Annotated in this window: 48 protein-coding genes and 1 pseudogene (1 of these 49 running past the window's edge); 23 read left to right on the plus strand and 26 right to left on the minus strand. The window is 72.4% G+C overall.

Annotated features, from left to right (window positions below):
• Positions 1-138 precede the first annotated feature (138 nt).
• Positions 139-3,540 carry an AfsR/SARP family transcriptional regulator gene (locus tag ACIRU3_RS06450; RefSeq protein WP_404052205.1) on the minus strand — a complete coding sequence of 1,134 codons (3,402 nt, stop codon included), beginning with the start codon at positions 3,538-3,540 and terminating at the stop codon, positions 139-141.
• A 493-nt stretch (positions 3,541-4,033) separates the two neighbouring features.
• On the opposite strand from ACIRU3_RS06450, the gene ACIRU3_RS06455 reads away from it, so the two are divergent.
• Positions 4,034-6,082 (plus strand): phosphocholine-specific phospholipase C, encoded by a 2,049-nt coding sequence (locus ACIRU3_RS06455; RefSeq protein WP_404052207.1) that lies wholly within the window; start codon positions 4,034-4,036, stop codon positions 6,080-6,082.
• A 66-nt stretch (positions 6,083-6,148) separates the two neighbouring features.
• Complete coding sequence (locus ACIRU3_RS06460; protein WP_404052210.1) at positions 6,149-7,003, plus strand: phospholipid scramblase-related protein; 855 nt, start codon at positions 6,149-6,151, stop codon at positions 7,001-7,003.
• Between the two features lie 80 nt (positions 7,004-7,083).
• On the opposite strand, the gene ACIRU3_RS06465 is transcribed toward ACIRU3_RS06460, so the two are convergent.
• Together ACIRU3_RS06465 and ACIRU3_RS06470 are read right to left on the minus strand one after the other, a co-directional pair.
• Positions 7,084-8,046 (minus strand): hypothetical protein, encoded by a 963-nt coding sequence (locus ACIRU3_RS06465; protein WP_404052212.1) that lies wholly within the window; start codon positions 8,044-8,046, stop codon positions 7,084-7,086.
• On the minus strand, positions 8,043-8,888 hold the full coding sequence (locus ACIRU3_RS06470) for a phosphatase PAP2 family protein (protein ID WP_404052214.1): 846 nt from the start codon (positions 8,886-8,888) through the stop codon (positions 8,043-8,045). Before ACIRU3_RS06470 ends, ACIRU3_RS06465 begins: the two co-directional genes overlap by 4 nt.
• Positions 8,889-9,137: 249 nt before the next feature.
• Between ACIRU3_RS06470 and ACIRU3_RS06475 the strand changes: the two genes are divergently transcribed.
• Positions 9,138-9,752, plus strand: coding sequence for a TetR/AcrR family transcriptional regulator C-terminal ligand-binding domain-containing protein (locus ACIRU3_RS06475; protein ID WP_404052217.1), 615 nt, complete (start codon positions 9,138-9,140; stop codon positions 9,750-9,752).
• Between the two features lie 148 nt (positions 9,753-9,900).
• Here ACIRU3_RS06475 and ACIRU3_RS06480 read toward each other — a convergent pair whose 3' ends face one another.
• The 3 genes from ACIRU3_RS06480 to ACIRU3_RS06490 form a co-directional block, all read right to left on the minus strand.
• Positions 9,901-10,935, minus strand: a complete 1,035-nt coding sequence (locus tag ACIRU3_RS06480; protein ID WP_404052220.1) for a DUF2510 domain-containing protein — start codon at positions 10,933-10,935, stop codon at positions 9,901-9,903.
• A gap of 427 nt (positions 10,936-11,362) precedes the next feature.
• Positions 11,363-11,602, minus strand: a complete 240-nt coding sequence (locus tag ACIRU3_RS06485) for a hypothetical protein (RefSeq protein WP_404052223.1) — start codon at positions 11,600-11,602, stop codon at positions 11,363-11,365.
• A gap of 21 nt (positions 11,603-11,623) precedes the next feature.
• The gene (locus tag ACIRU3_RS06490) at positions 11,624-12,952 is read right to left on the minus strand and encodes an MFS transporter (protein WP_404052226.1); all 1,329 of its coding nucleotides are present in this window, start codon (positions 12,950-12,952) and stop codon (positions 11,624-11,626) included.
• A gap of 182 nt (positions 12,953-13,134) precedes the next feature.
• Here ACIRU3_RS06490 and ACIRU3_RS06495 point away from each other — a divergent pair, with 182 nt between their 5' ends.
• A complete protein-coding gene (locus tag ACIRU3_RS06495) occupies positions 13,135-15,816 on the plus strand; it encodes an ATP-binding protein (protein WP_404052228.1) in 2,682 nt (893 codons plus the stop codon).
• 23 nt (positions 15,817-15,839) lie between these two features.
• On the opposite strand, the gene ACIRU3_RS06500 is transcribed toward ACIRU3_RS06495, so the two are convergent.
• The 8 genes from ACIRU3_RS06500 to ACIRU3_RS06535 form a co-directional block, all read right to left on the minus strand.
• On the minus strand, positions 15,840-16,631 hold the full coding sequence (locus ACIRU3_RS06500) for an SDR family NAD(P)-dependent oxidoreductase (RefSeq protein ID WP_404052231.1): 792 nt from the start codon (positions 16,629-16,631) through the stop codon (positions 15,840-15,842).
• Positions 16,632-16,694: 63 nt separating this feature from the next.
• Positions 16,695-17,822, minus strand: a complete 1,128-nt coding sequence (pcaD, locus tag ACIRU3_RS06505) for a 3-oxoadipate enol-lactonase (protein ID WP_404052233.1) — start codon at positions 17,820-17,822, stop codon at positions 16,695-16,697.
• Positions 17,819-19,159: a 3-carboxy-cis,cis-muconate cycloisomerase gene (pcaB, locus tag ACIRU3_RS06510; protein ID WP_404052236.1), complete on the minus strand. Its 1,341-nt coding sequence runs from the start codon at positions 19,157-19,159 to the stop codon at positions 17,819-17,821. Before pcaB ends, pcaD begins: the two co-directional genes overlap by 4 nt.
• Entirely contained in the window at positions 19,156-19,758 is a 603-nt protein-coding gene (pcaG, locus tag ACIRU3_RS06515) for a protocatechuate 3,4-dioxygenase subunit alpha (RefSeq protein ID WP_404052239.1), read from the minus strand. Before pcaG ends, pcaB begins: the two co-directional genes overlap by 4 nt.
• Before the next feature lie 7 nt (positions 19,759-19,765).
• Positions 19,766-20,539 carry a protocatechuate 3,4-dioxygenase subunit beta gene (pcaH, locus tag ACIRU3_RS06520; protein ID WP_404052241.1) on the minus strand — a complete coding sequence of 258 codons (774 nt, stop codon included), beginning with the start codon at positions 20,537-20,539 and terminating at the stop codon, positions 19,766-19,768.
• Between the two features lie 19 nt (positions 20,540-20,558).
• Positions 20,559-21,761, minus strand: a complete 1,203-nt coding sequence (locus ACIRU3_RS06525) for a thiolase family protein (RefSeq protein ID WP_404052243.1) — start codon at positions 21,759-21,761, stop codon at positions 20,559-20,561.
• Entirely contained in the window at positions 21,758-22,402 is a 645-nt protein-coding gene (locus ACIRU3_RS06530; protein WP_404052246.1) for a CoA transferase subunit B, read from the minus strand. Before ACIRU3_RS06530 ends, ACIRU3_RS06525 begins: the two co-directional genes overlap by 4 nt.
• The gene (locus ACIRU3_RS06535) at positions 22,402-23,157 is read right to left on the minus strand and encodes a CoA transferase subunit A (protein WP_404052249.1); all 756 of its coding nucleotides are present in this window, start codon (positions 23,155-23,157) and stop codon (positions 22,402-22,404) included. Before ACIRU3_RS06535 ends, ACIRU3_RS06530 begins: the two co-directional genes overlap by 1 nt.
• 182 nt (positions 23,158-23,339) lie before the next feature.
• On the opposite strand from ACIRU3_RS06535, the gene ACIRU3_RS06540 reads away from it, so the two are divergent.
• Positions 23,340-23,807 carry a MarR family winged helix-turn-helix transcriptional regulator gene (locus ACIRU3_RS06540; RefSeq protein ID WP_404052251.1) on the plus strand — a complete coding sequence of 156 codons (468 nt, stop codon included), beginning with the start codon at positions 23,340-23,342 and terminating at the stop codon, positions 23,805-23,807.
• Positions 23,808-23,839: 32 nt separating this feature from the next.
• On the opposite strand, the gene ACIRU3_RS06545 is transcribed toward ACIRU3_RS06540, so the two are convergent.
• Positions 23,840-24,814: a DUF3048 domain-containing protein gene (locus ACIRU3_RS06545; RefSeq protein WP_404053167.1), complete on the minus strand. Its 975-nt coding sequence runs from the start codon at positions 24,812-24,814 to the stop codon at positions 23,840-23,842.
• 246 nt (positions 24,815-25,060) lie between these two features.
• Here ACIRU3_RS06545 and ACIRU3_RS06550 point away from each other — a divergent pair, with 246 nt between their 5' ends.
• Positions 25,061-26,251 (plus strand): zinc-dependent alcohol dehydrogenase, encoded by a 1,191-nt coding sequence (locus ACIRU3_RS06550; RefSeq protein ID WP_404052254.1) that lies wholly within the window; start codon positions 25,061-25,063, stop codon positions 26,249-26,251.
• A gap of 1 nt (position 26,252) precedes the next feature.
• Here ACIRU3_RS06550 and ACIRU3_RS06555 read toward each other — a convergent pair whose 3' ends face one another.
• Complete coding sequence (locus tag ACIRU3_RS06555) at positions 26,253-27,329, minus strand: ATP-dependent DNA ligase (RefSeq protein ID WP_404052257.1); 1,077 nt, start codon at positions 27,327-27,329, stop codon at positions 26,253-26,255.
• A 74-nt stretch (positions 27,330-27,403) separates the two neighbouring features.
• Here ACIRU3_RS06555 and ligD point away from each other — a divergent pair, with 74 nt between their 5' ends.
• Positions 27,404-28,423 (plus strand): non-homologous end-joining DNA ligase, encoded by a 1,020-nt coding sequence (gene ligD / locus ACIRU3_RS06560; protein WP_404052260.1) that lies wholly within the window; start codon positions 27,404-27,406, stop codon positions 28,421-28,423.
• Between the two features lie 120 nt (positions 28,424-28,543).
• Entirely contained in the window at positions 28,544-29,593 is a 1,050-nt protein-coding gene (locus ACIRU3_RS06565; protein WP_404052263.1) for a LacI family DNA-binding transcriptional regulator, read from the plus strand.
• A 48-nt stretch (positions 29,594-29,641) separates the two neighbouring features.
• Here the strand turns inward: ACIRU3_RS06565 and ACIRU3_RS06570 are convergent, their stop codons facing one another.
• Positions 29,642-30,433, minus strand: coding sequence for a VOC family protein (locus ACIRU3_RS06570; RefSeq protein ID WP_404052265.1), 792 nt, complete (start codon positions 30,431-30,433; stop codon positions 29,642-29,644).
• Between the two features lie 287 nt (positions 30,434-30,720).
• Between ACIRU3_RS06570 and ACIRU3_RS06575 the strand changes: the two genes are divergently transcribed.
• Positions 30,721-30,966 carry a WhiB family transcriptional regulator gene (locus tag ACIRU3_RS06575; RefSeq protein WP_404052268.1) on the plus strand — a complete coding sequence of 82 codons (246 nt, stop codon included), beginning with the start codon at positions 30,721-30,723 and terminating at the stop codon, positions 30,964-30,966.
• Positions 30,967-31,220: 254 nt separating this feature from the next.
• Here the strand turns inward: ACIRU3_RS06575 and ACIRU3_RS06580 are convergent, their stop codons facing one another.
• The 3 genes from ACIRU3_RS06580 to ACIRU3_RS06590 form a co-directional block, all read right to left on the minus strand.
• Positions 31,221-32,195, minus strand: coding sequence for an acyl-ACP desaturase (locus ACIRU3_RS06580; RefSeq protein ID WP_404052270.1), 975 nt, complete (start codon positions 32,193-32,195; stop codon positions 31,221-31,223).
• A 227-nt stretch (positions 32,196-32,422) separates the two neighbouring features.
• The gene (ddaH, locus tag ACIRU3_RS06585; protein WP_404052273.1) at positions 32,423-33,199 is read right to left on the minus strand and encodes a dimethylargininase; all 777 of its coding nucleotides are present in this window, start codon (positions 33,197-33,199) and stop codon (positions 32,423-32,425) included.
• 136 nt (positions 33,200-33,335) lie between these two features.
• Entirely contained in the window at positions 33,336-34,961 is a 1,626-nt protein-coding gene (locus ACIRU3_RS06590) for an ABC-F family ATP-binding cassette domain-containing protein (RefSeq protein ID WP_404052276.1), read from the minus strand.
• Positions 34,962-35,297: 336 nt separating this feature from the next.
• Here ACIRU3_RS06590 and ACIRU3_RS06595 point away from each other — a divergent pair, with 336 nt between their 5' ends.
• Positions 35,298-36,131, plus strand: coding sequence for an isocitrate lyase/phosphoenolpyruvate mutase family protein (locus tag ACIRU3_RS06595; protein WP_404052278.1), 834 nt, complete (start codon positions 35,298-35,300; stop codon positions 36,129-36,131).
• 19 nt (positions 36,132-36,150) lie between these two features.
• Here the strand turns inward: ACIRU3_RS06595 and ACIRU3_RS06600 are convergent, their stop codons facing one another.
• Positions 36,151-36,567, minus strand: coding sequence for an SsgA family sporulation/cell division regulator (locus ACIRU3_RS06600; RefSeq protein WP_404052281.1), 417 nt, complete (start codon positions 36,565-36,567; stop codon positions 36,151-36,153).
• Positions 36,568-36,754: 187 nt separating this feature from the next.
• Between ACIRU3_RS06600 and ACIRU3_RS06605 the strand changes: the two genes are divergently transcribed.
• Positions 36,755-37,867 (plus strand): WD40/YVTN/BNR-like repeat-containing protein, encoded by a 1,113-nt coding sequence (locus tag ACIRU3_RS06605; RefSeq protein ID WP_404052283.1) that lies wholly within the window; start codon positions 36,755-36,757, stop codon positions 37,865-37,867.
• 62 nt (positions 37,868-37,929) lie between these two features.
• The gene (locus ACIRU3_RS06610) at positions 37,930-38,262 is read left to right on the plus strand and encodes a plasmid stabilization protein (protein ID WP_404052285.1); all 333 of its coding nucleotides are present in this window, start codon (positions 37,930-37,932) and stop codon (positions 38,260-38,262) included.
• Between the two features lie 10 nt (positions 38,263-38,272).
• Here ACIRU3_RS06610 and ACIRU3_RS06615 read toward each other — a convergent pair whose 3' ends face one another.
• Positions 38,273-38,569, minus strand: coding sequence for a YciI family protein (locus ACIRU3_RS06615; protein ID WP_404052288.1), 297 nt, complete (start codon positions 38,567-38,569; stop codon positions 38,273-38,275).
• 61 nt (positions 38,570-38,630) lie between these two features.
• Between ACIRU3_RS06615 and ACIRU3_RS06620 the strand changes: the two are divergent.
• Both ACIRU3_RS06620 and mmpA read left to right on the plus strand, forming a co-directional pair.
• Positions 38,631-39,314: pseudogene (locus tag ACIRU3_RS06620) on the plus strand (endonuclease V); the annotation flags it as partial.
• A gap of 566 nt (positions 39,315-39,880) precedes the next feature.
• A complete protein-coding gene (mmpA, locus tag ACIRU3_RS06625; protein WP_404052291.1) occupies positions 39,881-40,027 on the plus strand; it encodes a morphogenic membrane protein MmpA in 147 nt (48 codons plus the stop codon).
• A gap of 93 nt (positions 40,028-40,120) precedes the next feature.
• Here the strand turns inward: mmpA and ACIRU3_RS06630 are convergent, their stop codons facing one another.
• Complete coding sequence (locus ACIRU3_RS06630; protein WP_404052293.1) at positions 40,121-41,299, minus strand: saccharopine dehydrogenase family protein; 1,179 nt, start codon at positions 41,297-41,299, stop codon at positions 40,121-40,123.
• 211 nt (positions 41,300-41,510) lie between these two features.
• Between ACIRU3_RS06630 and ACIRU3_RS06635 the strand changes: the two genes are divergently transcribed.
• The 3 genes from ACIRU3_RS06635 to ACIRU3_RS06645 all read left to right on the plus strand — a co-directional run bounded on the left by ACIRU3_RS06635 (position 41,511) and on the right by ACIRU3_RS06645 (position 46,228).
• A complete protein-coding gene (locus ACIRU3_RS06635) occupies positions 41,511-42,671 on the plus strand; it encodes a CaiB/BaiF CoA transferase family protein (RefSeq protein WP_404052295.1) in 1,161 nt (386 codons plus the stop codon).
• Positions 42,672-42,743: 72 nt separating this feature from the next.
• Positions 42,744-43,958: an acetyl-CoA C-acetyltransferase gene (locus tag ACIRU3_RS06640; protein WP_404052299.1), complete on the plus strand. Its 1,215-nt coding sequence runs from the start codon at positions 42,744-42,746 to the stop codon at positions 43,956-43,958.
• Positions 43,959-44,008: 50 nt separating this feature from the next.
• Positions 44,009-46,228 carry a 3-hydroxyacyl-CoA dehydrogenase NAD-binding domain-containing protein gene (locus ACIRU3_RS06645; RefSeq protein WP_404052302.1) on the plus strand — a complete coding sequence of 740 codons (2,220 nt, stop codon included), beginning with the start codon at positions 44,009-44,011 and terminating at the stop codon, positions 46,226-46,228.
• Here the strand turns inward: ACIRU3_RS06645 and ACIRU3_RS06650 are convergent.
• Complete coding sequence (locus ACIRU3_RS06650) at positions 46,214-46,921, minus strand: MerR family transcriptional regulator (protein ID WP_404052305.1); 708 nt, start codon at positions 46,919-46,921, stop codon at positions 46,214-46,216. The genes ACIRU3_RS06645 and ACIRU3_RS06650 overlap by 15 nt on opposite strands.
• 234 nt (positions 46,922-47,155) lie before the next feature.
• On the opposite strand from ACIRU3_RS06650, the gene ACIRU3_RS06655 reads away from it, so the two are divergent.
• From ACIRU3_RS06655 to ACIRU3_RS06665, 3 genes are read left to right on the plus strand one after another with little or no spacing between them, the layout of a single operon-like run.
• On the plus strand, positions 47,156-48,622 hold the full coding sequence (locus tag ACIRU3_RS06655) for an amino acid permease (RefSeq protein ID WP_404052307.1): 1,467 nt from the start codon (positions 47,156-47,158) through the stop codon (positions 48,620-48,622).
• A gap of 49 nt (positions 48,623-48,671) precedes the next feature.
• Positions 48,672-49,160, plus strand: a complete 489-nt coding sequence (locus ACIRU3_RS06660; protein WP_404052310.1) for a macro domain-containing protein — start codon at positions 48,672-48,674, stop codon at positions 49,158-49,160.
• Positions 49,157-50,074: a PfkB family carbohydrate kinase gene (locus ACIRU3_RS06665; RefSeq protein ID WP_404052312.1), complete on the plus strand. Its 918-nt coding sequence runs from the start codon at positions 49,157-49,159 to the stop codon at positions 50,072-50,074. Before ACIRU3_RS06660 ends, ACIRU3_RS06665 begins: the two co-directional genes overlap by 4 nt.
• 11 nt (positions 50,075-50,085) lie before the next feature.
• Here ACIRU3_RS06665 and ACIRU3_RS06670 read toward each other — a convergent pair whose 3' ends face one another.
• On the minus strand, positions 50,086-51,579 hold the full coding sequence (locus ACIRU3_RS06670; RefSeq protein WP_404052315.1) for a M1 family metallopeptidase: 1,494 nt from the start codon (positions 51,577-51,579) through the stop codon (positions 50,086-50,088).
• A gap of 172 nt (positions 51,580-51,751) precedes the next feature.
• Between ACIRU3_RS06670 and ACIRU3_RS06675 the strand changes: the two genes are divergently transcribed.
• A complete protein-coding gene (locus tag ACIRU3_RS06675) occupies positions 51,752-53,716 on the plus strand; it encodes a Xaa-Pro dipeptidyl-peptidase (protein ID WP_404052318.1) in 1,965 nt (654 codons plus the stop codon).
• Positions 53,717-53,837: 121 nt separating this feature from the next.
• Here the strand turns inward: ACIRU3_RS06675 and ACIRU3_RS06680 are convergent, their stop codons facing one another.
• Positions 53,838-54,746: an FAD-dependent oxidoreductase gene (locus ACIRU3_RS06680; RefSeq protein WP_404053169.1), complete on the minus strand. Its 909-nt coding sequence runs from the start codon at positions 54,744-54,746 to the stop codon at positions 53,838-53,840.
• 90 nt (positions 54,747-54,836) lie between these two features.
• Between ACIRU3_RS06680 and ACIRU3_RS06685 the strand changes: the two genes are divergently transcribed.
• Both ACIRU3_RS06685 and ACIRU3_RS06690 read left to right on the plus strand, forming a co-directional pair.
• Entirely contained in the window at positions 54,837-55,865 is a 1,029-nt protein-coding gene (locus tag ACIRU3_RS06685; RefSeq protein WP_404052321.1) for an oxidoreductase, read from the plus strand.
• A gap of 75 nt (positions 55,866-55,940) precedes the next feature.
• Positions 55,941-56,841, plus strand: partial view of an ABC-F family ATP-binding cassette domain-containing protein gene (locus ACIRU3_RS06690; RefSeq protein ID WP_404052323.1) — the 5' portion only. Its footprint extends 740 nt past the window's final position; the window shows 901 of its 1,641 coding nt (coding positions 1-901); the start codon lies at positions 55,941-55,943; its stop codon lies beyond the right edge, outside the window.

Below are 56,841 nucleotides of genomic sequence, written 5' to 3' on the forward strand. Positions count from 1 at the left end.
CTCCCGCGCCTCCCGGTCGTCCGCCGCGCGGGTCAGCCGCCCTTGTCCGCCCGCTCCCGCGCCTCCCGGTCGTCCGCCGCGCGGGTCAGCCGCCCTTGTCCGCCCGCTCCCGCGCCTCCCGGTCGTCCGCCGCGCGGGTCAGCCGCCCTTGTCCGCCCGCTCCCGCGCCTCCCGGCAGCCCAGTGAGCGGAACACCTCCAGCGCCTCCGTCCGGGCCCGGCGAGCCTCCTGGTCCTCGCCGTCGGCCCTCCGTACCGCCGCCAGATCCCACAGGGTCCGCGCCCGCCACACCGGCAGGCCCAGCTCGTCCCAGGCCGCCAGGGCCCGCTCCAGCGGATCACGGGCGCCGTCGGTGTCGCCCGCCGCCAGGCGGGCCTCGCCCAGGGTGCGCAGCACCAGCGCCTCGCCGAACCGGTCCTGCCGCTCCCTGGCCACCTCGAGGCAGCGGCCGAGGCGCTCGGCGGCCCGCTCGGTGCGGCCGGTGCGCAGCTCCACCTTGGCCAGCGACTGCTCGGTGTACATCGTGCCGAAGGTGTCGTGCAGGTCGGCGAAGAGCCGCAGCGCCTCCCGCAGCACCCGTTCCGCCTCGAGGAGTTCGCCTTCGGCACGGTGGCACAGGGCCAGTGACCGCAGGGTGAGTCCCTCGCCGTTCCGGTCGCACGCGGTGCGGTACAGCTCCAGCGCCTCGGCCAGCGCCTGCCGGGCGTCCGCTCCGCGGCCCTGCTCGCGGTGCACATGGCCGATGCCGTACAGCACGCGCGCCCGCGCGCCGACGTCGCCCGAGGGGCCGTAGCGCCCGAGCGAGGCGCGCAGCAGTGTCAACGCCGGTTCGTGGCGGGACTGTTCGCGCCGGGCCGTGCCCATCCCGGCGAGCGCAAGGGCGGCTCCGTGCGGTACGTCCCCGCGCTCCTCGAACAACCGCAGCGCGTCGGCGAAGTAGGCGTACGAGGCATCGAAGTCGTCCTGTTCGTACCGGAGTTGGCCGAGACCGGTGAGCAACCAGGCCTCCCCCTCCTGGTCGCCGGTGCGGCGGACCGCCGCCATGGCCGCGGTGTGCGAGCGGGACCAGGCGTCGAACTGGTTGTAGAGGGCGGCCGAGCCGGCCGTCAGTGCTCCGGCGAGATCCCGTGCGGCCCGCGGGAGCTGATGGTCGGCGCAGTGGACGGTGGCCGCGAGGAGTCCGGCCTGCTCGGCGGCGAACCAGGCCGCGGGCCGCTCCAGCAGCGACGCCTCGGTCTCCGGATCGAGGGGGCGGACGGCGGCCGGTTCCGGGAAGTGCCGGGCAGCACCACCCGGTCCCCGCGCGGCCGCCTTGCGGGCGAGGTCCAGCCAGCAGGCGACCAGTCGCAGCACCGCCGCCGCCCGCTCCTCGGCGCCCTCCTCGGTGAGGCAGCGTTCCCGGGCGTGTTCCCGGGCCAGGTCATGGATGCGGTAGCGGGCCCGGCCGGTCTCGTCCACACCGATGACGTCGACGAAGTGGCAGTCCACCAGCTGCTCGACCGCCTCCTCGGCCTCCTCCGTGCCGATGTCGAGCAGCGGGGCGGCGACCCAGGCGGCGAAGTCGGGCAGATCCAGCAGGGCCAGCCGGCGCAGCGCCCGCCGCCCCTGCGGGTCGAGGTCGGCGTAGCCGAGTTCGAGGCTGGAGCGCAACTCCAGGTCTCCCGCGCTGAGTTCGTTGAGCCTGCGCCGCTCGTCGCGCAGCCGCCCGGCGAGCCGGCCCGGCGCCCAGTGCGGGCGGGCCGCAAGCCGCGCCCCGGCGATGCGCACCGCGAGCGGCAGCCGGCCGCACAGCGCGACGATCTCCGCGGCCCGCTCCGGCTCGGCGCTCGTCCGCTCCGGTCCGGCCACGCGCCGCAGCAGTTCGAGCGCGTCCTGTTCGCCGGGCACGGCCAGGTCCAGGTGGGCCGCGCCCTCCAGCGCCACCAGCCGGCGGCGGCTCGTGACCAGCACGGCGGAACCGGCGCCGGGCGGCAGCAACGGCCGTACATGCGCCTCTCCGGCCGCGTTGTCGAGGATCAGCAGGACCCGGCGGTGCCCGATGTGGGTGCGGTACAGGCCGGTCAGCTCCTCCAGGCCGCCCGGCAGCGTCTCGGGCCCGGCACCCATGGCCCGCAGCAGCCGGGCGAGGGCGTCGGCGGGCTGCAGCGGGGTGGCGTCGGCGGCTCGCAGGTCTATGAACAGCCGTCCGTCCGGGAAGAGTTCGGCGGTGCGGTGGCCGACGTGCACGGCGAGCGCGGTCTTGCCCGAGCCCGAACGCCCCGAGATCACCCCGATCGGCGGCGCGGTCCGCCCGGTGGCACCGGCGTCCTCCACCAGCCCGGCCGCCCAGGCGATCTGTTCGGACCTGCCCACGAAGTCGGCGATGTCGGGCGGGAGATGGGAGGGGACGGGGGGCGTGCGCGGAAGCGGGACGGTGGGGGCGGGGGAGTGCCGGCGGCCGGCGGGTCCGGCCTGCGGCGGGGCGCCGGACCCCGTGTGCGGGTGGGTGCCGTATGCCGCCTGCGCGGTGTCCTCGGCGGCCCGGGGGTGGGTGTGCGGGCCGGGTCCGGCCGGGGACCGGGCACCGGACGCGGACTCCGCGCGGCCGCCGGACGCGATACCCGGTTCGGACCGGGACCCCTCGGCCGACGACCCGCTCCCCGGCGCCGCTCCCGTGCCACCGCCGGAGGGCCGGATCCGACCGGGCCCCGTCCGCCCGGCGTCCGCCCCCGGCACGGTCCGCCCCGCCGGGCCCCAGGTCGGCCCGGCGCCCGGCATTCCCCCTGGCTGCGGACCCGAGGGCATGCCCAGCGCGGCGGTGTCGTCGGTGAGCAGGGCCTGGTGCAGTGCGCGCAGCTGTGGGCCGGGGTCGATGCCCAGTTCGTCGCGCAGGACCTCGCGGCCCTCGCGGTAGGTGCGCAGCGCGTCGGAGACGCGGCCGGTGCGGAAGAGCGCGGTCATCAGCAGACCGCGCGGCCGCTCCCGCAGCGGATGGGCGGCGACGTGCGCCAGCAGCGGGGCGATCGTCTCGTCCTCGCGGCCCAGTTCGAGGCGCAGCCCGAAGGACTCCTCCTGGGCCACCAGCCGCAGTTCTGTCAGCCGGGCCGACTCGATCCGTGCGAAGGTCTGGCCGAGCCCTTCCAGGGCCTCCTGCCCGCGCCACAGGCCCAGCGCCTCACCCAGGACGTCCACCGCCGCCGCCGGCCGGGCGGCGGCGGCCTCGGTGCGGGCGGCCGCGAGGAGTTGCTCGAAGCGACGGGCGTCGACCTGGGCGGGGTCGAGGTCGGCGACGTACCCGGGTGCGCGGGTGCGGACGACCTCGGCGGCGCCGATCCGGGTCAGCGCGCGGCGTACCGCCGAGACATGGGTGGCGACCAGCGCGCCCGCGGTCGCCGGGGCCCGCTCGTCCCAGACGAAGTCCACGAGCCGCTCGGTGGACACCACTTCGCCGAGGTGCACGACCAGGGCTCCGAGCACGGCGAGGGGCCGGGAACCGCCGAGCGGAGCCCGCCGGCCGCCCTCCCAGACCTCCACCGGCCCGAGCAGACGTACCTCGAACATGGCTGGCACCCCGATCGCCGTACCGTCCGCCCCCTCGCGGATGGTGACAACGATATCCGTGAACGCCCCGCGGGCATGCCGGAGGCCGGGCCGTCCTGTCCGGATCCGGCCCCTCCGCTCGCGCGGCCGGAACCCGCCTCGACGCCCGGCGCCCGGAACGGAATCCTTCTCCGCGTCCGGTGGCGCAGCGCGGGCCCGTGCTCCTGCTTTCGTCCGGCAGTTGGCCGGATCTCGCGGGTGTGGGCCGCAGTGCCCGTACCGGAGACCGGACATCGTGGGCTCTCGTATGACAACCGGCCACGGAATCCGTGGTGGTGAGGACCCGGGGCAAAGGCCGCAGGGGCCCCAACCCCTGTCGTACCGCCGACTTTCACATCGGCGCCACCAGACCCTTCCCTGACGTTTGCTGCTCTTGGAACACTCGCTGCGCGCAGATTCCGTCATCGGGCGGTATCGCGTACGTCAGGACGCAGTGACGAGAGGACCCTCACCCATGCCCGAAGTCAACCGGCGGCGCTTCCTCCAACTCGCGGGCGCCACAACGGCGTTCACGGCGTTGTCGAGCAGCATCCAGCGCGCGGCCGCCCTGCCCGCCCATTACCGCACGGGTTCGGTCGAGGACGTCGAGCACGTCGTCGTCCTGATGCAGGAGAACCGTTCCTTCGATCACTACTTCGGCTCGCTCCGGGGCGTGCGGGGCTTCGGCGACCCGCGTTCGGTCACGCAGAACGGCAAGTCCGTCTGGAAGCAGTCCGACGGCACGAAGGACATCCTCCCCTTCCACCCGGACGCCGACGACCTGGGCATGGCGTTCCTCCAGGACCTCCCGCACGGCTGGAACGACGGACACACCGCCTTCAACGGCGGCAAGTACGACAAGTGGGTGCCCGCCAAGTCGGCGACGACGATGGCGTACCTGACGCGCGAGGACATCCCCTTCCACTACGCGCTCGCCGACGCCTTCACCATCTGCGACGCCTACCACTGCTCCTTCATAGGCTCCACGGACCCCAACCGCTACTACATGTGGACGGGGTACACCGGCAACGACGGCAAGGGCGGCGGCCCGGTCCTCGGCAACGACGAGAAGGGCTACGGCTGGACGACGTACCCCGAGCGCCTGGAGCAGGCCGGTGTGTCCTGGAAGATCTACCAGGACGTCGGCGACGGACTGGACGCGAACGGCTCCTGGGGCTGGATCGAGGACGCCTACCGCGGCAACTACGGCGACAACTCGCTGCTCTACTTCAACCAGTACCGGAACGCCAAGCCCGGCGACCCGCTGTACGACAAGGCCCGCACCGGCACCGACGCGCGCAAGGGCGAGGGCTTCTTCGACCAGCTCAAGGCGGACGTGAAGGGGGGCAAGCTGCCCCAGGTCTCCTGGATCGTCGCCCCCGAGGCCTTCACCGAGCACCCCAACTGGCCCGCCAACTACGGCGCCTGGTACGTCGCCCAGGTCCTGGACGCGCTCACCTCCGACCCCGAGGTCTGGGGCAAGACCGCCCTGTTCATCACCTACGACGAGAACGACGGCTTCTTCGACCACGTGATCCCGCCCTTCCCGCCGGCCTCCGCCGCCCAGGGCCGGTCGACCGTGGACCCCGCACTCGACCTGTTCAAGGGTGACGCCGGCCACCCCGCCGGCCCCTACGGGCTCGGCCAGCGGGTGCCGATGCTGGTCGTCTCGCCGTGGAGCAAGGGCGGATTCGTCTGCTCCGAGACCTTCGACCACACCTCGATCATCCGGTTCATGGAGCGTCGCTTCGGTGTTCAGGAGCCGAACATCTCGCCCTGGCGCCGGGCGGTCTGCGGCGACCTGACCACCGCCTTCGACTTCTCCCGCAAGGACACCGCGCCGGTCGCCCTGCCGTCCACGGCGGGCTACCAGCCGGCGGACCACAACCGGCACCCCGACTATGTGCCCACCCCGCCCGCCAACCCCGCCCTGCCCAAGCAGGAGCGCGGCAGCCGTCCCACCCGCCCCCTCAAGTACGCCCCGGTGGTGGACGGTTCGGCGGACACGGCGGCCGGGAAGTTCACGCTCTCCTTCGTCTCCGGCGCACAGGCGGGCGCCGCGTTCCTGGTCACCTCGAACAACCGCACCGACGGCCCCTGGCCCTACACCACCGAGGCCGGCAAGACCCTCTCCGACACCTGGAACTCGGCCTACTCCGGTGGCTCGTACGACCTCGCCGTGCACGGCCCGAACGGCTTCCTGCGCCTCTTCAAGGGCCGGAACAAGGTCGCCGGAGCCGAGGTCACCGCCCGGTACACCGGCGGGGACGTCGTCCTCACCTTCACCAACAAGGGCTCGGGCACGGCGAAACTGAAGCTCGTGAACGGCTACGGCGGCAGCCCGGTCACCGTCACCGTACGGTCCGGGGCCACCGTGCTGCAGACCGTCGGACTCAAGGCGAGCAAGCGCTGGTACGACCTCACGGTCACCTCGGACGCCGACCCGGCCTTCCTGCGCGGCTTCGCCGGCCACGTCGAGACCGGATGTCCGGGCGTCAGTGACCCGGCCATCATCACGGGGTGAACGGGCGTTGAACACCGCTCCGTGCGGACTGGTCAGGTGCCGGTCACATCAGGGTAGTGTGCCCCGGTGACCACGCAATCGAACACTCCTGCAGGCTGGTACCCCGATCCGCACGGGGCTGCCCAGACGCTCCGTTACTGGGACGGCGCGCAGTGGACCGAGCACACGAACCCGGCCCAGCAGGGCGCCGGGCAGGTTCCGCCGCAGCAGGCCGCCCCCCAGCAGCCCGCCGCCCACATTCCGCAGCAGCAGGCCGCCGACCCCAAGGTCCAGCGCCAGGTGCAGCAGCAGGCGGGCGTCGCGGCCGGCGGTGCCGGCGGCGGCACGCTCTTCACCGAGCCGGTCCTGGTCGTGAACCAGAAGGCCAAGCTGATCGAGCTGACCAACGAGTACAAGGTCATGGATCAGGGCGGCCGCGAGATCGGCTCGGTCGTCCAGGTCGGCCAGAGCGCGCTGAAGAAGATCCTGCGCTTCGTCTCCAGCCTCGACCAGTTCATGACGCACAAGCTGGAGATCCGCGACGCCTACGGCCAGCCGCAGCTGCTGCTGACCCGGCCCGCGAAGTTCCTCAAGTCCCGGGTCATCGTGACTCGTCCGGACGGCTCGCCGGTCGGTGAGATCGTCCAGCAGAACATGATCGGGAAGATCAACTTCGCGATGAACGCGAACGGCCAGCAGGTCGGCGCGATCAAGGCGGAGAACTGGCGGGCGTGGAACTTCGCCATCGTCGACCACTCGGACAACGAGGTGGCCCGGATCACCAAGACCTGGGAAGGCCTCGCCAAGACGCTGTTCACGACGGCGGACAACTACGTCCTGCAGATCCACTACCAGCTCCCCGAGCCGCTGCTGAGCCTCGTGGTGGCGACGGCCCTGACCGTCGACACCGCCCTCAAGCAGGACTCGCGGGGTCTTGGCTGAGCAACGTCCCAACGGACATGGCGACGGCGGCCGGTGCATGCGGAAAGTCCGCGCGCACCGGCCGCCGCCCGTTGTGACGCTCAGAGCGCCGTGAGATGCCCGGGCTGCTCCGGTTGCCGTGGCACCAGTGCCGGTTCCGCCGCTGCCGTGCCCGGTTCCAGCGCCAGGACCGCCGCGACGGGGTGCTCGTCGTGCTCGTCGGGGCCGTCGGAGCGGCCGGGTTCGGGCGTCGCCCGGGTCAGCAGGACCACTCCACAGGCGGCCAGACCCGCCCCGGCCAGAGCCAGCAGCACTCCGCCGGGTCCGCCCTGCAGGCCCTGCCCGAGCAGGGTCAGCCCGATGACCGCGGCGGCCACCGGGTTGGCCAGGGTGACCACGGCCAGCGGGGCGCCGAGCCCGCCTCGGTAGGCGGTCTGCGACAGCAGCAGCCCGCCGGTGGCGAACGCGGCGACCAGGACGGAGACCGTGATCACCTCGACGCTCAGCGCCGGACCCGTGCGATCCGTGGCCGCCACCGTCACCGTCTGGGTGAGCGCGGAGGCGACACCCGAGGCGAAGCCGGCGGCGGTCGCGTGCCTGAGGCCCGGCCGGGCGCCGGGCCGGGAGAGCATGCCGATCAGGGCGGCGGTCGTACCGGCGACCGCCAGCGCCTCGGTCAGGCTCAGCACCCGCTCGGGCGCCGGACCCGACGCGGTGACCAGCAGCGCGCCGAGACCCAGCAGCGTGAGCGCCGTACCGCGCCACTCCACCGCGCTGACCCGCCGTCCGGCCGCCCGCGCCCCGAGCGGCACGGCCGCGACCAGGGTGAGTGCGCCCAGCGGCTGGACCAGGGTCAGCGGACCGTACTTGAGAGCCACGACGTGCAGCAGCGCGGCGGCGGCGTTCAGGCCGACGGCCGACCACCAGGCGGCGGTGCCGAGCAGGGCCGGCAGGCCCGCGCCGGAGCTGCGGGAGGCGAGGCGTTCCTGGGCGACGGCGGCCGAGGCATAGGCGACGGCCGAGACCAGGGACAGGCCGACGGCGACCAGGGTGGCGGCGCTCATCGGCCCGCTCCCACCAGGACGGTCTCCTTCGGGGCGGCCCGCCGTGTGTCGCGTCCCGCCGTACTGGACATCCGCCGCGGTGGATGGACGACCGCGAGGGCGACACCGAGCATGGCGGTCGCCACTATCGCGTCGAGCCAGTAGTGGTTCGCCGTGCCCACGATCACCAGCAGGGTGATCAGCGGGTGCAGCAGCCACAGCCAGCGCAGGCCGGGCCGAATGCCGCGGCGCGCGGCGGCCCGGCCGGGGTTGCGTGAGACGGACGGGCTGGTGGCCGCGATCAGGCCGATCGCCACCATCAGGGCCCAGCCGAAGTGCAGGGACGGCATGGCCGCGAACTGGTTGGAGAGATGGTCGCTGGACGGCGGGCCGTAGACCGAGGGGCCGTAGACCCGGGCGGTGTCCACCAGGCCGGTGCCGGTCAGCATCCGCGGCGGGGCCAGCGGGAACGTGAACGGCAGTACCAGCGCGGCGGTGGTCACCACGGCCAGAACCCGGCGGGCCCACACGTAGTGCGCGGGCCGCCTGAGGTACAGCCACACCAGGAAGGCCAGGGTGGCCGGGAAATGGACGGTCGCGTAGTAGGTGTTCGCCAGGTGGACGAGGGTGTCGCGGTGCAGCAGTGCGGACTGCACGGCGGTCTCGTGGGGGAGGTGCACGGCCCGTTCGAGGTCCCACACGTGGTGGGCGTTGCGGAAGGCGTCCGCGGTGTGGCCGGTGGCCAGCTGCCGCCCGAGCTTGTAGACGAGGAAGAGCCCTGCGACGAGCAGGAACTCACGGAGGAGCGGCGGGCGCGTTATCGCGTCCGGCTCCGCTTCTTCAGGCTCGGTTCGGGCATTCATCCCCCGGCCCCTTCGCTGACGGTCGTGCGTGTGGTGGTGCGTGCCGAGACCGGGCAGAGGCCCGGAACTCATCGATACGTCGCCGTACCGATACGCCAGTGTACCGATACGTCAGTGTACCGATACGCTCGAGTACCGGTACACTGACGTATCGATTGATGTGCGCCACACTGGAGACAAGTTCTGCAGCCGCACTTGAGCGAAGCTTTAGTGGGCGGTGCAAGGGTGAAGAGTGAGGAGAAGCCACGCATGACGTCGCAGGCCGCGGACGACCCGGAGACGGTCGCCGCCTCGCGCCGCTCCAAGATCACGCCCGAGCGTGAGCGGGAGTTCTTCGACGCTGTGCTGGAACAGATCCGCGAGTGCGGCTACGACTCCGTGACCATGGAGGGCGTCGCCGCCACCACCCGCTGCAGCAAGTCCACGCTCTACCGGCAGTGGAGGACCAAGCCCCAGTTCGTCGCGGCCGCGCTGCGTGCCAGCCGCAAGGTGCGCTTCGCGGGCATCGACACGGGATCGCTCGCCGAGGATCTGCGGCAGGCCGCGCGGGCCGCCGGCGACTGGTCCAACAAGGACGCCAGGCTCATGCAGGCGCTCGGGCACGCGGTCACGGCCGACCACGAGCTGGCGCAGGCGCTGCGGGAGGCACTCGTCCTGCCCGAGATCGCCGCACTCCAGGAGATGCTGGCCCGGGGCGTGGACCGGGGCGAGGTGGCGGCGGACCACCCCGCGCTGGAGTACATCCCGGCCATGATGTTCGGCGTCCTGCGCGTCCGCCCCGTGCTGAGCGGTCAGTACGCCGACGTCGACTATCTCGTCCGGTTCGTGGAGGCCGCCGTGCTGCCCGCGCTCGGGCTGACATAGGACTCAGGCCGCCGTTCACGGGATGACTGAACGGCGACCTGCTCGCGCCGCACCGTGGGGACGGGGGCGGCGCGCACCCCCCGGCCGGGTGGGGCTCCTCTTGAGCGGAGGGGCGCCCCACCCGGCCGATTTCCGTCTTCGGACGGCCTCAGACGTTCTGGCCGCTGCCGCCGCCCGCCGAGACCTTGATCCCCTTGAGGATCTCGTCGATGACGGACACGTCCTTGCCGACGTCGATGCCGAAGCGCACCACGACGAACCGCTTGGCGTCGTCGGGCGAGGGGAAGGCGACCGACTCGACGTAGCCGTCGGCGCCCTTGCTGGTGACCGCCTTCCAGCGCACCAGGTAGCCGTTCTGCCCGGCCACCGTCACCGCCTTGGAGAGCAGCTCCTTGTGCGAGGTGATGCTGCCGTAGGTGGTACCGCCGTAGGACCGCTTCGCGTTGGCGGCGATGTCCGCCTTGGCGACCGCCTCGGCCGTCTCGCCCTCCGTGCCGAGCGCGATGGCGGGCGCCGAGTAGGCGCCGCCCGCGGTGCACGTCTGGTCGCCTGCGCCGGGGCACTTGTAGGAGTCGTCGGAGGTGACCTGCGCGCCGATGCTGAGCATCTCGCCGGTCCAGCCCTTGGGCACGGGCAGGCTGATCCCGCTCACCGGATCCGGTACCGTGCCGCCGCCCTTGATCTTGGGCGCCGCGGACTGCCCCGGGGACGGGGACCCGCCCGGGCCGTCGGACCCACCGGACCCGCCCGAGTCACCGGATCCGCCGCCGGGCCCGCCCTGTCCGCCGTTCTGCCCGCCCTGGCCCTGCTGCGTACCGGCGCGATCGCTGCCGTCGTCGTCCTTGGTGAGGACGAACACGCCGACCCCGATGCTCGTCAGTACCGCGACCGCCACCGCGATGGCTATGCCCGTGCGCAGACCCCACCGCGGCGCGGCCGGTGGCTGGACGGGGTACGCCGGATAGCCCGGGTGGGCGCCGTAGGCCCCGTACGCTCCGTACGCCGGGGGAGTCGCTTGCGCGCCGCCGGCCGGTTGCTGCGCCGGGGGACCCCACATGGCGGCCGTCCCGGCGGGGCGGGTCTGGTCCGTCCAGGCCTTGCCGTCCCACCAGCGCTCGGTGGGCGGACCGTCATTCGTCTGCCCGGGGTCGGGGTACCACCCGGGAGGAGTCACCTGCGTCATGCCCCCACCGTATGAGGCATCGGTGAAAGAGGGATGAGAAGATCCGCCGCCAATTCCGCGGAACGGGGTATTTCGCCTCGGAAATCTGTACGGGGGCCTCTGGCGGTGGGTCCGGTTCCCTCGGGCCGGTCGCACGGCTCGGCCCGGCCGGACCTTCCGGTCGGGCGGCCGGGTCGACGGCTCCGGCCGCACCGAGTCCCGCGTCCGGGCTTCCCGCCGCATCTGCCGCACGGCGATTTCGCACCGATCGATCGCCGGCATTTCAAGGCTCCCCTCCGGCGGTGCAGCGCGGCAACTGTGCCCGTGCTGTCCGTCGCCATGGCTCGACCCGGGCCGCCTCGCGCGCTCCCGCCGGCGGCGCTGCCGCCGCGCCTGGGGCGCCGGGCAACGGCCGAGCGCCCTTTGCCGCCGCTCGCCGCCCGGCCCTTCACCCCTCCACCACCAGCCGCACCGGCCCACCCGGCGGCAGCCGCAGGCCGTACCGGCCCACCCGGCGGCAGCCGCAGGCCGTACCGGCCCACCCGGCCCACCCGGCGGCAGCCGCAGGCCGCCCCGCCCCGGTGTCACCGAGCCCAGCACGCTCGCACCGTTTCAGCACGAGCGTGTCGTCGTCCAGGCGCAGCTCAGCGGCCGTCGCGTCGACCGTGTCGTACGACGTCCCCGACATCGTCCCGATCACCCGCGTCGGTCAACCCACGTCTCTCAAGGGTTGTTTCACCAGTGCAAGCGCGCTCGCAGCACACGCCGCCGCCGCGTAGTAGGCAGGCACATCCACGTTCCCGGTCCGCCGCACGGCCTCCGTGATGATCAGCCCCGCGCAGCCCGAGAACACCGCGTTCGACAGGGAGTAGGCAAGACCGAGGCCCGTGCACCGCACCCGCGCCGGGAACATCTCGGCGAGCAGCGCGGGCCCCGGCCCGGCCATCAGCCCCACCACCGCGCCCGCGGCACAGGTGGCCATGCCCTTGGCCACGGCCGAAGTCCCGCCGTCCTGGAGCAGGTTGAACAAGGGAACCGCCAGCCCGGCCACCAGCACCGCCCCCGCCAGCATCACCGGCCGCCGCCCGACCCGGTCACTGAGCAGCCCTGCCGGGAGGATCGCCGCGGCGAACCCGACATTGGCCGGCACGGTGGCGAGCAGCGCCTGCCGGACGTCGGTGTGCAGCGAGGCCTGGAGATAGGAGGGCAGGACGACCAGGAAGGTGTATCCGGCCGCCGACCAGCCCATCACCCGTCCGGCGGCCAGCAGCACAGTCGCCGCGACCGGCCCGCCGCCGCCCGCTCCGGTGCCGCCCGGGCCGGCAGCCGCCCGCTCCCGCTCCCGTTCGCGGAACTCCGGCGTCTCCTCGATCCCCGCCCGCAGCCACAGCGCCACCAGTCCCGGCGGAAGCGCCAGCAGGAACGGCAACCGCCAGCCCCAGTCGGCTAGTTGGGCCCCGGTCAGCACCGTGGCCGTCACCGCCGCGACCCCCGCACCGCCCAGCAGACCCAGCGCGACCGTGAACGACTGCCAGGCCCCGTACAGCCCGCGCCGCCCCGGCGGGGCGAACTCCGTCATCAAGGCCACCGCCCCGCCGAACTCTCCGCCCGCCGAGAACCCCTGAAGCACCCTCAGGAACGTGAGCAGCCAGGGCGCCAGGGCCCCTGCCGTGGCATACGTCGGCAGCACGCCGATCAGCGTCGTCGCGGCCGTCATCAGCGCGATCACCCCGATCAGCACCGGCCGCCGCCCGATCCGGTCGGCCAGCCTGCCGAACAGGGCCGCACCCAGGGGCCGGAAGAAGAACGCGAGTGCGAAGGAGGCGTACGTCCGCACCAGTGCCTCGGTCGCACTCCCGCCCGCCGGGGTGAAGAACTGCTCGGCGAGGACCGTGGCCAGATAGCCGTAGACGCCGAACTCGTACCACTCGACGAGGTTGCCCACCGACCCGGCCGCCACCGCCCGCACCGTCGGCGTACGGGCCGCCGTACCGCCGCGGGAGCCGCGGTCGCTGCCGTCTTCGAAAATCAGCTTCATTCCAGGCCCTGTTGACGTTTCGTCGGCTGTTCACCGGCTGGTCGGGCGGGGCGCGCGTCGCCTGCCCGCATCTTCCTTCACCCGGCGGGGCAACACCTGCCCGGACCGGCCACCACACATCCCATCGGACGGCTACGCTCGTGGTCTGTACGTCATTCGGGCGACCTTGGGGAGGTAACGGGATGACGGAGGGACGGCCGTCGGCGGCCGCCTCGGCTCCCCTGTGGGAGCGGGACACGGAGATCGCCACTGTCACACGGGCGCTCGACGTCCTGTGCGCCGATCAGTCGTCCGCGGGCAGCCTGCTCGTCTTCCGCGGCGAAGCCGGACTCGGCAAGACCGCACTGCTGACCGAGACACGCCGCATGGCCGAGCGCCGCGGCTGCATCGTGTGGTCGGCACGCGGCGGCGAGACCCTGAAGTCCGTGCCCTTCAACGTGGTACGGCAGCTGCTGCAGCCCGCACTGGTCGCCCTGCTGCCGGAAGAGGCCCGCGAGTACCTCGGCGACTGGTACGAGATCGCCGGCCCCGCCCTCGGCATAGTCGACCCCCAGGACGGCAGCGCCGACCCGCAGTACGTCTGCGACGGACTCGTCGCGGCCGTGCGCCGGCTCGCCCGCCGCGAGTGGCCGCTGGTGCTGCTCGTCGACGACGCTCACTGGGCCGACCAGGAGACCCTGCGCTGGCTCGCCGCGTTCGCCGAACGCCTGGACGACCTCTCCGTGCTGGTCGTGGTCGCCCGCCGACCGGGCGAGGTGAGCGGCGAGAGCGCCCGCCACCTCGACGCGGTGGCCGCGGCGGCGGGCCGTCCCGTCAACCTCAGCGCCCTCACCCCGGAGGCCACGGCCGGGCTCACCCGCGCCAGCGTCGGCCGGCACGCCGACGACCCGTTCTGCCGCGAGGTCTGGGCCGTCACCGGCGGCAATCCGTACGACACCGTCGAACTCCTCGCCAAGGTGCAGGACAGCGAGGTCCAGCCGGTCGAGGCCCGGGCGGGCGAACTGCGCGCCCTGAACCGCTCCGCCCGCGGCGGCGGCCTGGTCGACCGCCTCAAGGGACTCGGCATCGAGGCCACCCGGTTCGCCTGGGCGGCCGCCATCCTCGGCGCCGGCATCTCCGTCGATCTGGTCGCACGGCTCGCCAGCATGAACACCGACGTCGCCCGGCACTGCGCCGAGCTGCTGTGCAACGCCCGCATCCTCACCGAACCCGACCCTGCCGCCGCCACCGAGGCCGAGGGCGGCGAGCTGGAGTTCGTCCACCCGCTGATCGCCTCCGCCGTCTACAACTCCATCCCGCCCGGTGTGTGCACCGCCATGCACGGGGTCGCGGCGCAGATCCTCACCGAGACCGGACATGGCGCCGCCGAGGCCTCCCGGCACCTGCTGAAGGTGCACCCGGACGACGACGAGGAGCTCGTCGAGCAGCTGCGCGAGGCCGCCCGCGAACACCTGGCCGTCGGCGCGCCCGACGCGGCCCGCCGCTGTCTGGAACGCGCCCTGCGGGAGCCGCCCCGGCCCGAGGCCCACGCGCACGTGCTCTACGAACTGGGGCGCGCCACCCTGCTCACCGCACCGGCGATCACCATCGAGCACCTGCAGAGCGCGCTCGCCATGCCCGGGCTCGCCAGCGACCAGCGCGTGGACGCCGTCGTCCGGCTCTCCCAGGCGCTGCTGCACAACGACCAGCTGGAGGAGGCCGTCCGCACGGTCGAGGCCGAGGCCACCCGGCACGAGGCGGGTCCCGTCAGGCTCCGGCTGCAGGCCGTGCAGTTCATGTGGGAGGGCATCCACGGGGAAACCGTCTCCCAGGAGCGCTCCCGGCGCCTGGCCGAACTGGCCGGCACCTGCACCGGCCGGGACAACTCCGAGCGGGCCCTGCTGATCCTGCGCGGCTTCGACGCGATGACCCACGGCGAGAACGCCGAGGAGGTCCTCCAGCTGTGCGACCGCGCCCTCGTCAACGGCCGCCTGGCGCCCGGTCTCGGCTGGACCGACGGTGAGTGGGGCATCGAACTGCTGATGATGCTCGGCAGCGCGTACACCTACGCCGACCGGCTCGACCGCGCCGAAAGCCTCTTCGCCGAGGCCCTGCGCGCCTACACCGGCGCCGGCTGGCGCGGCGGCCATCTCTCCCTGGCCAACGCCTTCCTCGGGCTCGCCTACCGCAGGCAGGGCCGCCTGAAGGACGCCGAGTCCACGCTGCGCGAGGCGCTGGCCCTGGCCGAGCGCGTCGGCCGAGGCCTGCCGCTGTACTGGTCGGCGACCTGCGGACTCGTCGACACCCTGCTGGCGCGTGGACAGGTCGGCGAGGCCTGGTCGATCGCCGAGCAGTACGGCTTCGCCCCGCCCTATCCGTCCACGATCGTGCTGCCCGACATCCGCTCCGTGCGCGGCCGGCTGCTGCTCGCGGTCGGCCGCACCGAGGAGGGCGTCAACGAACTGGAGGCCGCTGAGAAGACCGCCGTCTCCCGCGGTGGCCACAACCCCGTTCTCGCACCCTGGTCCATCGACCTCGCCAAGGCCCTCGCCACGCAGGACCCCGCACGGGCCGCCCAGCTCGCAGCGGACGCCCGCCGGCAGGCCGAGCGGTTCGGCACGGACACCGCCATCGGCGAGGCCCTGCGCTGCGCCGCCGCCCTGGAGACCGGCCAGCGCGCGGTACGCCTGGCCGCCCAGGCCGTCGCCTATCTGGAGGCCTCGCCCTGCCAGTACGAACACGCGGCGGCCCGGGTCGAGTACGGCATCGCGACCCGCTCCGTCGCCGAGCTCAACCGCGGCCTGGCGCTCGCCCGTTCATGCGGCGCCGACGGGCTGGTGACGCAGGCGCGGGAGGTGCTGGAGACGGGGCGGGGGCTGCGCTAGACAGTACGGCCGCACCCTGGGCCTCACATGGCGAGCAGCTGACCGGTGACCGCCTCCAGCCGCTTGCGCACCTCGGGGTCGTATGCAGCCTCGTGTGCCCGCGCCGCCCGTGTCCCGTCGTAGTAGCCGCCCGAGCCCGTGTCGCGCGTGGCCAGCGCCAGCACGCCGGGCGCTCCGTCGGCGACCGAGTGCCACGGGGTGATCCCGCCGTCGCGGACCATCGCCGTGTCCATGTAGGTGGCGGGGTGCAGCACGTTCACCGCGACCCCGGTGCCCGCCAGCTCCTCGGCCAGGGTGAAGGTGTGCGCGGCGAGGGCGAACTTGCTGCGGCAGTACGCCGACACGCCGCTGTAGCCGCGGGTGAGTTCCGGGTCGGTGAAGTCCAGGGGCTCCTGGCCGGCCGAGCCGACGTTCACGATCCGGGCCGGCGGGTCGGTGCGCAGTACCGGCAGCAGGGCGCGGGTCAGCACGACCGGGGCCAGGTAGTTCACCGCGAGCCGCAGCTCGTGCCCGTCGGCGCTCAGCTCGCGCCCGGAGCCGCGCGGGCCGGCGCCGACGCCCGCGTTGTTGATCAGCACATCCAGCTCGGGATGTGCCTCGGCGACCCGTGCGCCCAGGTCGCGCACCTCGGTGAGCGAGGCCAGGTCGGCGACGAACCCCTCGGCCCGTCCCTCGGCGCGCAGCTCCTGGACCAGGTGCCCGGTGCGTGCCCGGTCCCGGCCGTGGGCGAGGACGACATGGCCGTCCCGCACCAGTGCGAAGGCGACGTAGCGGCCGAGACCCGAGGTGGCGCCCGTGATCAGAACAGTGGACATGCTCCCACCCTAGGCACGGCCCGCGGGCGGCAGGAGGTGCTGCTGAAGCTACGACCGGCAGGATCACCCTCGGCCGGACTCCTCCTCGGCGAGCACCCGCTGGGCCGTCGCGAACGCCGCGTTGGCCGCGGGCACCCCGCAGTACACGGCGGTCTGCAGCAGCACCGCCCCGATCTCCTCCGGTGTCAGCCCGCCTCGCCGGGCCGCCCGGACATGCATGGCAAGCTCGTCGTAGTGGCCGTGCGCGACCAGCGCGGTCAGTGTGATCATGCTGCGCTCGCGGCGCGAGAGGGTCGGGTCGGTCCAGATCTCCCCCCAGGCGTAGCGGGAGATGAAGTCCTGGAACCGTGCGGTGAACGGCGTCTGCCGGGCCTGCGCCCGGTCCACGTGCGCATCGCCCAGCACCTCCCGGCGTACCGCCATCCCGCTCGCCGGAGCCCCGTTCAGCTGGGTGCCCAGCGCGGTCAGGACGGCCTGCGGGCACTGCGCGGGCGCGAGGTGCGAGGCCCCGGGCAGTTCCACGAGCGCGGCACCGGGCACGGCGTCGGCGATCTCCCGCAGATGCGCGGGCGGCGTCGCGGGATCCTGCCGTCCCGCCACGAGCAGGGTCGGTACGGTGATGCCGGCGAGCCGGTCGCGCACGTCGAAGGCGGCCAGCGCGTCGCAGCAGGCGGCGTATGCCTCCGGGTCGGCCTCCCGATGGTCCCGGACGAGCCGCGGCACGGTGAAGCCGGGTGTGAACCAGCGCGCGTCGGCACTCTCCACCAGCCACTCGAGACCCTCCCGGCGCACCCGTTCGGCACGCTCCCGCCAGGATGCGCTGCCGCCGAAGTGGGCGGACGAGCAGAGGACGGCCAGCGAGGTCAGCCGCTCGGGGTGGTGCACGGCCAGGTGCAGGCCGACCGCGCCGCCCAGCGACACGCCGGCGTAGGCGAACCGCTCGATGCCGAGCGTGTCGGCGAGCGCCAGCACCAGTGCGGCGAGATCGCCGACGGTGGCGCCCGGCCCGATCGGGTCAGGCGCCGAACCGCCGTGCCCCGGCAGGTCCCAGCGCACCACCCGGTGGGTGATCGACAGCTCGGGTGCGATCCTGTCCCACAGTGCGTACGAGGTGCCGAGCGACGGGCCGAGCAGCAGCGGGGGAGCGGAAGCCGGGCCTTCTGCCAGGTGGTTGAGGAGTTTCACGGTCAACGTCGCTCCAGGGCACGGTCGGTGAGGGCACCGGCGAAGCCGGTGTAGCGGGCGGGTTCGGTGAGGTCGTCCAGGTCGATGTCCTTCAACTCAGCCTCTTCGGCGAGGAGTTCACGCAACGGGCGGTCCTCGGTGTGGGCGCGGCGGGCCAGTCCGGTCAGCAGCTCCTTCGCTCGTGAGCGGCCGAGGACGGGTGCCAGCGCGGCGGACAGCCGTTCGGAGACGATCAGGCCCCGGGTGGCGTCGAGGTTCCTGCGCATGGCGGCGGGGTGCACGCGCAGCCCCTCGGTCAGCTCGGCCGCGTGGGCGGCGGCGCCGCCCACCAGCCGGAGCAGGGTGCGCAGCGGCTCCCACTCGGCGTGCCAGGCGCCGGCCGGCCGCTCGTCCTCGGCGGCGAGCGAGCCGTACAGGGTGGCGGCGAGCTGCGGGGCCCGCCGGGCGGCGGCCGCGAGGAGGGTGGCCCGCACCGGGTTCGCCTTGTGCGGCATGGCGGACGAGCCGCCGCCGCTGCCTTCGCTCACCTCGCCGATCTCGGTGCGCGACAGCGTCAGCACATCGACGGCGAGCTTGCCCAGCGCCCCCGCCGTCAGGGCCAGACAGCCGGCCAGGTCGGCGACGGGCGTGCGCAGTGTGTGCCAGGGCAACTCCGGTGCGGTCAGGCCGACTTCGTGGGCGTACGCCGCCGTCAGCGCGTCCACGTCCTGGGCGCCGTACGCCTGGAAGGCGGCCAGGGTCCCGGCCGCGCCGCCGAGTTGGGCGGGCAGCGAGCTTCGTACCCGGGTGACGCGGTCCCGTGCGTCCAGCACCAGCGAACGCCAGCCGGCCGCCTTCAGCCCGAACGTCGTCGGCACGGCGTGCTGGGTGAGCGTCCGCCCCGGCATCGCCGTGTCACGGTGCTCGGCGGCGAGCGCGGCCAGCGCCCGCTCGGTCCGGCCGAGGTCGTCGAGAACCAGCTCCAGGGCGCGTACGGCGACCAGCATCGTCGCCGTGTCCATGATGTCCTGGCTGGTCGCGCCCCGGTGGACGTAGGGGCCGTACTCCTCGCCGACCGCCGCGGTCAGGTCGGCGACCAGCGGGATCACCGGGTTGCCGCCGGTCAGGGTGCGCGCCGCCAGGGAGCGGATGCCGAAGCCGGCCGGTACGGCCGCCGCGGTCACCGCCGCTGCCGCCTCGGCCGGGGCGAGGCCCAGCGCGGCCTGCGCCCGGGTCAGCGCCGCCTCGGCGTCGAGCAGCGCCCGCAGGTATGCGTGGTCGCTGGTCTCGGAGGCGGCGCCGGACAGTCCCCACTCGGGGGCGAGCAGGCCGGTGTCGGCGTACGGAGGAGACGCAAATGTCACTGGAACTCCAGGAAGACCGTCTCGCCTTCGCCCTGAAGGCGGATGTCGAAACGGTAGGTGCTGCCGCCCTCGTCGCCGGCGATCAGAGTGTCGCGCCGGTCGCCCACCCGGGCGAGCAGCGGGTCGGCGGCGAGCGCCGCCTCGTCGCCCGGCAGATAGATCCGGGTGAACAGGTGCATGAGCAGTCCGCGGGCGAAGACGCACACGCTCAGGTACGGGGCGCCGGTCCCGCGTGCGCCGGGCCGCAGCGTCCGCGCGTACCAGTGGCCGTTCGCGTCCGTCTGGATCCGGCCCCAGCCGGTGAACTCCACGCCGTTGCGGCCCAGATGGTCGCCGGTGGCGGGGTCCCGCCGGATGGATCCGTCCACCTGCGGGACGGTGCCGTCGGGGCGCGGCCCCCACAGCTCGACGAGGGCGTCCGGGAGCGGCCTGCCCTCGCCGTCGAGGACGAACCCGTGCACGGTGACCGTGTCGGGGTGGCCGAGAGGCGCGATGTCCTCGCCGCCGCGGAACGGCAGCGCGTACCCGTAGAACGGGCCGACCGTGTGGGACGGGGTGGGCAGCACGGTCTCCGGGCTGTTCGTGTCGGTCTTCGTCATCGCGGGGTCAGCGTCCTTCCTCGATCCAGGTGGCGGCCGGGCCGTCCAGCACGATGTCCCAGTGGTAGCCGAGGGAGAACTCAGGCACCGACAGGCCGTGGTCGTAGGAGGCGACCAGCCGCTGCCGGGCCGCGTCGTCCGTCACGGACTGCAGGATCGGGTCGTACGGGAAGAGCGGGTCGTTCGGGAAGTACATCTGCGTCACGAGCCGCTGCGTGAACGCCGTACCGAAGACCGAGAAGTGGATGTGTGCCGGGCGCCAGGCGTTGACGTGGTTGCGCCAGGGATAGGGCCCCGGCTGGATGGTGGTGAAGTGGTAGCGGCCCTCGGCGTCCGTGAGGGTGCGGCCCATGCCGGTGAAGTTGGGGTCCAGGGGGGCTTCGTGCTGCTCACGCTGGTGGGCGTAGCGTCCGGCCGCGTTGGCCTGCCAGATCTCTATCAGCTGACCGCGGACCGGGCGTCCGGCGTGGTCCAGGAGGCGCCCGGACACGGTGATCCGCTCGCCGACCGGTTGGCTGGTGTGCTGCCGGGTCAGGTCGTTGTCGATCTCGGTGATGTCGCGCTCCCCGAAGGCGGGGGAGCGCAGTTCCACCAGTTCGGGGTCCTGACCCGTGTCGATGACGACCAGGGGCCGCCTGGGGTGGCGGAGCACGGAGGAGCGGTAGGGCGCGTAGTCGCGGCGGGGGTGGTGCTCGACGGGCGCGCCGTCGGCGACCCGCTTCTCGTACGCGGCGTGCTCGGCCGCGATCTCCTGGTCGATGTCCTGCTGGGTGAGAGCCATGGGGATACCTGACGTTTCCTTAGCGTTCGAGGACGAGGGCGAGGCCCTGGCCCACGCCGATGCAGAGGGTGGCCACGCCGGTGCCGGAGCCGCGGCGGGCGAGCTGGTGGGCCACGGTGCCGGCGAGGCGGGCTCCGGAGGCGCCGAGCGGGTGGCCGAGGGCGATGGCGCCACCCTGGGGGTTGAGGAGGTCCGGGTCGAACTCGGGCCATTCGGCGACGCAGCCGAGGACCTGGGCGGCGAACGCCTCGTTGAGTTCCAGCACGGACAGGTCGTCGAATCCCTTGCCCGCCTTGGTCAGGGCGCGGTTGACGGCCTCGACCGGGGCGAGCCCGAAGTACTGCGGGGCGATCCCCGACACTCCGGTGGCGCTGATGCGGGCGAGGGGCTCGCGGCCGGTGGCCTTCAGACCCTCCTCGTCGGTGAGGAGCAGGGCGGCGGCGCCGTCGTTGAGGGGGGAGGCGTTGCCCGCGGTGACCGTGCCGTTCTCCTCGCGGAAGGAGGGGCGCAGCTTCGCCATGACCTCCAGCGAGGCATCGCGGCGTACGCACTCGTCGGCGGCGAAGCCGACGGGGCCGCCCTTGCGCTGCGGGACCGGGACGGGGGCCGACTCGGCGTCGAACAGGCCTTGTTCCTGCGCGGCGGCCGCCTTTCGGTGGCTGTGCAGCGCGTACTCGTCCTGCCGCTCGCGGCTGATCTTGTGCTTGTCGGCGATCAGTTCGGCGGACTCGCCGAGCGGGATGGTCCACTGCGGGTCCATGCCCGGGTTGACCATGCGCCAGCCCAGCGTGGTCGAGTACAGCTCGGCGTGCGCGGCGGGGAACGGCTTGTCCGACTTGGGCAGCACGTACGGCGCGCGGGTCATCGACTCCACTCCGCCGGCCACGGCGATCCGCGCGTCGCCGACCGCGATGGCGCGGGCCGCCTGGATGACCGCTTCGAGGCCGGAGGCGCACAGCCGGTTGACCGTCACTCCGGGTACCGAGGTCGGCAGGCCCGCGAGCAGGGCGGCCATCCGGGCGACATTGCGGTTCTCCTCGCCTGCGCCGTTGGCGTTGCCGAGGCAGACGTCGTCGATGCGGGAAGGGTCGAGGTCCGGGGTGCGGGCGAGGAGTTCCCGGATGACGTGGGCGGCGAGGTCGTCCGGCCGTACCGAGGACAGTCCGCCGTTGTAGCGGCCTATCGGGGTGCGGACGGCGTCGACGATGTAAACCGGGTTCACAGCAGATTCTCCGCAACGGTCAGTTTCGCGTCGGTTGTGGCGAGGACCTCGTCAACGGTCACTCCCGGTGAGATCTCCACGAGGGTGAGTCCCTCCTCCGTCACGTCCAGTACGGCGAGATCCGTGATGACCCGGTTCACACACGCCTTGCCCGTGAGCGGCAGTGTGCAGCGTTCCAGGATCTTCGGGGAGCCGTCCTTGGCCGTGTGCGTCATCACCACGATCACGGTGCGTGCGCCGTGCACCAGGTCCATCGCCCCGCCGATCCCGGTGACCAACTTGCCCGGAACCGCCCAGTTTGCCAGGTCGCCGCCCGCGGACACCTGCATCGCGCCGAGGACGGCGACATCGATGTGCCCGCCTCTGATCATCGAGAACGACAGGGCCGAGTCGAAGAAGGACGCCCCCGGCAGGACCGTCACGGTCTCCTTGCCCGCGTTGATCAGATCCGGGTCGACCTCGTCCTCGGCGGGGTACGGGCCGGTCCCCAGGATGCCGTTCTCCGACTCCAGGACCACCTCGACGCCCGGCGGCAGATGGTTCGGGATCAACGTCGGCAGGCCGATGCCGAGGTTGACGTACTGGCCGTCCCGCAGCTCGCGTGCCGCGCGGGCGGCCATCTCCTCGCGTGTCCAGGCCATCAGGACCTCACCGTCCGCTGCTCGATCTTCTTGTCCGCCGCCTGCCCGGGGGGCAACGCCACCACGCGCTGCACGAAGACACCGGGCAGGTGCACCGCGTCCGGGTCGATCTCCCCGGGTTCCACCAGTTGCTCCACCTCGGCGACGGTCACCCGGCCCGCCATGGCGGCCAGGGGGTTGAAGTTCCGGGCGGACTTGTTGAAGACGAGGTTGCCGTGCCGGTCGCCCTTGGCCGCGCGGACCAGCGCGAAGTCGGTCCGGATTCCCCGCTCCAGGACGTACTCCACGCCGTCGAACTCCCGCACCTCCTTCGGCGGCGAGGCGAGCGCGACCCCTCCGGAGCCGTCGTACCGCCACGGCAGCCCGCCCTCGGCGACCTGCGTGCCCACACCCGCCGGCGTGTAGAAGGCGGGAATCCCGGCGCCGCCCGCCCGCAGTCGCTCGGCCAGCGTGCCCTGCGGGATCAGCTCCACCTCCAGCTCACCGGCCAGGTACTGGCGGGCGAACTCCTTGTTCGCGCCGATGTAGGAGCCGGTGACCCGGGCGATCCGTCCCGCTGCCAGCAGCACCGCGAGCCCGGACTCCATCGCGCCGCAGTTGTTCGACACCACGCCCAGGCCGGTCGTCCCGCGGTCGTACAACGCGTGGATCAGTACGTTCGGCACACCGCTCAGCCCGAAGCCGCCGACGGCGAGGGACGCGCCGTCCGGCACATCGGCCACCGCCTCGAGGGCCGTGGCGACCACCTTGTCCATCCGTGAAGCCTCATCTCTGCAAATTAATCAGCGCACTGAGTATTTCAGCGAGATACCCCTCACGCTGCCACTGGACGTCATGACCGTCAAGACCGGGCAGTACTTGGGGTTCCGCGTAGGGACAGTCGGGCTTCCCTATGGGTATTCTTCAGTGCACCGACGAATCGACCAGGGGAGCGCACATGGCCGCGGTGGACCTCGCCACCCATCCCGGGCACCTGGCCCGGCGGCTCCAGCAGGCGCACTACCTGCTATGGAACACCATGGTCTCGGAGGAGATCACCTCACCGCAGTTCGCGGTCCTGAACGCGCTCGTCGCCGAGCCCGGCCTCGACCAGCGGACCGTGGGGGAGCGGGTGGGCCTGGACCGGTCGACCATCGCCGAGGTCATCAGCCGGCTCGGCCGCCGCGGGCTGCTGCACAAGGTGCGCGACCCGCAGGACGGCCGCCGCTTCCTGCTCCGTCTCACCGACGAGGGCCTGCGCACCCACCGCAAGCTGACCGTGCGCACGGCGCGGATGAACCAGGTCTTCCTCGCCCCGCTCTCCGCCGAGGAGCAGACGGTCTTCTTCGACCTGATCCGCCGGGTCGCGGATGCCGCCGAAGGCCTGCGCAACCCGGCCGAGCCGCTGGCCGGCCGGCGGGGCTGAAGGCGAGTCGGCAGGGCTGAAAGGCGAGACGGTCAGGAAGGGGCCGCGGCGAACACCACCCACACCTGGCCGTCGGCGAAGTCCATCCGGCCGCCGTCCGCCGTCTTGAACGCCGTACCGACCGTGGCGGCCGGCCGGGACCAGGTGGCGTCGAAGGACCGCCCGTCCCGCAGCACCTCGGCCTTCCCCGAGCCCACCGTCTCGGTGTACGGCGTGTTGCTGCCGAGAGTGTCGTGGAACCTGGACGAACGGATCCGGACGTACTGCACGACGACCGTCGCCGGCGCCACCCGGCTGCCGTCGGACCTCACTGTGGGTGTGCCGTCCATCGCGACCAGCCAGCCGCCGCGCCGTGCGGACCAGGTGAAGGTGAAGCGCGCCGACGGGTAGCGCACGGTCCGCGAGGACTCGGGCGTGCCGCCGGCGGGTGCCGGGCCGTAGTGGAACCCGGTGGTCAGCGCGGCCCTGCCCGGGGCGGACGGCAGCAGCCGGGCGGGGTGCAGATAGAGATTGTGCGGTGCGCCCTTCTCGGCGCTCCGGTAGTAGGCGTCGGCAGCCTCGTCGGGTGACGCGGCGCGCAGGGGGGCCTGATGGATCAGCGGCAGCAGCTTGCGCTGGGCTCCGGAGAAGGCCAGTGTCGGCTCGGCGAACTGGCGCAGCAGCTCCAGGTCGGACTCCCGGGCGCTGCGCACCGGGCCGACCGACTCCGGCATCGTGGTGGCGTACACCGCCATCAGACGGCTCAGACCGCCCTCGACCTGCTCCGTGTACACGACGTCCGCCGCGTCGAGTCCCGTCTGCGGGCGGGCCTCGGGCACGTTGTCGATCTTCACGGCGAGCGGCGCGCCGGGTGGTGCCGAGCCGGTCGGTGCGGTGGTGCGGTGCGGGGCGCGGGCGTCGTCGGCCGTGCCGTGCCGCGTGCAGCCCGCTGTGAGGGAGACCGTCATCGCGGCGGCGACCAGTGCCGCCGTCAACGCGGTGCGTCTCCTGCGCGCTCCGTGTCGGATGCCCACCGTTGTTCACCCCGTTCGTATGTGCCGATTGTGTGCCCGTCAGGTCGTTCCAGGCCATCCCCGGTCGGTACCGGTCATGCGCGCACGGCGGGCGGAGCGGGCCGAGGGCGTGACCCGGGCGGTCGAACCCGCAGGTAGGGGCGGGGATTCGGCGCGGGAGCGCGCGGGTACCCGGCAGCCACCGCAAACCGGGCGCGCCAGGACGAACCGGTGCGCACGCGAGCAAGGGAGCGCGACCCCATGAAGGCAGTCACCTGGCAGGGCAGGCGGGACGTGCGCGTTGAGGACGTGCCCGACCCCCGGATCGAGGAGCCCACCGACGCCGTCATCCGCATCACGTCCAGCGGGCTGTGCGGTTCGGATCTGCATCTGTACGAGGTGCTCACCCCGTTCATGACCCCGGGTGACGTCCTCGGCCACGAACCGATCGGAATCGTCGAGGAGGTCGGCGCGGGGGTGCCGGACCTCGCGGCGGGCGACCGGGTCGTGGTGCCGTTCCAGATCGCCTGCGGATCCTGTTGGATGTGTCTGACGGGGCTGCCGACCCAGTGCGAGACCACCCAGGTCACCGGGGAGGGCATGGGCGCCGCCCTGTTCGGCTACACCCGCCTGTACGGTGCGGTGCCCGGCGCACAGGCCGAGTACCTGCGGGTCCCGCAGGCGCAGTACGGCCCGATCAAGGTGCCCGAGGGCCCGTCGGACGACCGCTTCGTCTACCTCTCCGACGTGCTGCCCACCGCCTGGCAGGCCGTCGAGTACGCGTCCGTCCCGCCCGGCGGCACGCTGGCCGTCCTCGGCCTCGGTCCGATCGGCGACATGGCCTGCCGTATCGCCACGGCCCGGGGTGCCGAGCGGGTGTTCGGTGTCGACCTGGTGCCCGAGCGGCTGGCCCGGGCGGGCCGGCGTGGTGTGCAGACGTACGACCTCAGGGCCTTCGACGACGAGAAGGCGCTCGTCACCGTGATCCGCGACGAGACCGGCGGCCGGGGTCCGGACGCCGTGATCGATGCCGTCGGCACCGAGGCCCACGGCAGCGCCGCGGCCCGGCTCGCCCAGACGGCCTCCGCGCTCCTGCCCCGCAGGCTCGGCGTGCCCCTCGCGGAACGGTTCAGCGTCGACCGGCTCGCCGCCCTCCACATGGCCATCGACCTGGTCCGGCGGGGCGGCACCATCTCGCTCAGCGGCGTGTACGGCGGCACGGCCGACCCGATGCCCCTGCTCACCCTCTTCGACAAGCAGATCCAGCTGCGGATGGGGCAGGCGAACGTCCGCCGGTGGAGCGACCGGATCATGCCCTACCTCACGGACGAGGACCCGCTCGGCGTCGACGACTTCGCCACCCACCGGCTGCCGCTCGCCGAGGCGCCCCACGCCTACGAGATGTTCCAGCACAAGCAGGACGGCGCGATCAAGATCCTGATGCGGCCGTAGCTCAGCCGCCGTCCCTGCCGCCGAGGATCTCGGCCAGGTCGTACCGCACCGGCTCCTCCAGCTGGGCGTAGGTGCAGCTCTCCGGCGTCCGGTCCGGCCGCCAGCGGCGGAAGCTGGCCGTGTGCCGGAAGCGGGCGCCGTTCTCCATGTGGTCGTAGGCCACCTCGGCGACCCGCTCCGGCCTGAGCGGCACCCAGGACAGGTCCTTCTTGCCCGACCAGCGGCTCGGCGCCCCCGGCAGCCGCGCCGTCTCATGTGCCGCCTCGTCCCCCCAGGCCGCCCACGGATGCCCGCTCACGTCCTCCATCCGCAGCGGCTCCAGCTCCTCCACCAGCTCCGCACGCCTCTTCATGGCGAAGGCCGCCGACACGCCCACATGCTGCAGTGCGCCCCGGTCGTCGTACAGGCCCAGCAGCAGCGAGCCCACCACCGGGCCGCTCTTGTGGAACCGGTAGCCCGCCACGACGACGTCCGCCGTCCGCTCGTGCTTGATCTTGAACATGGCCCGCTCGTCCTGCAGATAGCGCAGAGCGAGCGGTTTCGCGACGACCCCGTCCAGGCCGGCGCCCTCGTACTGCTCGAACCACCGGTGCGCCACCTCCACGTCGGTCGTCGCGGGCGCCAGATGGACCGGCGCGCTCGCGCCGGACAGCGCCCGGTCCAGCAGGGCTCGCCGGTCGGTCAGCGGCACGTCGAGCAGGGACTGGTCGTCCAACGCCAGCAGGTCGAAGGCGACGAAGGAGGCCGGGGTCTTCTCGGCGAGCATCCGCACCCGCGAGTCCGCCGGATGAATCCGCTCGGTCAGCGCGTCGAAGTCGAGCCGCCCGCCCCGGGCGATCACGATCTCCCCGTCCAGCACGCACCGCTCGGGCACCCGCTCCTTCAGCGCCGCAACCAGCTCCGGAAAGTACCTGGTCAACGGCTTCCCGGTACGGCTGCCCAGCTCGACCTCGGCCCCGTCACGGAACACGATCGCCCGGAACCCGTCCCACTTCGCCTCGTAGTGCATGCCCGGCGGGATCTTCGCCACCGACTTGGCGAGCATCGGCTTCACGGGCGGCATCACCGGCAGATCCATGCGTCCGATTCTGCTCGCATACATCAGCTGCCGCCCGGTATGCGGGGTGTGCAAGGGGCGCCTACGGTGGCCGCATGGGTGCAGCGGTGGAACTGGACGTGGCCGGGCGGACCGTGCGGCTGTCCAGCCCGGACAAGGTCTTCTTCCCGGAGCGTGGATTCACCAAGCTGGACCTCGCCCAGTACTACGCCGCCGTCGGCCCCGGCATCCTGCGGGCCCTGCGCGACCGCCCCACCACCCTCCAGCGCTACCCGGACGGCGTCGACGGCGAGTGGTTCTACCAGAAGCGTGCGCCCAAGGGCATGCCCGACTGGATCCCGACCGCCCACATCACCTTCCCCAGCGGCCGCAGCGCCGACGAGATGTGCCCCACCGAGGAGGCCGCCGTGGTGTGGGCCGCCCAGTACGGCACCCTCACCTTTCACCCGTGGCCGGTGCGCCGCACCCAGGTCGACCACCCCGACGAACTCCGCATCGACCTCGACCCGCAGCCCGGCACCGATTTCGACGACGCGGTCCGCGCCGCCCACGAACTGCGCGCCGTCCTCGACGAGTTCGGCGGCCTGCGCGGCTGGCCCAAGACCTCGGGCGGCCGCGGCCTGCACGTCTTCGTGCCCATCGAACCGCGCTGGACCTTCACCCAGGTGCGGCGCGCGGCGATCGCGGTCGGCCGGGAGATGGAACGCCGGATGCCCGAACAGGTGACCATCAAGTGGTGGAAGGAGGAACGCGGCGAGCGCATCTTCCTGGACTACAACCAGACCGCCCGCGACCGCACCATCGCCTCCGCCTACTCCGTACGACCCCGCCCGCACGCCCCGGTCTCCGCGCCCCTGCGCTGGGAGGAGGTCGGCGAGGCCCACCCCCGCGACTTCGACCTCGCCACCATGCCGGCCCGCTTCGCCGAGATCGGCGACGTGCACGCCGACATGGACGACCACGCCTACTCCCTCGACGCCCTCCTGGAACTGGCCCGCCGCGACGAACACGACCACGGCCTGGGCGACCTGCCCTACCCGCCGGAGTACCCGAAGATGCCGGGCGAGCCCAAGCGGGTCCAGCCGAGCCGGGCGCGGCGGGAGGAGACGTCCTGAACCTTCGCGCACGGCAACCCCATCGCTTCGGCTCCCTCCTCCGCCCGCTTCCCAGGCCGCCGCTACGGCCCGGCGCACCGCGGCTATTCTGATCGCCAGCCGCCGATGAGGAGTCCCGCAGTGACCGAGGGAGTGTCGCGTCCCACTCTGGAGGCCGTGGCCGCACGGGCCGGGGTGTCCCGGGCCACCGTGTCGCGCGTCGTGAACGGCGGCGAGGGCGTCAGGGAGCCCGTGGTCGAACGCGTCCGCCAAGCGGTCGAGGAACTCGGGTACGTGCCCAACCAGGCCGCGCGCAGCCTGGTCACCAAGCGGCACGACGCCGTCGCCGTCGTCATCGCCGAACCCGAGGCCCGGGTCTTCGCCGACCCCTTCTTCGCGCTGCAACTGCGGGGCATCAGCAAGGAGCTGACGGCCCACGACAACCAGCTCGTGCTGTTGCTGACCGAGGGCCGCGCCGACCACGCGCGCGTGGCCCGCTATCTCGCCGGCGGCCACGTCGACGGCGCGCTGGTCTTCTCCCTGCACCTCGACGACCCGCTGCCCGGCCTGATCCGGAACGCGGGTGTGCCCACCGTGTTCGGCGGCCGGCCCGACTGGAGCGACGGCATACCCGGGCCGGTCTACGTGGACAGCGACAACCGGGGCGGCGCCCGCGAGGCCGTACGCCACCTCGTGGGCCTCGGCCGGACCCGGATCGCGCACATCACCGGTGCGCTGGACCAGACCTCGGCGGTGGACCGGCTCGACGGCTACCGGGACGTCATGGGCGACGCCGATCCGCGGCTCGTCGTGGAGAGCGACTTCACCCCGGGCGGTGGTGAACGCGCGATGCGCGAACTGCTCGACCGCTGCCCCGACGTGGACGCGGTGTTCGCCGCCAACGACCTCACGGCGCTGGGTGCCCTGCGTGTGCTGCGCGAGAAGGGCCGACGCGTGCCCGACGACGTGGCCGTGATCGGCTTCGACGATGTGCTGCCCGTCGCCGAGGAGGCCGACCCGCCCCTGACCACGGTCCGTCAGGACATCGAGGAGATGGGCCGGCTGATGGCCCGCCTCCTGCTGCGCGGTCAGGCCGGCCGGACCCGCGGTGCGGACCCGGCGGACCCGGCCGACGCGGCCGTCTCGAGCGTCGTCCTGCCGACGACCCTGATACGACGCGCGTCCGCCTAGGGCCTGATCCGTCGGACAGGCCCTGGACGACGCTCGGCCCCTGCGACCTCAGCTCTGCGGCGACTCGCTCTTGATCACCGCGAAGCGGACCCCGTACGGGTCGGCGAGTTTGGCCATGCGGCCGACGCCCTCCATGCTCGTCGCCGGCATCCGCACCGTGCCGCCCAGCTGCTGTGCCTTCTCGACCACGGCGTCCGTGTCCTCGACCTCGAAGTACGGCAGCCAGTACGCGCCGGCCTCCGCCTCGGTCGGGTCGTCGGCCAGCGGGACCATCCCGCCGAACATCGCGTCCTCCCCGGCACCGCCCGCGTTGACACAGGTGTAGGTGCCACCCGGGAACGGCACGGCAGAGGTCTCCAGATCCAGGACCTTCCGGTAGAACGCGGCGGCCGCGGCGATGTCCGGCGTGTACAGCTCGACCCAGCACAGCGTGCCCGGTTCGTTCGCCACGTCCACGCCCTTGGTCTGTCCGGGCTGCCAGATCCCGAACGGCACGCCCGCCTGGTCGGCGAGGACCGCCATGTGTCCCTGACCCATCACGTCCATGGGCTGGAACAGCACGCTGCCGTGGGCCTGTTCGGTCGCCTTGGCCGTGGCCTGCGCGTCCTCGCTCTGGAAGTACACCGTCCAGGCCGGCGGCCCCTGCTCCGGGCCGGTCTGCATGCCGCCGGCGAGGGTCTTGCCGTTCAGCTGGAAGAAGCCGTAGCCGCCGGCGTCAGGCCCCGCCGACCGGAACTGCCAGCCGAAGAGGCCGCCGTAGAAGGAGAGGGCGCCGTCGAGGTCGGGGGTGCCGACGTCGATCCAGTTCGGAGCGCCGTTGACGAAACGGGTGGTGAGCATCTTCGCCCTCCTTGGAAAGGGGTGCGTGGAAGGGAGCCCGTCCTGCGCACTGCCGAGTCTGGCACCGCCCACTGACAATCGCTGCCGGAGCACTGCCGTGCGCCGGTCCGACGCCTCCGGTCACCCTGGGTGCCTCGCGGGGTTCTCCAGGTTTTCGCACCGCTCCCGCGCGCCGCCGTGCGCGGGCGTGTCCGTGCGGAGCATCATCGGGGCGACGGCGGGGGTTCGGCCGTGCCGTTGACCCGGCGTTGATCGAACGTTTTTCGCGGCCCGGCACGATCGTGGCCATGCACATCGAAACGATCACCCCGCCCGACGCCGCCTGGCAGGCACAGGCCCTGTGCGCGCAGACCGGGGCGGAATTCTTCTTCCCCGAGCCCGGCAGTTCGGTGCGTGAGGCGAAGCGCATCTGCGCCATGTGCGAGATGCGCTCCGCCTGCCTCGACTACGCGCTCGACAACGACGAACGTTTCGGCGTCTGGGGCGGCCTCTCCGAGAAGGAGCGCCTCGCCCTGCGCCGCGCGTCCCACTGACACCCCGGCCCGGGGCTCGTCAGCGCGCAGGGCCCGGTGCGCCGGGCGTCGAACGGCATGCCCCGCCGCGGCCACCGACAGGCCATGGAACCGATGCCGCACGCGCGCGCGTAGGAACCGAATGCCGCACGCGCGCGCACGGCACGCAAAGGGGCGCGCACACACCACGCATACAGCAGAACTGCGGCATCGGCAGCAGCCCTCGCCCCCAAGTCCGGGGTCGGCTCCCGGTAGGTCCCCGGGTCAGCTGCCGCTCAGGCGCCGGCCCGTGCCGCCATCCGCGCCTTCCGGGCCGCCAGCTTCTCGTCGAACTTCAGGGCTTCCGCGTCCAGGCCGCCCATGAACAGGCCGAGTTCCTCCTGCGCCTGACGACCCTCCGGGCCGAGGCCGCCGATCTCCATGATCTTCAGGAAGCGCAGCACGGGCTGAAGCACGTCGTCGTGGTGGATGCGCAGGTTGTAGACCTCGCCGATGGCCATCTGCGCGGCCGCCCGCTCGAAGCCGGGGATGCCGTGGCCGGGCATGCGGAAGTCGACCACGACGTCCCGGACCGCCTGCATGGTCAGGTCGGGCGCGAGTTCGAAGGCGGCCTTCAGGAGGTTGCGGTAGAAGACCATGTGCAGGTTCTCGTCGGTCGCGATGCGCGCCAGCATGCGATCGCAGACCGGGTCGCCGGACTGGTGGCCGGTGTTGCGGTGCGAGATCCGGGTCGCCAGCTCCTGGAAGGCGACGTAGGCGACCGAGTGCAGCATCGAGTGCCGGTTGTCCGACTCGAAGCCCTCGCTCATGTGGGACATGCGGAACTGCTCAAGCTTGTCCGGGTCCACGGCGCGCGAGGTGAGCAGGTAGTCGCGCATCACGATGCCGTGCCGGCCCTCCTCGGCCGTCCAGCGGTGCACCCAGGTGCCCCAGGCGCCGTCGCGGCCGAAGAGCGAGGCGATCTCGTGGTGGTAGCTGGGGAGGTTGTCCTCGGTCAGGAGGTTGACGATGAGGGCGATGCGACCGATCTCGGTGACCTTGGAGTGTTCCTTGTCCCAGGCCTCGCCGTCCTCGAACAGGCCGGGGAAGTTGCGGCCGTCGCTCCAGGGCACGTACTCGTGCGGCATCCAGTCCTTGGCCACCTGCAGATGCCGGTTCAGTTCCTTCTCGACCACTTCCTCCAGCGCGTACAGCAGCCGCGCGTCGGTCCACACGGACGGGCTGCCGAGGTGAGGGGAGGTGATCGTCACGGGAACTCCAGGGGGACGCCGTACAAAGGAGGAAAGAAAGGGGACGTCCGGCGAGCGGTGCCGGAAACCTACGAGATCGTAGGCTACGAAGCCGTAGGTTACGAAGCCGTAGGTTAAGTTCGCTGTAAAGATCGCTGATCAGCACCCTCGCCCCAGGCTTTTGGTGGCATGCCGAACAGCCCCGGGACGCGCAGGTCCCAGGGCTGTCGGACAGATGGGATCACCCGTCAGGCGTACAGCTCCCGCAGCCGCACCGAGAGACAGGTCACACAACCCTCGAGCTTCTCGAACTCGCTGATGTCCACCGTGACCACCTCGTGGCCGAGGCCGCTCAGCAGCTCGGCCGTCTTCGGGGCGCTCGCCGCCATGAGCAGCTTGTGGCCGCCGAGCAGCACCACGTGCGCGCCGGACTCCTCGGGTACCGACAGGAAACCGGGGAACAGGGACGGCCGGTCCACCATCGGGATGTGCCCGACGACCGTCCCGTCAGGCAGCGCGGTGACCGCGGACTTCAGGTGCAGCACCTTGCTCACCGGTACGGCCACCACGCGCGCGCCCAGCGGCTCGAACGCGGCCCGCAGCTGCTGCACGCCGGCCACGTTGGTGCGCCCGCCCCGGCCGACGTAGATCGTGTCGCCGACCTTCAGGACGTCACCGCCGTCCAGGGTGCCCGGCTCCCATATCCAGTTCACCGAGCAGCCGAGCCGGGCCACCGCCTCCTCCACACCCGCGGTCTCGGCGCGCCGGGATTCGGCTCCGGGCCGGGTGATCAACGCCACGTTCTTGTACATGACGACGGTGTCCTCGACGAACACCGAGTCCGGGCAGTCGTCGGCCGGGTCGACCTCGATCGTCTCCCAGCCGTGCGTGCCGAGCGCCTCGACGTACGCCTCCCACTGTCGGGCTGCGAGCTCGACGTCGACCTTCTCCCGCTCGATGTGTGTCACCAGACCTTCGGCGAGGCGCGGGCCGGGGCGGCGGACGAGGGCCTTCTTGCTGGGCACGACGGGCCTTTCCTATCGGTGGTGCGGGTGCGGCGCCGGAGATACGGCGCCGGTCCGCCATCATGCAGGGCGCTCCGGCCAGGACAAAACCCTCGTGTTCAGGCTGTGCCCCTGGCGAGGCTCCCCGCCGGTCCGGCTAGGCCGGATCCCCGAGCGTGTCGGGCGCGGTCTCCTTCAGTTCTCCTTCCTCCATGAGCAGCCACCGGGTGATGCCGATCGACTCCAGGAACGGCAGGTCGTGGCTGGCGACGAGCAGGGCGCCCTGGTACGACTCCAGCGCCGTGGTCAGCTGGCGGACGCTCGCCATGTCGAGATTGTTGGTCGGCTCGTCCAGCAGGAGCAGCTGGGGTGCGGGGTCGGCGAGCATCAGCGCGGCCAGGGCGGCCCGGAAGCGCTCGCCACCGGAGAGCGTCCCGGCCCGCTGGTCGGCCCGTGCGCCCCGGAACAGGAAGCGGGCCAGGCGCGCCCGGATCCGGTTGTTCGTGGCGCCCGGCGCGAACCGGGCCACGTTCTCGGCGACCGTCAGTCCGTCGTCCAGCACGTCCAGGCGCTGCGGCAGGAACCGCAGCGGGACATGCGCCCGCGCCTCGCCGGCCACCACCGCCAGCTCTCCGGCGACGGTCCGCAGCAGTGTCGTCTTGCCGGCACCGTTGCGTCCGACGAGGGCGATCCGCTCCGGGCCGCGCAGATCGAGGATCCCCTCGACGCGCGCCCCGTGGGCCATCTCCAGGTTCTGCAGCGTGAGCACCTGGCGGCCGGGCGGTACGGCCGTGTACGGCAGGTCGACGCGGATCTCGTCGTCGTCCCGTACGGCCTCCGCCGCCTCGTCCAGTCGCTCCCTGGCCTCGGCGAGCTTCTCCTCGTGCATGATGCGGTGCTTGCCCGCCGACTCCTGGGCTGCGCGTTTGCGTGCGCCCATGACGATCTTCGGCTCGCGCTTGGAGTCCCACATCTTCTGCCCGTACCGCTTGCGGCGGGCCAGCTTGACCTGGGCGTCGGAGAGTTCGCGTTTCTGTTTGCGCAGATCCGCCTCGGCCACGCGCACCATCCGCTCGGCCGCGTCCTGCTCCACGGCGAGGGCCTCCTCGTAGGCCGAGAAGTTGCCGCCGTACCAGATGACCTCCCCGGAGCGCAGCTCCGCGATCTGGTCGACGAGGTCCAGGAGCTCACGGTCGTGGCTGACGACCACCAGTACACCCGGCCAGGAGGAGACAGCCGCGTACAGCCGACGGCGCGCGTACAGGTCCAGGTTGTTGGTGGGTTCGTCGAGGAGCAGGACGTCCGGGCGGCGCAGCAGCAGCGCTGCCAGGCGCAGCAGCACCGACTCGCCGCCCGACACCTCGCCGACGGTGCGGTCCAGGCCGATGTGGCCGAGGCCGAGTTCGCCGAGGGTGACCAGGGCGCGCTCCTCCACGTCCCAGTCGTCGCCGACCGTCTCGAAATGCTCCTCGGACACGTCGCCCGCCTCGATGGCGTGCAGGGCGGCCCGCCGGGCCGCGATGCCGAGGGCCTCGTCGACACGGAGCGTGGTGTCGAGCGTGACGTTCTGCGGCAGGTGGCCGACCTCGCCGGTCACCTTGACGGTGCCGTCCGCCGGGCCGAGCTCACCGGCGAGCAGCTTCAACAGGGTTGACTTCCCTGATCCGTTGACGCCGACGAGCCCGGTCCTGCCGGGGCCGAAGGCGATGTCGAGGCCGTCGAAGACGGGGGTGCCGTCGGGCCAGGCGAAGGACAGGGACGTGCAGGTTAGGGAGGTAGACATAGAGGCCTCGCAGTGGCTGGATGCGGTCTGGGCGGGCGCATGTCGAGACACCGCGAGGCGGAAACCGAAGGGCCTTGGGGCACGGAGAGAGGCCTGTGCCTGAGGACGGCTCGGACGCCGAGGTCGAACGCCACGCACACCTCACCGGTGTGAACGCGGTGTCTCAGGACCTCAGACGAGCAACGTCCTTCTCCAATCAACGGCAACAGGAACGTTCTACACCGTACGAGGGTGCCGATGAGGCTGTCAACGCGATTTACTGCGGGCGCCCGGACGCCCATGTTCGTGTCGGATTTCTGCCAGCGCCCGCCCCGTCGGCGCTGTTTGACTTGCCGCATGACGCCTCAGCACCCGCTCCGCGACGCCGCCCTCGCCTTCCGCGCCCTGCACGAGCCCGGCCGTCCCCTGGTCCTGCCGAACGCCTGGGACCCGGTGAGCGCGGCCGTCGTCGCCGAGGCGGGAGCCGCCGCCGTCGCGACCACCAGCGCAGGGCTCGCCTGGGCGCTCGGCGCCGCCGACGGCGACCGGCTCGACCGCGGCCGTGCGCTCGCGGCCGTCGCCCGCATCGTCGACGCCGTACGGGTCCCGGTCACCGCCGACATCGAGGGCGGCTATGCCGAGGACGCCGCCGGTGTCGCCGACACCGTCTCGGCGGTGATCACCGCGGGCGCGGTCGGCGTCAACATCGAGGACGCCCGCCACGAGGCGGGCGGTGAGCCGCTGCGCCCGGTCGCCGAGCAGGCCGAGCGGATCGCCGTGGCCCGTGCGGCCGCCGACGAGCAGGGCCTGCCGCTGTTCATCAACGCGCGGATCGACACCTTCCTCAGCGGTGCCGGGGGAGTGGACGCGACCCTGGAACGGGCCGCCGCCTTCCGGGCCGCGGGCGCCGACGGGATCTTCGTCCCCGGGGCCGTCGACCCGCACACGGTCAAGGCGCTCGTCGCGGGCATCGACGGGCCGCTCAACGTGATGGTGGGCCCCGGCGCGCCGACGGTCGCCGAGCTGGCCGCGCTCGGCGTCGCCCGGATCAGCGCGGGCGCGGGCCTCGCCCAGGCCGCCCACGCCCTGGTCCGCCGCGCCGCGCGGGAGCTGCTGCGGGAGGGGACCTACGGGGCGCTGGCCGGCGGATTCGACTACGGCGAGCTGAACACGCTGCTCACGCGCGCGTAGCGCGCATCGAACAGCCCTGTCAGCAGGCGTCCCGCATCAGCTCGTCCAGGTCGTGGTCGAGGTCCAGCTGGAGGTGCTCCAGGCCGACGGGCACCAGCTCGCCGGTCGCCTGCAGGAAGCGCCGTATCTCGCCGGAGCGCACGTGCACGACCGCGGTGCCCTCGGGGGCGTGGAACTCCAGCACGGTGCGGTCGTAGCCGTACGGCCGCACACGGACGTCCCCGCAGCCCTCCGGGCCGTGCAGCCCGGCCGCGAGCAGCTCGCGGGAGAAGGTCCAGCAGACCTCGACGCCCTCCAGCGTGGCCGGGGCCGGGAAGGTCATGCGGACGGCGAACGGATCGCTCCGGTCGTAGCGCAGCGTGGCGGGAATGCTCGGCATGCGCGGTGCGGCGGCGACGAGGCGTGCCTCTACGGGCTGCTCGATGACGGTGGACAACGCCTTGCTCCCTCGTGACGGCTGGACGTACTTCCGGGTGTGTGAGACCTGGTACTGGAAGAGACGACAGAAACGGCCGATGCGTGCACACCGGGAACGAGTGACATCGGTCACCGGCTTCATGCACGGGCCGGCGGCCGTGAGGTCCTCTGGACGGCGGCGGGCCGGTGGGCTAGCTTCGCCCGCCATGAGGCGCTTGGGGAGCACGCGGGGCAGGGGACGGACGGGCCGGCTGGTGGCGGCTGGGGTGGCGTGCGGGGCGGCGCTGGCCGTGCTGACGGTCCCGGCCGCGCAGGCGAGGCAGCTCGGCCAGGGAGGCCGGCAGAGCGTGCACTGGGAGGCGAAGGACAGCGGCACCCCGCAGGTGCGCTTCCGCGGACTGTCCGCCGTCGACAGCCACACCGCCTGGCTGGCCGGCACGGCAGGCACCGTATTGCGCACCACCGACGGCGGGTCGAGCTGGCGGAACGTCTCTCCGCCCGGCGTGGCCGACCTGGAGTTCCGGGACGTCGAGGCGTTCGACGCACGGCACGCGACGGTCCTGGCCATCGGCGAGGGCGAGGCCTCGCGCATCTACCGCACGGACGACGGCGGAGCGACCTGGACGGAGTCCTTCCGCAACACCGACCCCAAGGCCTTCTACGACTGCCTCGCCTTCTTCGACCGCCGTCACGGCCTCGCCATGAGCGACCCCGTGGACGGCAGGTTCCGCATCCTGTCCACCAGTGACGGCGGCCGCTCCTGGCGCGTGCTGCCCGCCGACGGCATGCCGGCCGCCCTGGACGGCGAGGCCGGCTTCGCCGCGAGCGGCCAGTGCCTGGTCACCTCCGGCCCGAAGGACGTCTGGCTGGCGACCGGCGGCGCCGCGCACGCGCGCGTGCTGCACTCCGCCGACCGCGGACTGACCTGGAGGGCCACCGAGACACCCGTCCCGGCGGGTGATCCGGCCAAGGGAGTCTTCGCGCTCGCCTTCCGCGACCGCACCCACGGCCTCGCGGTCGGCGGCGACTACCGCGCCGACCAGTCCTCGCCGCAGGCCGCGGCGGTCACCTCCGACGGCGGCCGTACCTGGCGGCCCGCCGCCACCCCGCCGCCCGCCTACCGCTCCGGCGCCGCCTGGCTCCCGCACAGCCGGAGCGCCGCGCTCGCCGTCGGTCCGACCGGCACCGACCTGACCACCGACGGCGGCCGCAGCTGGCGGACCATCGACACCGGCTCCTACGACACCGTCACCTGCACCCGCGACCTCAGCTGCTGGGCAGCCGGGGAGAAGGGGCGGGTGGCCCGGCTCGAACGCTGACGTACCAGGCCGGACCGCGGGTACTCGTTCCCTGCCGTAACGGAGCGAGGAGAGGAGCGGTCATGCCGCGCGGTTCCAGCCCCAAGCGGGAGCGTCAGTACGAGCACATCAAAGAGAGCGCGCGGGAGCGGGGCGAGAGCCCGAAGCGTGCCGAGGAGATCGCCGCGCGGACGGTCAACAAGGAACGTGCCCGCTCCGGCGAGTCCAGGACCGCCAGCCGCAGCTCGACGCAGGACATGTCGTCCGGCGAACGCGGCGGCCGGCGGTCGGGCAAGGGCTCCCAGGGCCCGACCTACGACCAGCTGTACAACGAGGCCAGGCAGCGGGGCATCGAGGGCCGTTCGGACATGAGCAAGGCGCAGCTGCAGCGCGCGCTGAACGCGAAGAAGGGCTGAGCCTGCCGGTTCAGCCCAGGGTCTGCCGGTGGCCTGCCAGCTCGGGGGCCGTCTTGGTGGCGATGAACTCCGTGATGCGGTACGTGCAGACCCCGGCGGCGACGAACGGGTCGCCCGCGGTGATCTCCTCGATGCGCGCGCGGTCCTCGGCGACGGCCAGGATCACCCCTCCGTCGCGGGGGTTCTTGCGCCCGGAGGCGAGGAAGAAGCCCTTCTCGTACTGCTCGTCGAGCCAGGCCACATGCGCCGGAATGACGGCGTCCACGGCGTCGAGCGGGGCGGTGTAGGACAGCTCCAGTACGAACATGATCATGACCCTACCCCCAGGCCGGGGACGGGGGTCGGCGGGCCGTACAGTCGTGGCCATCATGACGACCGTAGGCGTACCCGCGGGCTGGCCCGCGACCGAGGAAGAGGCCCGCGCGGTACAGGACGCACTGTGCGGGCAGGTGGTGCTGGACGAGCCGGGGCCGCCGCCCGGGACGGGCCATGTCACGGGTGTCGACGTCGCCTACGACGACGACCGTGACCTCGTCGCCGCGGCGGCCGTCGTCCTGGACGCGGCCACCCTGGAGGTCGTGTCGGAGACGACGGCCGTCGGCCGTATCTCGTTCCCGTACGTTCCCGGACTGCTCGCCTTCCGTGAGATCCCTACCGTGCGGGCCGCCCTGGACGCCCTGCTCTGCCCGCCGGGCCTTGTCGTGTGCGACGGCTACGGCCTCGCCCATCCGCGCCGCTTCGGCCTCGCCAGCCACCTCGGCGTGCTCACGGGCCTGCCGACCATCGGTGTCGCCAAGAACCCGTTCACGTTCACCCACGACGACCCCGGGCCCCGGCGGGGCAGTGCCGCACCGCTCCTGGCCGGCACCGAGGAGGTCGGCCGCGCCCTGCGCACCCGGGACGGCGTCAAGCCGGTCTTCGTGTCCGTCGGCCACCTGGTGAGCCTCGACAACGCCCTGGCGCACACGCTGGCACTGACCCCGAAATACCGCCTGCCGGAGACGACACGCAGGGCGGACGCGCTGTGCAGGCAGGCGCTGAAGAACGCGACCCGCCCCAGGAGCCCCCTCGCCGAGCGGGCGGCCGCGGACCCGGCCCGGAGCTGGGGCCGAACCGTGTACGAGGGCCGGCGCGACCCGGTGACCTGGGCGGGCCGGGTGCTCGGGGCCGCGGCCGAGGGGCTGGACAGGACACCGGAGATCGAGGCCGCCCTGGAGCTGGCCGCGGACCGCAGCCGGTGGAGTCAGGGGCGTGAGGTGTTCGAACTGGTCCGCGGCGGCGCGCCCCTGCCGGAGGAGCGGCTCACGACGGAACAGCGGCTGCTGTTCCGGCTGGCGGAACTCGTCGCCAAGGTCGCGCACAACGCGGCGGGGCCCCCGCCGTTCTTCGACCATCAGACCGGGTGGGACATCGGTCCCCTTGCCCACCGGCTCGCGGTCCTCGCCGACGACCCCGCCGTACGGGACCGGATCGCGGACGCCCTGGGGGAGTGGCCGCCGCCCGGCTCCGACGACGTTCCCCGAGGGACGTAGCGGCGCCGGTCGACGGGCGGCTGAGTACCCGGTCTGAGTATCCCTACGGATGTGCGTGCCCCGGGGCGATCGGCAGGCTGTGCCGCATGACGACGCACCGTGCACCCAAGCCGCTCGCGGACCCGAACCGGCCTGTCGAGCGTGCCGTGAACGCTGCCCTCGTGGTCGCCGTCCTCGCGGGGCTCGCCTGGATCGGCGGGATGCTCTGGACCCTGGTGGGGTGGCAGCTTTAGGGCCTGCCCGGCGGATCAGGCCGGAATCACGGGGACGAGGCACCGTTGCCCGGAGCCGGCCTGAACCGCCTGACAGGTCCCAGCGCCCGTGTCCTACCGGCCGGCCGCCACCCGGAAGGTGATCCCCGCCGCGCGCAGCCGCTCGGTCAGCCTGTCGCCCATCGCGGCGGCCGTGGTGACCTGTCCGGCGGTCGGCGGCAGTTCGTCGCAGGCCAGGCTGAGGGCCGCCTCGGCGAACATCTTCGCGGTCTCGTCGTAGCCCGGGTCGCCGCCCGCGACCTCGGTGAACACCCGCCGTCCGCCGCCCTCGCCGACGAAGCGCACCCGGAACCAGCTCTTCGCCCGCTTCTCCGGGCCGGGCCCCGCCCCGGGCCGCAGCCGGTCCGACAGCCAGCGCCGGGCGGGCGGCAGCTGGGCGGCGGCCGCGAGCGCGCCGACGGCGGCGACGCCGCCCGCGGCGATCGGCAGGTGCCTGACCGCCGCGTAGTGCCGGTAGCGGAAGTCGGGGCCGTACCGGTCCAGGGCCTTGGCCGAGCGGCGCACGATCTGCGGGTCGATGGTGGGCAGCGGCAGCGCCCAGGCGCCGACCTCCTTGGCGAACCGAGGCGCGCCCGTCGGCGCTGTCACCCGGCGCTCCAGCAGGCGCGGCTCGTAGCGGCCGCGTTCGCGCGCCGCGGCCATCATCCGCCGGCCGCGCGCGAACTGGTTCAGTGCCGAGGCCAGCGTGCCGCCGGAGAAAGCCGCGTCGGCGGTCACGAAGCCGTCCACGGTCAGCGGCACCCCTTCCGGCAGCTGCCGGACCGTGAAGTACACGCCCAGGTCGTGCGGTACGGAGTCGAAGCCGCAGGCGTGCACGAGACGGGCGCCGGTCTCCCGCGCGCGTGTGTCGTGCCGCACGTACATCAGGTCGACGAACTCGGGCTCGCCGGTGAGGTCGAGGTAGTCGGCCCCGGCGTCCGCGCAGGCGGCGACGAGTTCCTCGCCGTAGGTGAGGTACGGCCCCACGGTCGTGGCCACCACGCGCGCCTGCCCGGCGAGCGCGCGCAGGGTGGCAGGTTCGCGCACATCGGCCCGCAGCACCCCGATGCCGGAGCCGCCGGGCAGCCGGTCGCGCAGCTGCTCCAGCCTGCGTTCGTCGCGACCCGCGATCGCCCAGCGCAGGTCCTCGGGGGCATGGGCGGCGAGATACTCCGCGGTGAGCGTGCCGACGAAGCCGGTGGCTCCGAAGAGCACGATGTCGTAGGGACGATCCGTCCTTTTCAGCCTGCTCATGACACCCCTTGATCGTGCAGCCCGCGCCGCAGTCGGTGGCTGAGGCTAGCGTGAGCAGTGCGGAGCCGGACGACCGCCCCGGAGTGACGGTGGCACTCTTCGGGCACTTGTCTAAGCGCTTGCTCGTTCAGGTCTTGTGTCCGGTGGAACGTGTTCTTAGCATCACCGGTGTTACATCAGTTGTGTCACATGGGCTTGGGGGCAGGACGGCATGACGACGGCAGGGACCCCGAGGACCTCGGGGAACGGCCCGCTCAGCGGCGTGCGCGTGGTGGAGCTGGCCGGTATCGGGCCGGGCCCGTTCGCCGCCATGCTCCTCGCCGACCTGGGCGCCGACGTGGTCCGGGTGGACCGCCCCGGCGGTCCGGGCCTCGGGATCGACCCCGCGTACGACGTGACGAACCGGAACAAGCGTTCCGTGGTCGTCGACCTCAAGGCGCCGCACGGCCCCGCACGCGTCCTGGACCTGGCCGAACGGGCCGACGTCCTCATCGAGGGCTACCGCCCCGGAGTGGCCGAGCGGCTCGGTGTCGGCCCCGACGCCTGCCACGCCCGGAACCCCCGTCTGGTGTACGGCCGGATGACCGGCTGGGGCCAGGAAGGCCCCCTCGCCGACCGCGCCGGGCACGACGTGGCGTACATCGCCCTCACCGGCACCCTCGGCATGATCGGCCGCCCGGACGAGCCCCCGGCCGTCCCCGCCAACCTGCTCGGCGACTACGCGGGCGGCTCCCTCTACCTGGTCGTCGGAGTCCTTGCCGCCCTCCACCACACACGCGCGACGGGCACCGGCCAGGTCGTCGACGCGGCCATCGTGGACGGCACCGCACACCTGTCCGCGATGATCCACGGCATGCTGGCCGCGGGCGGCTGGCAGGACCGGCGCGGCGCCAACCTCCTGGACGGCGGCTGCCCGTACTACGGCACCTACGAGACCGCCGACGGCGGTCACATGGCGGTCGGCGCCCTGGAGACGCGGTTCTACGAGGAGTTCCTGCACCTGCTCGGCCTCGACGAACTGGCCCCGGCCCGCAAGGACTGGACCCGCTGGGGCGAGTTGCGCGAGCGCGTCGCCACCCGCTTCAAGTCCCGCACACGGGCCGAGTGGACGGCCGTCTTCGAGGGCTCCGACGCCTGCGTGGCCCCCGTCCTCTCCCTGAGCGAGGCCCCGCACCACCCGCACCTGGCCGCCCGCGGCACCTTCACCGACCACGGAGGCATCACCCAGCCGGCCCCCGCCCCCCGCTTCTCCGAGACCCCCACCACCGTCCGCACCGGCCCGGCCCTGCCGGGCACCGACACCGAGGCGGTGGCGCGGGACTGGGGCATACCTGATCTCGTGAACGACGACCTCGTCCCGGACGGTGGCTGAGCCCGCCCTGCCGACGACCCCCGCCCCGGGCGACCGACTCCCGCTCGGCCCACCCTCCCGAAAGGCACATCAGTGAGCACCGAAGCGTACGTGTACGACGCGATCCGCACCCCGCGCGGCCGCGGCAAGGCGAACGGCGCCCTGCACGGCACGAAGCCCATCGACCTGGTCGTCGGCCTCATCCACGAGATCCGCGCCCGTTTCCCGGGCCTCGACCCGGCCGCGATCGACGACATCGTGCTCGGCGTCGTCGGCCCGGTGGGCGACCAGGGCTCCGACATCGCCCGGATCGCCGCGATCGCCGCCGGACTGCCGGACACCGTCGCGGGCGTCCAGGAGAACCGCTTCTGTGCCTCCGGCCTGGAGGCCGTCAACCTGGCCGCCATGAAGGTCCGCTCGGGCTGGGAGGACCTGGTGCTGGCCGGCGGCGTGGAGTCGATGTCCCGAGTGCCGATGGCCTCGGACGGCGGCGCCTGGTTCAACGACCCGATGACCAACCTGGCCGTCAACTTCGTGCCGCAGGGCATCGGCGCGGACCTCATCGCGACCATCGAGGGCTTCTCCCGGCGGGACGTCGACGAGTACGCGGCGCTGTCCCAGGAGCGCGCCGCGACGGCCTGGAAGGAGGGCCGCTTCGAGCGCTCCGTCGTCCCCGTCAAGGACCGCAGCGGCCTCGTCGTCCTGGACCACGACGAGCATCTGCGCCCCGGCACCACCGCCGACTCCCTGGCGAAGCTCAAGGCGTCCTTCGCGGACATCGGCGAGCTGGGCGGCTTCGACGCCGTCGCGCTGCAGAAGTACCACTGGGTGGAGAAGATCGACCACGTTCACCACGCGGGCAACTCCTCCGGCATCGTGGACGGCGCCTCGCTGGTCGCGATCGGCTCCAAGGAGGTCGGCGAGCGCCACGGCCTCACCCCGCGCGCGCGGATCGTCTCCGCCGCCGTGTCCGGCTCCGAACCCACCATCATGCTCACCGGGCCCGCTCCGGCCACCCGCAAGGCGCTCGCCAAGGCCGGGCTGACCATCGACGACATCGACCTGGTCGAGATCAACGAGGCGTTCGCGGCGGTCGTGCTGCGCTTCGTGAAGGACATGGGCCTGTCCCTGGACAAGGTCAATGTCAACGGCGGCGCCATCGCCCTCGGCCACCCCCTGGGTGCGACCGGCGCGATGATCCTCGGCTCCCTCCTGGACGAACTGGAGCGCCAGGACAAGCGGTACGGCCTCGCCACCCTCTGCGTGGGCGGCGGCATGGGTATCGCCACCATCGTCGAGCGCATCTGAACTCCCCGCGGAACCACGAGACTTCAGAGACTTCAACGGAGACGACTGTCATGACCGAGAGCACCACCATCCGCTGGGAACAGGACGACACCGGTGTCGTCACCCTCGTCCTCGACGACCCCAACCAGTCCGCGAACACCATGAACCAGGCGTTCCGCGACTCCCTCGCCGCCATCACCGACCGCCTGGAGGCCGAGCAGGAGTCGATCCGCGGCATCATCTTCACCTCGGCGAAGAAGACCTTCTTCGCCGGCGGTGACCTGCGCGACCTGATCCGGGTCACGCCGGAGACCGCGCAGGACCTGTTCGACGGCGGCCTCGCCATCAAGCGCAACCTGCGCCGCATCGAGACGCTCGGCAAGCCGGTCGTCGCGGCGATCAACGGCGCCGCCCTGGGCGGCGGTTTCGAACTGGCCCTCGCCTGCCACCACCGGGTCGCCCTCGACACCTCCGGCACCAAGATCGGCTGCCCCGAGGTCACCCTCGGACTGCTTCCCGGAGGTGGCGGCGTCGTCCGCACCGTACGCCTGCTGGGCATCGCGGACGCCCTGCTGAAGGTGCTGCTCCAGGGCACCCAGTACAACGCGAAGCGAGCCCAGGAGAACGGTCTCGTCCATGAGGTCGCCGCCACGCCGGAGGAGCTGCTCGCCAAGGCTCGCGCCTTCATCGACGCCAACCCCGAGTCGCAGCAGCCCTGGGACAAGCCGGGCTACAAGATCCCCGGCGGTACGCCCGCCAACCCCAGGTTCGCCGCCAACCTGCCCGCCTTCCCGGCCACCCTGCGCAAGCAGACCAACGGCGCCCCCTATCCGGCCCCGCGCAACATCCTCGCCGCGGCCGTCGAGGGCTCCCAGGTCGACTTCGAGACCGCCCAGGTCATCGAGGCCCGCTACTTCGTGGAGCTGGCCGCGGGGCAGACGTCGAAGAACATGATCCAGGCGTTCTTCTTCGACCTCCAGGCCGTCAACTCGGGTGCGAACCGGCCGAAGGGCATCGAGCCCCGCCAGGTCCGCAAGGTCGCCGTCCTCGGCGCCGGCATGATGGGCGCCGGCATCGCCTACTCGTGCGCCCGCGCGGGCATCGAGGTCGTCCTGAAGGACGTCTCGGCGGAGGCGGCCGCCAAGGGCAAGGGCTACTCCGAGAAGCTGTGCGCCAAGGCCGTCGCCAAGGGCCGTACCAGCCAGGAGAAGGCGGACGCGCTGCTCGCCCGCATCACCCCCAGCGCCGACGCGGCCGATCTCGCGGGCTGCGACGCGGTGATCGAGGCCGTCTTCGAGGACACGGCCCTCAAGCACAAGGTCTTCCAGGAGATCGAGGCCGTCGTCGCGCCGGACGCGCTGCTGTGCTCCAACACCTCCACCCTGCCCATCACCGCCCTCGCCGAGGGTGTGGAGCGCCAGAGCGACTTCATCGGACTGCACTTCTTCTCGCCCGTCGACAAGATGCCGCTGGTCGAGATCATCAAGGGCGAGCGCACCGGCGACGAGGCCCTCGCGCGCGCCTTCGACCTGGTCCGGCAGATCAACAAGACGCCGATCGTCGTCAACGACTCGCGCGGCTTCTTCACCTCCCGGGTGATCGGCCACTTCATCAACGAGGGCGTCGCCATGGTCGGCGAGGGCGTCGAGCCCGCCTCCGTGGAACAGGCCGCGGCCCAGGCCGGCTACCCGGCCAAGGTGCTCTCCCTCATGGACGAGCTGACCCTCACCCTCCCGCGCAAGATCCGCAACGAGTCGAAGCGGGCCGTGGAGGAGGCGGGCGGCACCTGGTCCGCACACCCGGCGGAGGCGGTCATCGACCGCATGGTCGACGAGTTCGGCCGCCCCGGCCGCAGCGGCGGAGCCGGCTTCTACGACTACTCGGAGGACGGCAAGCGCGCCGGGCTGTGGCCGGGACTGCGCGAGCACTTCGGGGGTTCCGGGGGTCGCCCCCCGGGCAAGCGCAGCACCGAGCCCGGTCACGAGATCCCCTTCCGCGACATGCAGGAGCGGATGCTCTTCTCCGAGGCGCTCGACACCGTACGGCTCCTCGAGGAGGACGTGCTGACCTCTGTCGCCGACGCCAACATCGGCTCCATCCTCGGCATCGGCTTCCCCGGCTGGACCGGTGGTGTGCTCCAGTACATCAACGGCTACGAGGGAGGCCTGCCCGGCTTCGTGGCACGCGCGCGTGAACTCGCGGAGCGCTACGGCGACCGGTTCACGCCGCCCGCGCTGCTCGTCGAGAAGGCGGCGAAGGGGGAGCGGTTCAGCGACTCAGCCCGTTCGTGATCCGGTGACCCACTCGCTCAGCTCCTCCCGCAGCGAGCGCTGGAACGTCGTCAGCAGCGCCTGCACCACCAAAGGGTGCATGTGCGCCGACAGGGACTTCACGTCCCGGGCGTCCCGCTCCGCCACCTCGCCGCGGAAGAGCTGAGCCAGCTCGTGGGCCGCGGCGCGCGAGTGCTCGATGAGCACCTTGCGCGCCGCGAGGATCGCATCCTCCGACAGCGGTACGTCGAGCAGCCGGACGCCGAGCCGGAGCAGCCCGGAGTCGACACGGAACGTGTCCCCGTCCCCCTGCATGACGACGTTCATCGCCGCCAGCCGCTCGATGTCCTCGGCGGCGAGCGGCCGTCCCGCCCGCCGCTCCAGTTCCCGCCGCGACACCGTCTCCTCCAGGTCCGGCGCCCACGAGGCGACCACCGCGCGGTGGATGGCCAGGTCGTGCGGGGTGAGGTCCGGCGGCAGCTGCCCCAGATACCGCTCGATCGCCGCGAGCGTCATGCCCTGCTGCTGCAACTCCTCGATGAGGGCCAGCCGCGCCACGTGCCCGGGCCCGTAGCGACCCACTCGGCGTGGACCGATCACCGGGGGCGGCAGAAGCCCCTTGCCGCCGTAGAAGCGGACGGTGCGGACCGTGACGCCCGCCCGCGCGGCCAGCTCGTCGATGGTGAGGGTCGGCTCCTCGGCCTCGGTCGTCATGTGCAGCAGTATCGCTGTCTCACCAAGGGTGTGAAAGCTCGGGTGAACGGCGTGTGGACCCCGTATGGATCATGTGAGAAGTAACGCTCTGTGACATGGGCCACCGCATACCCGGCGATCTCTCTGGGAAGCTGCTGCCTTGGTCTGTACCGCGACACACAGGGTGGTGCGGGCCGAACTGTACGGACACCCGGGCCCACGAGGTCCGGGCGCACCAGGAAGTTGGAACCACCCGTGAGCAAGGAAGCCGTGGAATCGGCACAGGCGGCCGCCCGTCCCCAGGCGGCCCAGACGCCCGCGGACGCGGGCGACGCCGGCTACAGCAAGGACCTCAAGGCCCGTCACGTCAACATGATCGCCATCGGCGGTGCCATCGGCACCGGCCTCCTCCTGGGCGCCGGCGGCCGACTGCACAACGCCGGCCCGGCACTCGCCCTGGCCTACCTGGTCTGCGGCGTCTTCGCCTTCTTCGTCGTCCGGGCCCTGGGCGAGCTGGTCCTGTACCGGCCGTCCTCCGGTTCCTTCGTGTCGTACGCGCGGGAGTTCCTCGGCGAGAAGGGCGCCTACGTCGCCGGCTGGATGTACTTCCTGAACTGGTCGACCACCGGCATCGCCGACATCACCGCGATCGCGCTCTACACGCATTACTGGAGCATGTTCACGACCGTCCCGCAGTGGGTGCTGGCGCTGATCGCCCTCGCGGTGGTCCTCGCCGTGAACCTGATCTCGGTGAAGATCTTCGGCGAGATGGAGTTCTGGTTCGCGATCATCAAGGTCGCCACCATTGTGGGCTTCATGCTGATCGGCATCTTCCTGCTCGCCACCCAGCACAAGGTGGGCGGCCACACCCCCGGCCTGAGCGTGATCACCGACCACGGTGGCGTCTTCCCGCACGGCGTCATGCCGGTCGTCCTCGTCATGCAGGGCGTGATCTTTGCGTACGCCGCCCTGGAACTGGTCGGCGTCGCCGCGGGCGAGACCGCCGAGCCGGAGAAGGTCGTCCCGCGCGCGGTGAACTCGATCATGTGGCGCGTGGGCCTGTTCTACGTCGGCTCGGTCGTGCTGCTCGCCCTGCTGCTGCCCGGCTCGGTGTACTCCGCCGACCAGAGCCCGTTCGTCACGGTCCTGTCGAAGATCGGCATCCCGGCGGCCGGCGACGTGATGAACCTGGTCGTGCTGACCGCCGCGATGTCCTCGCTGAACTCGGGCCTGTACTCCACCGGCCGCATCCTGCGCTCGATGGCCATGGCGGGCTCCGCCCCGAAGTTCACCGCACGCATGAACCGCAGCCAGGTCCCCTACGGCGGCATCCTGCTGACCTGTGCTGTCTGCGTGCTCGGTGTCGGCCTGAACTACCTGATGCCCAGCCAGGCCTTCGAGATCGTGCTGAACATCGCCTCGCTGGGCATCATCAGCACCTGGGTGATCATCATGCTCTGCCACATGATCTTCGTCCGGCGGGCCCGCGCGGGCCTGGCCACGCGGCCCCACTTCCGGCTGAAGGGCAGCCCGGTCACGGAGATCGCCACGATCACCTTCCTGCTGGTCTGCCTCGGCATGATGTGGAACGACCCGGACGTCGGCCGCAAGACCCTGCTGCTCATCCCGGTGATCGCCCTGCTGCTGGTCGGCGGCTGGTTCGGCGTCCGCCGCCGGGTCTCCCGGGAGACCGACAAGGAACTGACAGAGCTGTCGCGATGACGAAGTAGCGGCTCACGCCACTGTCAGTGGCATCGCCTACGGTGGCGTCATGTCGGAGATCACGTATGTCCGGGGTGACGCCACCGCTCCGTCGGTCAAGGGCGTCAAGGTGATCGCCCATGTCTGCAACGACATCGGGGGCTGGGGGAAGGGCTTCGTCCTGGCGCTCTCGAAGCGCTGGCCGGAGCCGGAGGCGGCGTACCGGGCATGGCACCGCCACCGCGCCGGGAACGACTTCGGCCTGGGCGCCGTCCAGCTGGTCCAGGTCGAGCCGTATGTGTGGGTGGCCAACATGGTCGGCCAGCGCGGCATCCGGACGGGGAGCAAGGGCGTCCCCGTCCGCTACGAGGCCATCGGCACCGCCCTCGGCCGCCTCGCGGACGAAGTGATCGAACTCGGCGCTTCTGTGCACATGCCACGCATAGGCTGCGGCCTGGCTGGCGGCAAGTGGTCCCGTGTGTCGCCGCTCATCACCGAGCGGCTGGTGAGCCGAGGGATCGCGGTGACGGTCTACGACCACGGGGAGGGCGGGGGATGACGGCACAGCAGAGCGCGATCGATGTCCTGGTGCTGGGCGGAGCAGGGGTGGACACGATCGTGTACGTGCCCGAGCTGCCGCTCCCGTACGCGGACAGCTACATGATCGACTCCGGGATCCGCACCCGCGCCGGACAGACCGGCGACTTCGTCGCCCTGGGCCTGGCCGCGCTCGGTCTGCGCACCCACCACCTCGATCTGCTCGGCGACGACCCCGAGGGCGATCTCGTCCGCGCCCTGCACCAGGAGCGGGGCATCGGGCTCACCGCGCTCCCGCAGCCCGCCGGGACCAAGCGGGCGGTGAACCTCGTCGGCCCGGACGGCCGCCGCCTGTCCCTGTACGACACCAGCCGTGCCCACCCCGACGACCGCTTCCCTGAGGAGACCCTGCGCACGCTGGCCGCGGCGAGCCGGCACATCCACGTGACCATCACCCAGCCCTGCGCCCACGCCCTGCCGGTGCTGATCGGGACGGGCGTGCCCCTCTCCACCGACCTGCACGACTGGGACGGCGAGAACCCGTACCACGAGCCGTTCGCACTCGCGGCGGACGTCGTCTTCCTCTCCGCGGCCGCCCTGACCGACCCCGAGCGCACCATGCGGCGCATCGCCGAGCGCGGCCGGGCCGAGGCCGTCGTCGCCACCGCGGGCGCCGAAGGCGCGTATCTGCTGGCCGACGGGGAGCTGACCCGGATACCCGCGGTGGCCCCGCCCGCGCCGGTGGTCGATTCCAACGGCGCGGGCGACGCCTTCGCGGCCGCGTTCCTCTACGGCCGCCTCACCGGCGAGCCGCCCCGCCGGTGCGCTCGCTACGGGGCGGTCGCCGGTGGGTACGCCTGCACCGTCCCGGCCACGCGCGCGGAGGCGATGGGCCGGGCGGAACTGCTCCGGCAGGCGGCCCGGCCGAGACGGTGAGGCCCCGGGCGTCAGTGCCCGTGTACGTCGTTCGTCGCCTCGATCTTCTTCCACGACTTCGGCTGTGCGACGGCCGTACCCGTTTTCACGAGGGGCGCCGGGCGCGCCGCGGGCGCGGCCGGCTTCGACGGCTGGAACAGCCAGGTGTCGAACAGCGCGGCCAGCGGTTTGCCGGACACCTGCTCGGCGTACTTCTGGAAGTCGGCCACCGACGCGTTGCCGTACGCGTGCTCCTTCGGCCAGCCCTTCAGGACGGCGAAGAACGCGTCGTCACCGATCTTGTTGCGCAGCGCCTGGATGGCGAGCGCGCCCCGGTCGTAGACGGCGATGTCGAACTGGCCGTCCGGGCCCGGGTCTCCGGGCCTGACCGTCCAGAAGGCGTCGTCCGCGGCGTGGCTGTCGTAGACGTAGTCGGCGAGTTCCTGGGTGGTGCCCTCGCCCTCGTGCTCGGACCACAGCCACTGCGCGTAGCGCGCGAAGCCCTCGTTGATCCAGATGTCCTTCCAGCCCTTCAGCGACACGTCGTCGCCGTACCACTGGTGGGCCAGCTCGTGCACGACCACCGAGGTGTTCGAGCCGCTCGCGAACTGCTTCGGGCTGTAGTAGACGCGGGTCTGCGTCTCCAGTGCGTAACCGGTCGTGGTGTTCGGCACGTACCCGCCGGCCGAGCTGAACGGATACGGCCCGAAGTAGCCGCTCAGCCAGTCCACCAGCTCCCCGGTGCGCTCCACGCTGGCCCGCGCGGCACCGTCGTTGTCGCCGAGATCCTTGCTGTAGGCGTTGACGACCGGCACGCCGCCGTCGGAGGTACCGGTGGTGATGTCGAACCTGCCGAGGGCGAGCGTGGTCAGATAGGTCGCCTGCGGCTTGTTCTGCCGCCAGTTGTAGCGGGTCCAGCCGAGCTTCGAAGCGGTGGACTGCAGCGTGCCGTTGGAGATGGCCTGCGTGCCGTCCGGGACGGCCACCGACACGTCGTAGGTGGCCTTGTCGCTGGGGTGGTCGTTGCTCGGGTACCACCACCAGGCGGCCTCGGGCTCGTCGGCCGCCACCGCGCCGTCGGGTGTGCGGTGCCAGGTGGTGAAGCCGTAGGCGCTCTTGGTGGACGGCACCCCGCTGTAGCGGACGACGACGGTGACCGCTGCGCCCTTGGCCAGGGGCGTCTTCGGGGTGACGACCAGTTCGTGCTGGCCGGACGTCGCGAAGGATGCCTTGGCGCCGTTGACCCGCACCTCGCTCACGTCCAGCAGGAAGTCCAGGTCGAAGCTGGACAGATCCTGCGTGGTCCTCGCCAGGATGGTCGCGGTGCCCTGCAGCTCGTCCGTCTTCGGCTGGTACTGCAGCCTCAGGTCGTAGTGCGAGACGTCGTAGCCACCGTTGCCGTAGTACGGGTAGTAGGGGTCGCCGATGCCCGGCGCGCCGGGGGTGTGGCTCGCGGCCGATGCCGGGATTGCCAGCAGGAGGGAGGCCGCCGCGAGTGTGCCCGGCGCGATGATTCTGCGGTGCACGTCAGCTCCAAGTCGTCTGGACAGGAAGTCTGTTCGGAGCCTATTCAGTCGCTGTGCCCCCGACCTGTCCATGGCCCCTCGTGTCACACGATCGCCATTCAGCCGTCACGAGTTCCGCGAGTCCCTCAGCTGCCCTCTTCTGCAAGGGAGTTGACCGGAGTACCGTCCGCGCATGCCGATACGCACACCGATACGCACGCGCTTCACGATCTGGAGAACGCTCGCGACCGCGGCCGTCACAGCCCTGACGGCCGCCTTCCTCACCCCCGCCGCCGCGCAGGCCGCACCGCCCCGCGAGAGCCGGCCCGTCTACTCGTACGCACATGCCGTCCGCGAGGCCGTCTGGGTGGACACCGGCCTCGACGAGGACGGCGACGGGAAGAAGGACCGCGTCGCCGCCGACATCGTCCGGCCCGCCGAACCGGCACGCCAGGGCCGCAAGGTGCCGGTCATCATGGACGCCAGCCCCTACTACTCGTGCTGCGGACGGGGCAACGAGAGCCAGCTCAAGACGTACGACGCGCACGGCCGTGTCGTCCAGATGCCGCTGTTCTACGACAACTACTTCGTGCCCCGCGGCTACGCCGTCGTCGGCGTGGACCTGGCCGGCACCAACCGCTCCGACGGATGCGTGGACGTCGGCGGCCGCTCCGACATCCAGTCCGCGAAGGCGGTCGTCGACTGGCTGAACGGGCGTGCCAGGGCGTACACGACCCGGACCGGCACGCGAACGGTCAAGGCGAGCTGGACCAACGGCAGAACGGGCATGATCGGCAAGAGCTGGGACGCCACGATCGCCAACGGCGTCGCGGCCACCGGCGTCAAGGGCCTGAAGACCATCGTCCCGATCAGCGGCATCTCCTCCTGGTACGACTACTACTTCGCCCAGGGCGCCCCGCTCTACGACGGCGGCCCCGACGAACTCGCCGGTTACGTCGAGAGCGACGGCGCGCAGGCCCACTGCGCGGCCGTGCAGAAGAAACTCGCCGACGGCAGCCCGCGCAGCGGGGACTGGACCCGGCTGTGGACCGAGCGGAACTACGTCAAGGACGCGGCCAAGGTGCGGGCCAGCGTGTTCCTCGTGCACGGCATGCAGGACCTCAACGTGCGCACCAAGCACTTCGGCCAGTGGTGGGACGCCCTGGCGGAGCACGGTGTCGAGCGCAAGATCTGGCTCTCCCAGACCGGGCACGTCGACCCCTTCGACTACCGGCGCGGCGCCTGGGTCGACACCCTGCACCGCTGGTTCGACCACGAACTCCTCGGCTATCACAACGGCATCGACCGCGAGCCGATGGCCGACATCGAGCGCCACCCCGACCAGTGGGTCACCGCGAAGTCCTGGCCGCCGCACGGCACCCGGGCCACCACGCTCCGCCCCGCCCCCGGCACCCGGCCCGGCGTCGGCACCCTCGGCCTCGGCCCGGCCACCGGCACCGAGACGTTCACCGACGACCCGAAGCTGAGCGAGACCGACTGGGCCGCCCACCTCGCCACGCCCACACCGGAGAAGGCCGGCTTCATCACCGCGCCGTTCACCCGCGACCTGCGCCTGTCCGGCTCCTCCAAGGTGACCGTGACCGCCACCCCGACGACCTCCTCGGCGCACCTGTCCGCCGTCCTGGTGGACCTCGGCCCGGACACCATCCGTGACTACGCCGACAGCGCCGAGGGCATCACCACGCTCACCGACCGCACCTGCTGGGGCCGGAGCACGGCCGGGGACAGCGCCTGCTTCAAGGCGACCGAGGCGAAGACGGCCAAGGTCGACTACACGGTGGTCAGCCGCGGCTGGGCCGACCTCGGCCACTACGCCTCCCTCGACCGGGGCGTCCCGCTCACCCCCGGCAAGGCCTACACCATGACCCTGGACCTGGCGGCCACCGACCACGTCATCCCCAAGGGCCACCGCCTGGCCCTGATCGTCGCCGGCACGGACAAGGACCTGATCGACCCGCCGGCCACCAAGCCGACCCTCACCCTGGACCTGTCCCGTACGACGGCCCGGGTCCCGCTGGTCGGCGGCACGGCGGCGTTCGCCCGGGCCACCTCAGGCAGCGCGTCCACCGCGCCCGCACCGAGGGTGTGGGACGGCGTCGGAGTGCCGGACACGGCCAGGCACATCCCCGCGAGCTGACCTTCAGGGCGGCCGGGTCGTACGGTCCGGCCGCCTGCGGGCACTCCCGCCGGTGTCGAGCGGTCGAGCGTGCCCGGTCCTCCGGGACTTCGCGCGATCGCCCGCCCGGCACGGGCGCTCCTCAGGCTCCGGACAGCCCGGCCGCCTTCCGGGCGCAGCCCCAGGCCACCGTGATCCCGGCCCCGCCGTGCCCGTAGTTGTGCACCAGCACCCGGCCGTCCGGAAGGGCCTGACGCTCCAGCCGTACGGCGTCCCGGGCGGGCCTGAGCCCCACCCGGTGCGCCAGCACCCGCGCCCCGGCGATCTCCGGCCGGACCGCCGCGCACCGCGCGACGATCGCCGCGGCGGTCGCCGGATCCGGCTCGAGCGACCAGGCGCCCTCCTCCGCCGTACCGCCCAGGAGCAGCCCGTCCGGCTGCGGGAAGAAGTACGTCGAGGTGTCGCAGGCGTGGTCGACCGACGTGAACCAGGTCGTGATCCCCGGGTTTTCCACCACGACCAGCTGCCCGCGCACCGGACGCACCGCCGGATCGGGCACCAGCGAGCGCGCCCCGAGGCCCGTGCAGTTCACCACCACACCGGCCGGCACCCCGGCCAGGTCCGTGACCTCTCGCTCCTCCACCGCGCCGCCCGCCCTCGCGAGCCTCTCCCGCAGCCAGGCCAGATGCACCGGCATGTCGATCAGCGGCAACCGCGCCGCCAGCCCGTCGGCCACCGCACGCAGCCCCGGCACCCGGCCCGCCCACTCACCCAGCTCGTCCAGCCGGATCCCTTGGTGTACGCCCTCGACCAGGCGTACGCCCGTCTCTTCCGGGCGGTCGGCCAACTCCTCGTACACACCGAGGGATTCCAGCGCCCACGCGCCGACCAGCGGCTCGGGCTCGATCCGGTACGGCCACCACAGCGCGCCGGCGACCGCCGAGGTCGTGCGCTCGGCAGGCTCCCGGGCCCACACCCGTACCCGGCGGCCCGACTTGGCCAGCACCACGGCCGTCGTCAGCCCGGCGACCCCGCCGCCGACCACGATCACTTCGTCACCCGACTCGCGCTCCACGCGAGGACGCTAACGGAATATGTCATGCCGCGCTCACATCCGTCCCGCTGTGGGAATACTCACAGCATGTCTGCCGCATACGCGACCTTCGGCCTGGCACCGGCGACACGTGCCGGCGGTGTCCTCGCCGACGGCGGGTACCAGGTCCACCGCGACTTCGTGGACTTCGTCGTGGACGGGCGTCCGCTGCTGTTCCAGCTGTCGGACCTGGACGCCGTCTCCCCGCTCGCCTCCGACGTCCCGCCCGCCATCTTCACCGAGCAGGTGCAGAGCCTCCTGCTGGAGACCGGTCCGCCGCTCCCGGACGGCCGGTTCGTGATCTACGGCTGCCCCGAGTGCGCGGACCTGGGCTGCGGTGCGGTCACCGCCGTGATCGAACGGGACGGCGAGGACTACATCTGGCGCGACTTCGCGTGGCAGACCGAGGAGCGTGCCGACCTGGAACTCAACGGGTACCACGGCATAGGGCCGTTCCGCTTCGCCGGCCCCGAGTACCGCGCCGCTCTCGCCGCCCTGATCGAGGACTCCGAAGGCCCTACCGCGCCCCGCCGCCGGGTGTTGCTGATCGGCGCCCGGGTCGCCGTCCTCGCCAAACTCGCCGCCGCGCTGCGCACCATCGGCGTGGGCGCCGACATCACCCAGGACGCCCGTGCCGTCCCCGCCGACGAACTGCGCGGCTACGGTGCCGTCGCCTTCGGCCGCGTGGTCGGCGAGGCCGAACGGGCCGCCGTGCGCGAGGCGTTCGAGCGCGCCGGAGTGGAGGTCGCCTATGTGGACGGCCTGGCCCCGATCGTCCCGCTGCTCGTCGCACAGATCGAGCACGCCCTGGACCGCAGCCCGCTCCCGCAGCGCCGGCTGACGGGCCTGGTCGCCGCCGACGGCGAGGCGGGCATCGAGGTGACCTCGCCGTGCCGGGTCCGCATCACCGCATACCGCCTGGACCGCCTCTACCGCACCCACACCCAGGAGGTCTTCGACGGCATCCTGGAACCCGGCCACCACCGCATTCCACTGGACCCGAAGGCGGTGAAGGGGGAGTCGTTCGTGGTGGCCCGGACCTCGGGCAGTGTGTTGGTCGAGCCGATGGGGAGATGAGGGCTCGGGCCGCACGCGGACGGCAGGAAACCCCGCTGAGCGTCACCCGCCGGGGACATTAGGATCGGCTTCCTGATGACTGCCACCCTCGTCGCCAAGAATCTCGCCGCCGGGCACGGCGACCGCTCCCTCTTCTCCGGGCTCGATCTCGTCGTCGCGCCCGGTGATGTGATCGGACTGGTCGGTGCCAACGGGGCGGGCAAGTCCACCCTGCTGCGGCTGCTCGCCGGACTGACCCCGCCCGAGCAGGGCGGGCTGCGGCTGTCCCCGCCCACCGCGACCGTCGGCCATCTGCCGCAGGAGCCGGAGCGCAGGCCCGGCGAGACCGTCAGGGAGTTCCTGGCCCGCCGTACGGGTGTCGCCGAGGCACAGCGTGTGATGGACGAGGCCACGCAGGCGCTGGTCGACGGCGCGCCCGGCGCCGACGACGCGTACGCGGGCAGCCTGGAGCGCTGGCTGGACCTCGGCGGCGCCGATCTGGAGGAGCGCGCCGAGGAGGTCGCCGACTCGCTCGGCCTCGCCGTGGACCTGGACCAGCCGATGACCTCCCTGTCCGGCGGCCAGGCGGCCCGCGCGGGCCTCGCCTCCCTCCTCCTGTCCCGCTACGACGTCTTTCTGCTCGACGAGCCCACCAACGACCTCGACCTGGACGGTCTGGAGCGCCTGGAGCGCTTCGTGACCGGACTGCGCGCGGGCACCGTCGTCGTCAGCCACGACCGCGAGTTCCTCACCCGCACGGTCACCAAGGTCCTGGAACTCGACCTGGCCCAGGGACAGATCAACCTCTACGGCGGTGGCTACGCGGCCTATCTGGAGGAGCGGGAGGTCGCCCGCCGGCACGCCCGTGAGGACTTCGACGAGTACGCCGACAAGAAGGCCGCCCTCCAGGACCGCGCCCAGATGCAGCGGGCCTGGATGGACAAGGGCGTGAAGAACGCCCGGCGCAAGGGGGGCAACGACAACGACAAGATCGGCC

Origin of the sequence: Streptomyces sp. NPDC101151 (genome assembly GCF_044768335.1) — a bacterium.
Taxonomy (GTDB): domain Bacteria; phylum Actinomycetota; class Actinomycetes; order Streptomycetales; family Streptomycetaceae; genus Streptomyces.

Bases quoted from the DNA above. Each gene is read 5' to 3' on its own strand.
- ACIRU3_RS06450 (WP_404052205.1), bottom strand. From the start codon at position 3,540: ATGTTCGAGGTACGTCTGCTCGGGCCGGTGGAGGTCTGGGAGGGCGGC.
- ACIRU3_RS06455 (WP_404052207.1), top strand. From the start codon at position 4,034: ATGCCCGAAGTCAACCGGCGGCGCTTCCTCCAACTCGCGGGCGCCACA.
- ACIRU3_RS06465 (WP_404052212.1), bottom strand. From the start codon at position 8,046: ATGAGCGCCGCCACCCTGGTCGCCGTCGGCCTGTCCCTGGTCTCGGCC.
- ACIRU3_RS06470 (WP_404052214.1), bottom strand. From the start codon at position 8,888: ATGAATGCCCGAACCGAGCCTGAAGAAGCGGAGCCGGACGCGATAACG.
- ACIRU3_RS06475 (WP_404052217.1), top strand. From the start codon at position 9,138: ATGACGTCGCAGGCCGCGGACGACCCGGAGACGGTCGCCGCCTCGCGC.
- ACIRU3_RS06480 (WP_404052220.1), bottom strand. From the start codon at position 10,935: ATGACGCAGGTGACTCCTCCCGGGTGGTACCCCGACCCCGGGCAGACG.
- ACIRU3_RS06485 (WP_404052223.1), bottom strand. From the start codon at position 11,602: ATGTCGGGGACGTCGTACGACACGGTCGACGCGACGGCCGCTGAGCTG.
- ACIRU3_RS06490 (WP_404052226.1), bottom strand. From the start codon at position 12,952: ATGAAGCTGATTTTCGAAGACGGCAGCGACCGCGGCTCCCGCGGCGGT.
- ACIRU3_RS06495 (WP_404052228.1), top strand. From the start codon at position 13,135: ATGACGGAGGGACGGCCGTCGGCGGCCGCCTCGGCTCCCCTGTGGGAG.
- ACIRU3_RS06500 (WP_404052231.1), bottom strand. From the start codon at position 16,631: ATGTCCACTGTTCTGATCACGGGCGCCACCTCGGGTCTCGGCCGCTAC.
- pcaG (WP_404052239.1), bottom strand. From the start codon at position 19,758: ATGACGAAGACCGACACGAACAGCCCGGAGACCGTGCTGCCCACCCCG.
- pcaH (WP_404052241.1), bottom strand. From the start codon at position 20,539: ATGGCTCTCACCCAGCAGGACATCGACCAGGAGATCGCGGCCGAGCAC.
- ACIRU3_RS06530 (WP_404052246.1), bottom strand. From the start codon at position 22,402: ATGGCCTGGACACGCGAGGAGATGGCCGCCCGCGCGGCACGCGAGCTG.
- ACIRU3_RS06535 (WP_404052249.1), bottom strand. From the start codon at position 23,157: ATGGACAAGGTGGTCGCCACGGCCCTCGAGGCGGTGGCCGATGTGCCG.
- ACIRU3_RS06540 (WP_404052251.1), top strand. From the start codon at position 23,340: ATGGCCGCGGTGGACCTCGCCACCCATCCCGGGCACCTGGCCCGGCGG.
- ACIRU3_RS06550 (WP_404052254.1), top strand. From the start codon at position 25,061: ATGAAGGCAGTCACCTGGCAGGGCAGGCGGGACGTGCGCGTTGAGGAC.
- ACIRU3_RS06555 (WP_404052257.1), bottom strand. From the start codon at position 27,329: ATGGATCTGCCGGTGATGCCGCCCGTGAAGCCGATGCTCGCCAAGTCG.
- ligD (WP_404052260.1), top strand. From the start codon at position 27,404: ATGGGTGCAGCGGTGGAACTGGACGTGGCCGGGCGGACCGTGCGGCTG.
- ACIRU3_RS06570 (WP_404052265.1), bottom strand. From the start codon at position 30,433: ATGCTCACCACCCGTTTCGTCAACGGCGCTCCGAACTGGATCGACGTC.
- ACIRU3_RS06575 (WP_404052268.1), top strand. From the start codon at position 30,721: ATGCACATCGAAACGATCACCCCGCCCGACGCCGCCTGGCAGGCACAG.
- ACIRU3_RS06590 (WP_404052276.1), bottom strand. From the start codon at position 34,961: ATGTCTACCTCCCTAACCTGCACGTCCCTGTCCTTCGCCTGGCCCGAC.
- ACIRU3_RS06595 (WP_404052278.1), top strand. From the start codon at position 35,298: ATGACGCCTCAGCACCCGCTCCGCGACGCCGCCCTCGCCTTCCGCGCC.
- ACIRU3_RS06605 (WP_404052283.1), top strand. From the start codon at position 36,755: ATGAGGCGCTTGGGGAGCACGCGGGGCAGGGGACGGACGGGCCGGCTG.
- ACIRU3_RS06610 (WP_404052285.1), top strand. From the start codon at position 37,930: ATGCCGCGCGGTTCCAGCCCCAAGCGGGAGCGTCAGTACGAGCACATC.
- ACIRU3_RS06615 (WP_404052288.1), bottom strand. From the start codon at position 38,569: ATGTTCGTACTGGAGCTGTCCTACACCGCCCCGCTCGACGCCGTGGAC.
- mmpA (WP_404052291.1), top strand. From the start codon at position 39,881: ATGACGACGCACCGTGCACCCAAGCCGCTCGCGGACCCGAACCGGCCT.
- ACIRU3_RS06630 (WP_404052293.1), bottom strand. From the start codon at position 41,299: ATGAGCAGGCTGAAAAGGACGGATCGTCCCTACGACATCGTGCTCTTC.
- ACIRU3_RS06635 (WP_404052295.1), top strand. From the start codon at position 41,511: ATGACGACGGCAGGGACCCCGAGGACCTCGGGGAACGGCCCGCTCAGC.
- ACIRU3_RS06645 (WP_404052302.1), top strand. From the start codon at position 44,009: ATGACCGAGAGCACCACCATCCGCTGGGAACAGGACGACACCGGTGTC.
- ACIRU3_RS06650 (WP_404052305.1), bottom strand. From the start codon at position 46,921: ATGACGACCGAGGCCGAGGAGCCGACCCTCACCATCGACGAGCTGGCC.
- ACIRU3_RS06660 (WP_404052310.1), top strand. From the start codon at position 48,672: ATGTCGGAGATCACGTATGTCCGGGGTGACGCCACCGCTCCGTCGGTC.
- ACIRU3_RS06665 (WP_404052312.1), top strand. From the start codon at position 49,157: ATGACGGCACAGCAGAGCGCGATCGATGTCCTGGTGCTGGGCGGAGCA.
- ACIRU3_RS06675 (WP_404052318.1), top strand. From the start codon at position 51,752: ATGCCGATACGCACACCGATACGCACGCGCTTCACGATCTGGAGAACG.
- ACIRU3_RS06685 (WP_404052321.1), top strand. From the start codon at position 54,837: ATGTCTGCCGCATACGCGACCTTCGGCCTGGCACCGGCGACACGTGCC.